This window comes from Flindersiella endophytica, assembly GCF_054779015.1.
The window spans coordinates 558,721-615,250 of record NZ_BAAGYY010000009.1; the positions used below are offsets into that span (position 1 = coordinate 558,721).

The 56,530-nt window shown below is 69.2% G+C and carries 49 protein-coding genes (2 of these 49 running past the window's edge); 27 read left to right on the plus strand and 22 right to left on the minus strand.

The window, feature by feature from the left end:
• On the plus strand, positions 1-583 hold the 3' portion of the coding sequence (locus ACYVF6_RS07955) for an LCP family protein (RefSeq protein ID WP_460517874.1). The gene continues 581 nt to the left of window position 1, outside the view; the window shows 583 of its 1,164 coding nt (coding positions 582-1,164); the start codon falls outside the window, past its left edge; the stop codon is at positions 581-583.
• Positions 584-658: 75 nt separating this feature from the next.
• Here the strand turns inward: ACYVF6_RS07955 and ACYVF6_RS07960 are convergent, their stop codons facing one another.
• Positions 659-1,249 carry a TetR/AcrR family transcriptional regulator gene (locus tag ACYVF6_RS07960; RefSeq protein WP_460517877.1) on the minus strand — a complete coding sequence of 197 codons (591 nt, stop codon included), beginning with the start codon at positions 1,247-1,249 and terminating at the stop codon, positions 659-661.
• A gap of 157 nt (positions 1,250-1,406) precedes the next feature.
• Here ACYVF6_RS07960 and ACYVF6_RS07965 point away from each other — a divergent pair, with 157 nt between their 5' ends.
• Positions 1,407-3,053, plus strand: a complete 1,647-nt coding sequence (locus ACYVF6_RS07965) for an MDR family MFS transporter (RefSeq protein WP_460517881.1) — start codon at positions 1,407-1,409, stop codon at positions 3,051-3,053.
• Positions 3,054-3,270: 217 nt separating this feature from the next.
• Here the strand turns inward: ACYVF6_RS07965 and ACYVF6_RS07970 are convergent, their stop codons facing one another.
• The gene (locus ACYVF6_RS07970) at positions 3,271-4,197 is read right to left on the minus strand and encodes a glycosyltransferase family 2 protein (protein WP_460517884.1); all 927 of its coding nucleotides are present in this window, start codon (positions 4,195-4,197) and stop codon (positions 3,271-3,273) included.
• Between the two features lie 438 nt (positions 4,198-4,635).
• Between ACYVF6_RS07970 and ACYVF6_RS07975 the strand changes: the two genes are divergently transcribed.
• A complete protein-coding gene (locus ACYVF6_RS07975) occupies positions 4,636-5,556 on the plus strand; it encodes a hypothetical protein (RefSeq protein ID WP_460517887.1) in 921 nt (306 codons plus the stop codon).
• A gap of 18 nt (positions 5,557-5,574) precedes the next feature.
• Here the strand turns inward: ACYVF6_RS07975 and ACYVF6_RS07980 are convergent, their stop codons facing one another.
• Positions 5,575-6,024, minus strand: a complete 450-nt coding sequence (locus ACYVF6_RS07980; protein WP_460517889.1) for a DUF1801 domain-containing protein — start codon at positions 6,022-6,024, stop codon at positions 5,575-5,577.
• Between the two features lie 44 nt (positions 6,025-6,068).
• On the opposite strand from ACYVF6_RS07980, the gene ACYVF6_RS07985 reads away from it, so the two are divergent.
• The 3 genes from ACYVF6_RS07985 to ACYVF6_RS07995 all read left to right on the plus strand — a co-directional run bounded on the left by ACYVF6_RS07985 (position 6,069) and on the right by ACYVF6_RS07995 (position 8,214).
• Positions 6,069-6,641, plus strand: coding sequence for a hypothetical protein (locus tag ACYVF6_RS07985; protein WP_460517891.1), 573 nt, complete (start codon positions 6,069-6,071; stop codon positions 6,639-6,641).
• 113 nt (positions 6,642-6,754) lie between these two features.
• Positions 6,755-7,552, plus strand: coding sequence for a protein phosphatase 2C domain-containing protein (locus tag ACYVF6_RS07990; RefSeq protein WP_460517894.1), 798 nt, complete (start codon positions 6,755-6,757; stop codon positions 7,550-7,552).
• Positions 7,549-8,214 (plus strand): RraA family protein, encoded by a 666-nt coding sequence (locus ACYVF6_RS07995; protein WP_460517897.1) that lies wholly within the window; start codon positions 7,549-7,551, stop codon positions 8,212-8,214. Before ACYVF6_RS07990 ends, ACYVF6_RS07995 begins: the two co-directional genes overlap by 4 nt.
• A gap of 189 nt (positions 8,215-8,403) precedes the next feature.
• On the opposite strand, the gene ACYVF6_RS08000 is transcribed toward ACYVF6_RS07995, so the two are convergent.
• On the minus strand, positions 8,404-9,993 hold the full coding sequence (locus ACYVF6_RS08000) for a substrate-binding domain-containing protein (protein ID WP_460517899.1): 1,590 nt from the start codon (positions 9,991-9,993) through the stop codon (positions 8,404-8,406).
• A gap of 303 nt (positions 9,994-10,296) precedes the next feature.
• On the opposite strand from ACYVF6_RS08000, the gene ACYVF6_RS08005 reads away from it, so the two are divergent.
• Together ACYVF6_RS08005 and ACYVF6_RS08010 are read left to right on the plus strand one after the other, a co-directional pair.
• Positions 10,297-13,080: a penicillin acylase family protein gene (locus tag ACYVF6_RS08005; RefSeq protein WP_460517902.1), complete on the plus strand. Its 2,784-nt coding sequence runs from the start codon at positions 10,297-10,299 to the stop codon at positions 13,078-13,080.
• Positions 13,081-13,468: 388 nt separating this feature from the next.
• Positions 13,469-13,975, plus strand: coding sequence for an NUDIX domain-containing protein (locus ACYVF6_RS08010; protein WP_460517905.1), 507 nt, complete (start codon positions 13,469-13,471; stop codon positions 13,973-13,975).
• Between the two features lie 238 nt (positions 13,976-14,213).
• Here the strand turns inward: ACYVF6_RS08010 and ACYVF6_RS08015 are convergent, their stop codons facing one another.
• Positions 14,214-15,866, minus strand: coding sequence for a thiamine pyrophosphate-binding protein (locus ACYVF6_RS08015; RefSeq protein ID WP_460517908.1), 1,653 nt, complete (start codon positions 15,864-15,866; stop codon positions 14,214-14,216).
• A 16-nt stretch (positions 15,867-15,882) separates the two neighbouring features.
• Entirely contained in the window at positions 15,883-16,650 is a 768-nt protein-coding gene (locus ACYVF6_RS08020) for a cyclase family protein (protein ID WP_460517911.1), read from the minus strand.
• A gap of 114 nt (positions 16,651-16,764) precedes the next feature.
• On the opposite strand from ACYVF6_RS08020, the gene ACYVF6_RS08025 reads away from it, so the two are divergent.
• The 4 genes from ACYVF6_RS08025 (at position 16,765) to ACYVF6_RS08040 (ending at position 23,386) form a co-directional block, all read left to right on the plus strand.
• Complete coding sequence (locus ACYVF6_RS08025) at positions 16,765-19,515, plus strand: AfsR/SARP family transcriptional regulator (protein ID WP_460519412.1); 2,751 nt, start codon at positions 16,765-16,767, stop codon at positions 19,513-19,515.
• A gap of 164 nt (positions 19,516-19,679) precedes the next feature.
• Positions 19,680-21,044, plus strand: a complete 1,365-nt coding sequence (locus ACYVF6_RS08030) for an FG-GAP-like repeat-containing protein (RefSeq protein WP_460517913.1) — start codon at positions 19,680-19,682, stop codon at positions 21,042-21,044.
• Positions 21,045-21,253: 209 nt separating this feature from the next.
• Positions 21,254-22,603 (plus strand): MFS transporter, encoded by a 1,350-nt coding sequence (locus ACYVF6_RS08035; protein WP_460517916.1) that lies wholly within the window; start codon positions 21,254-21,256, stop codon positions 22,601-22,603.
• Between the two features lie 18 nt (positions 22,604-22,621).
• On the plus strand, positions 22,622-23,386 hold the full coding sequence (locus tag ACYVF6_RS08040; protein WP_460517919.1) for a 3-hydroxybutyrate dehydrogenase: 765 nt from the start codon (positions 22,622-22,624) through the stop codon (positions 23,384-23,386).
• Here the strand turns inward: ACYVF6_RS08040 and ACYVF6_RS08045 are convergent.
• From ACYVF6_RS08045 to mug, 3 genes are all read right to left on the minus strand, one after another.
• Positions 23,355-24,344, minus strand: a complete 990-nt coding sequence (locus tag ACYVF6_RS08045) for a class I SAM-dependent methyltransferase (protein WP_460517922.1) — start codon at positions 24,342-24,344, stop codon at positions 23,355-23,357. The two genes, ACYVF6_RS08040 and ACYVF6_RS08045, sit on opposite strands and share 32 nt — an antisense overlap.
• Before the next feature lie 76 nt (positions 24,345-24,420).
• Positions 24,421-25,524 (minus strand): glycoside hydrolase family 43 protein, encoded by a 1,104-nt coding sequence (locus tag ACYVF6_RS08050; RefSeq protein WP_460517925.1) that lies wholly within the window; start codon positions 25,522-25,524, stop codon positions 24,421-24,423.
• A gap of 66 nt (positions 25,525-25,590) precedes the next feature.
• Positions 25,591-26,130: a mismatch-specific DNA-glycosylase gene (gene mug / locus ACYVF6_RS08055; protein WP_460517927.1), complete on the minus strand. Its 540-nt coding sequence runs from the start codon at positions 26,128-26,130 to the stop codon at positions 25,591-25,593.
• A 230-nt stretch (positions 26,131-26,360) separates the two neighbouring features.
• On the opposite strand from mug, the gene ACYVF6_RS08060 reads away from it, so the two are divergent.
• Entirely contained in the window at positions 26,361-27,215 is an 855-nt protein-coding gene (locus ACYVF6_RS08060) for a class I SAM-dependent methyltransferase (protein ID WP_460517929.1), read from the plus strand.
• Between the two features lie 6 nt (positions 27,216-27,221).
• Here ACYVF6_RS08060 and ACYVF6_RS08065 read toward each other — a convergent pair whose 3' ends face one another.
• Positions 27,222-28,430 carry a cytochrome P450 gene (locus ACYVF6_RS08065; protein ID WP_460517932.1) on the minus strand — a complete coding sequence of 403 codons (1,209 nt, stop codon included), beginning with the start codon at positions 28,428-28,430 and terminating at the stop codon, positions 27,222-27,224.
• 135 nt (positions 28,431-28,565) lie between these two features.
• On the opposite strand from ACYVF6_RS08065, the gene ACYVF6_RS08070 reads away from it, so the two are divergent.
• On the plus strand, positions 28,566-29,609 hold the full coding sequence (locus ACYVF6_RS08070; protein WP_460517935.1) for an alpha/beta hydrolase: 1,044 nt from the start codon (positions 28,566-28,568) through the stop codon (positions 29,607-29,609).
• Here ACYVF6_RS08070 and solA read toward each other — a convergent pair.
• Positions 29,606-30,766: an N-methyl-L-tryptophan oxidase gene (gene solA, locus ACYVF6_RS08075; RefSeq protein ID WP_460517938.1), complete on the minus strand. Its 1,161-nt coding sequence runs from the start codon at positions 30,764-30,766 to the stop codon at positions 29,606-29,608. The two genes, ACYVF6_RS08070 and solA, sit on opposite strands and share 4 nt — an antisense overlap.
• A gap of 146 nt (positions 30,767-30,912) precedes the next feature.
• Here solA and ACYVF6_RS08080 point away from each other — a divergent pair, with 146 nt between their 5' ends.
• A complete protein-coding gene (locus tag ACYVF6_RS08080) occupies positions 30,913-31,794 on the plus strand; it encodes an AraC family transcriptional regulator (RefSeq protein ID WP_460517941.1) in 882 nt (293 codons plus the stop codon).
• On the opposite strand, the gene ACYVF6_RS08085 is transcribed toward ACYVF6_RS08080, so the two are convergent.
• Positions 31,791-32,582: a PaaX family transcriptional regulator gene (locus ACYVF6_RS08085; protein WP_460517944.1), complete on the minus strand. Its 792-nt coding sequence runs from the start codon at positions 32,580-32,582 to the stop codon at positions 31,791-31,793. The genes ACYVF6_RS08080 and ACYVF6_RS08085 overlap by 4 nt on opposite strands.
• 109 nt (positions 32,583-32,691) lie before the next feature.
• Here ACYVF6_RS08085 and ACYVF6_RS08090 point away from each other — a divergent pair, with 109 nt between their 5' ends.
• The gene (locus ACYVF6_RS08090; RefSeq protein ID WP_460517947.1) at positions 32,692-34,017 is read left to right on the plus strand and encodes an MFS transporter; all 1,326 of its coding nucleotides are present in this window, start codon (positions 32,692-32,694) and stop codon (positions 34,015-34,017) included.
• A gap of 16 nt (positions 34,018-34,033) precedes the next feature.
• Positions 34,034-35,401 carry a hypothetical protein gene (locus tag ACYVF6_RS08095; protein WP_460517950.1) on the plus strand — a complete coding sequence of 456 codons (1,368 nt, stop codon included), beginning with the start codon at positions 34,034-34,036 and terminating at the stop codon, positions 35,399-35,401.
• On the opposite strand, the gene ACYVF6_RS08100 is transcribed toward ACYVF6_RS08095, so the two are convergent.
• Positions 35,373-36,395, minus strand: coding sequence for a DNA glycosylase AlkZ-like family protein (locus ACYVF6_RS08100; RefSeq protein ID WP_460517953.1), 1,023 nt, complete (start codon positions 36,393-36,395; stop codon positions 35,373-35,375). The genes ACYVF6_RS08095 and ACYVF6_RS08100 overlap by 29 nt on opposite strands.
• Positions 36,396-36,480: 85 nt before the next feature.
• Entirely contained in the window at positions 36,481-37,281 is an 801-nt protein-coding gene (locus tag ACYVF6_RS08105) for a helix-turn-helix domain-containing protein (protein WP_460517956.1), read from the minus strand.
• Positions 37,282-37,457: 176 nt separating this feature from the next.
• Here ACYVF6_RS08105 and ACYVF6_RS08110 point away from each other — a divergent pair, with 176 nt between their 5' ends.
• Together ACYVF6_RS08110 and ACYVF6_RS08115 are read left to right on the plus strand one after the other, a co-directional pair.
• Positions 37,458-37,631 (plus strand): hypothetical protein, encoded by a 174-nt coding sequence (locus ACYVF6_RS08110; RefSeq protein WP_460517959.1) that lies wholly within the window; start codon positions 37,458-37,460, stop codon positions 37,629-37,631.
• Positions 37,632-37,668: 37 nt separating this feature from the next.
• On the plus strand, positions 37,669-38,514 hold the full coding sequence (locus tag ACYVF6_RS08115) for a phosphoribosylaminoimidazolesuccinocarboxamide synthase (protein ID WP_460517962.1): 846 nt from the start codon (positions 37,669-37,671) through the stop codon (positions 38,512-38,514).
• A gap of 77 nt (positions 38,515-38,591) precedes the next feature.
• Here ACYVF6_RS08115 and ACYVF6_RS08120 read toward each other — a convergent pair whose 3' ends face one another.
• The 5 genes from ACYVF6_RS08120 to ACYVF6_RS08140 all read right to left on the minus strand — a co-directional run bounded on the left by ACYVF6_RS08120 (position 38,592) and on the right by ACYVF6_RS08140 (position 45,265).
• The gene (locus ACYVF6_RS08120; protein WP_460517965.1) at positions 38,592-38,822 is read right to left on the minus strand and encodes a DUF899 family protein; all 231 of its coding nucleotides are present in this window, start codon (positions 38,820-38,822) and stop codon (positions 38,592-38,594) included.
• 59 nt (positions 38,823-38,881) lie between these two features.
• Positions 38,882-39,757 (minus strand): MerR family transcriptional regulator, encoded by an 876-nt coding sequence (locus ACYVF6_RS08125; protein ID WP_460517968.1) that lies wholly within the window; start codon positions 39,755-39,757, stop codon positions 38,882-38,884.
• A 35-nt stretch (positions 39,758-39,792) separates the two neighbouring features.
• Positions 39,793-41,151, minus strand: coding sequence for an amidase (locus ACYVF6_RS08130; RefSeq protein WP_460517970.1), 1,359 nt, complete (start codon positions 41,149-41,151; stop codon positions 39,793-39,795).
• A gap of 247 nt (positions 41,152-41,398) precedes the next feature.
• Positions 41,399-43,456: a fibronectin type III domain-containing protein gene (locus tag ACYVF6_RS08135; RefSeq protein ID WP_460517973.1), complete on the minus strand. Its 2,058-nt coding sequence runs from the start codon at positions 43,454-43,456 to the stop codon at positions 41,399-41,401.
• Positions 43,457-43,489: 33 nt separating this feature from the next.
• Positions 43,490-45,265, minus strand: a complete 1,776-nt coding sequence (locus tag ACYVF6_RS08140; protein WP_460517976.1) for a type 2 periplasmic-binding domain-containing protein — start codon at positions 45,263-45,265, stop codon at positions 43,490-43,492.
• A 105-nt stretch (positions 45,266-45,370) separates the two neighbouring features.
• Between ACYVF6_RS08140 and ACYVF6_RS08145 the strand changes: the two genes are divergently transcribed.
• Together ACYVF6_RS08145 and ACYVF6_RS08150 are read left to right on the plus strand one after the other, a co-directional pair.
• Positions 45,371-46,066: a GntR family transcriptional regulator gene (locus tag ACYVF6_RS08145; protein ID WP_460517979.1), complete on the plus strand. Its 696-nt coding sequence runs from the start codon at positions 45,371-45,373 to the stop codon at positions 46,064-46,066.
• A complete protein-coding gene (locus ACYVF6_RS08150; RefSeq protein WP_460517982.1) occupies positions 46,063-47,151 on the plus strand; it encodes a mandelate racemase/muconate lactonizing enzyme family protein in 1,089 nt (362 codons plus the stop codon). The genes ACYVF6_RS08145 and ACYVF6_RS08150 overlap by 4 nt, the downstream gene beginning before the upstream one ends.
• 6 nt (positions 47,152-47,157) lie before the next feature.
• Here ACYVF6_RS08150 and ACYVF6_RS08155 read toward each other — a convergent pair whose 3' ends face one another.
• Together ACYVF6_RS08155 and ACYVF6_RS08160 are read right to left on the minus strand one after the other, a co-directional pair.
• On the minus strand, positions 47,158-47,904 hold the full coding sequence (locus ACYVF6_RS08155) for a VOC family protein (RefSeq protein WP_460517985.1): 747 nt from the start codon (positions 47,902-47,904) through the stop codon (positions 47,158-47,160).
• 33 nt (positions 47,905-47,937) lie between these two features.
• Complete coding sequence (locus ACYVF6_RS08160) at positions 47,938-48,945, minus strand: EamA family transporter (protein WP_460517988.1); 1,008 nt, start codon at positions 48,943-48,945, stop codon at positions 47,938-47,940.
• A gap of 85 nt (positions 48,946-49,030) precedes the next feature.
• Between ACYVF6_RS08160 and ACYVF6_RS08165 the strand changes: the two genes are divergently transcribed.
• From ACYVF6_RS08165 to ACYVF6_RS08175, 3 genes are all read left to right on the plus strand, one after another.
• Positions 49,031-49,582, plus strand: coding sequence for a CGNR zinc finger domain-containing protein (locus ACYVF6_RS08165; RefSeq protein ID WP_460517991.1), 552 nt, complete (start codon positions 49,031-49,033; stop codon positions 49,580-49,582).
• A gap of 64 nt (positions 49,583-49,646) precedes the next feature.
• A complete protein-coding gene (locus ACYVF6_RS08170) occupies positions 49,647-50,636 on the plus strand; it encodes a mannonate dehydratase (RefSeq protein ID WP_460517994.1) in 990 nt (329 codons plus the stop codon).
• Positions 50,633-51,403 carry an SDR family NAD(P)-dependent oxidoreductase gene (locus ACYVF6_RS08175; RefSeq protein WP_460517997.1) on the plus strand — a complete coding sequence of 257 codons (771 nt, stop codon included), beginning with the start codon at positions 50,633-50,635 and terminating at the stop codon, positions 51,401-51,403. The genes ACYVF6_RS08170 and ACYVF6_RS08175 overlap by 4 nt, the downstream gene beginning before the upstream one ends.
• Positions 51,404-51,508: 105 nt before the next feature.
• On the opposite strand, the gene ACYVF6_RS08180 is transcribed toward ACYVF6_RS08175, so the two are convergent.
• Positions 51,509-52,255 (minus strand): hypothetical protein, encoded by a 747-nt coding sequence (locus tag ACYVF6_RS08180; RefSeq protein ID WP_460517999.1) that lies wholly within the window; start codon positions 52,253-52,255, stop codon positions 51,509-51,511.
• A gap of 244 nt (positions 52,256-52,499) precedes the next feature.
• Here ACYVF6_RS08180 and ACYVF6_RS08185 point away from each other — a divergent pair, with 244 nt between their 5' ends.
• From ACYVF6_RS08185 to ACYVF6_RS08195, 3 genes are all read left to right on the plus strand, one after another.
• The gene (locus ACYVF6_RS08185) at positions 52,500-52,694 is read left to right on the plus strand and encodes a hypothetical protein (RefSeq protein WP_460518002.1); all 195 of its coding nucleotides are present in this window, start codon (positions 52,500-52,502) and stop codon (positions 52,692-52,694) included.
• Between the two features lie 33 nt (positions 52,695-52,727).
• A complete protein-coding gene (locus tag ACYVF6_RS08190; protein ID WP_460518005.1) occupies positions 52,728-53,540 on the plus strand; it encodes an IclR family transcriptional regulator in 813 nt (270 codons plus the stop codon).
• Between the two features lie 462 nt (positions 53,541-54,002).
• On the plus strand, positions 54,003-56,530 hold the 5' portion of the coding sequence (locus ACYVF6_RS08195) for a heparinase II/III family protein (protein WP_460518008.1). The gene runs 634 nt beyond the window's last position; the window shows 2,528 of its 3,162 coding nt (coding positions 1-2,528); the start codon lies at positions 54,003-54,005; its stop codon lies off the right edge, out of view.

Genomic DNA, 56,530 nt, shown 5'->3' on the forward strand with positions numbered 1-56,530 from the left:
GTTCACCCACATGCGGATGAAGTACCTCGCGGTGATCAACTGGGCCGGCTTCCGCGACCTGACCGACGCGCTCGGCGGCGTCGAGATGGACTTCCCGGAGAAGACCCGCTTCGCCAGCGGCAAGTACTACGGCCCTGGCAAGGTCACGTTGACCGGTGACGAGGCGCTCGACTACGTACGCGAGCGCAAGCACCTCAAGGAGGGCGACTTCGACCGCGCCCGCCGCCAGCAGAACTACCTCCGCGCGCTGATGGTGCAGACGCTCTCGCGGGGCACCAGCCCCAGCAAGATCTTCGGCGTCCTCGACGCGGTCACCAAGAACCTCTACGTCGACGACACGCTCACCAACGGCAAGATGCGCGAGCTGGCGTTGCAGATGCGCAGCATCCGGGGCAGCAACGTGCACTTCATCCTCGTGCCGCGGGCCAACCCGGCGACGGGCATGGAGGGCAGCCAGTCGGTCGTCTACTCCGACCCGGTGAAGACCAAGGAGTTGTTCGACGCGGTCAAGACCGACAAGATCGACGCGTGGCTGGCCAAGCACGGCGGTAACGACAACGTGCTCGGCGAGAAGGTGCGCTAGCTCTCGCTCTTCGGTTGGAGCTCGGTACGAACGGCGGTGTGTCGCGAGGTTCGCGGCGCGCCGCCGTTCTGTGTGTCAGGGCAGCAGCTCCAGGCCGACCTCGAGCGCGGTTTTCGCCCGGGTCGCCTTGTCTGCGTCGCTGTCCTTCAGTACTTCGGACGCGATGTGCTGCGTGATCACCGCGAGGAACGCGTGCAGCCGGTCGCGATCGGACGGGTCCTGCGGCAGCAGGGCCTTGTGGAGCTCACCCATCCGCGTGCGGAACTTCTGCCCGAGCTCGGTGGACTTCAGGCCGCTGGGGTTCTGCTGGAAGAACCGCATCGAGCCGATCTGCTGGCCGACGACCTCGGCGTAGCGCTCCAGGGTCTCCCGCCTGGCCTCCGGGGTCGCAGGCTGCTGGCCGGCCGACGCGATCACGTCGTCGACCTCGGCGAGGTAGTCGTCGACGATCGTCCAGACGATCTCTTCCTTGGACTTGAAGTGGTAATAGAGAGCGGCCTTGGTCACACCGAGCCGGTCGGCGATCTCGCGTAGCGAGGTCTTGTCGTAGCCCTGCTCGTTGAACAGCTCCGTCGCGATCGCGCAGATCTGCTCCCTTGTGTGGCCGCTCGCACCCCGAGCGCGACCACGCGGTCGCCCGCGGGGCTTGCGTTCCGGCTCCGCCATCACCAGCTCCTCAACCTTGACCGCCGTTTGACGGAATTTACTTGACGACAGGTTAGTTTTGTACTTACCGTACGGCAAGTAAGTCTACTAACCTGCCGGCCGGTAAGGAAGCCTTCACCGGCTGCGAACTACAGTGAAAGTTTGGGAGGGAGCACCAATGTCGACCGCAACGCCGGCGACGGCTGCTGACGCCGCCGCGGCCAGTCGCCAGATCAAGATCGTGTTGCCGGGCCTGTTGATCGCGATGCTGCTGGCGATGCTGGACAACCTGATCATCGGGACGGCGATGCCCCGCATCGTCGGTGAGCTCGGCGGTCTCGACCACCTGTCGTGGGTGGTCACCGCGTACATCCTCACGATGACCGTTTCCACGCCGCTGTACGGCAAGCTGGGCGACCTCTTCGGCCGGAAGCGCCTGTTCATGGGTGCGATCGTGCTGTTCCTGCTGGGCTCGGCGCTGTCCGGCGCGTCCCAGACGATGATCCAGCTGATCGGGTTCCGGGCGCTGCAGGGCCTGGGCGCCGGTGGCCTGATCGTCGGCGTGATGGCGATCATCGGTGACCTGGTGCCGCCTCGCGACCGTGGCAAGATCATGGGCTACACCGCCCCTGTCATGGGTGTGGCGACGATCGGCGGCCCGCTGCTCGGCGGCCTGCTGACCGACCACCTGTCGTGGCGCTGGGCGTTCTACATCAACCTGCCGCTCGGCGCGATCGCCCTGACCGTCATCGCGTTGACGCTGCACCTCCCGCGGCACAAGATCGAGCACAAGATCGACTGGCTCGGCGCTGCCGTGCTGACGATCGGAGCGGCCTCGCTCGTCCTGGTGACGAGCTGGGGTGGCAACCAGTACGACTGGGGCTCGTGGCAGATCATCAGCCTCGCGATCATCGGCGTCGTCGCGACCGTGGCGTTCCTGCTGGTCGAACGCAAGGCGCAGGAGCCGATGATCCCGCTGCGGCTGTTCAAGGACCGCAACTTCAGTGTGGCGACGTCGCAGGGCTTCCTGGTCGGCTTCGCGATGTTCGGTGCGATCACGTTCCTGCCGCTGTTCCAGCAGACCGTGCAGGGTGCCTCGGCCACCAACAGCGGTCTCCTGCTGCTGCCGATGATGGTTCCGATGCTGATCCTCGGCCCGATCATCGGTCAGATCATCACCCGCACCGGGCACTACCGGACCTTCCCGATCCTCGGTGGCGGAGTCCTGGCCGCCGGCATCGCGCTGATGGCGACGATCGACGTCAACACCAGCAAGTTCACGCTCGGGCTCTACATGGTGGTGCTCGGCATCGGCATGGCGATGCTGATGCAGCTGACCATGTTGCTGGCCCAGAACGGCGCCGAGCCTCGGGACATGGGTGTCGCGAGCAGCACGTCGACGTTCTTCCGCTCGATCGGTGGATCGTTCGGTGTCTCGCTGTTCGGCGCGCTGTTCGCCAGCCGCCTGAACGACGGCCTGGCCGGGATCCCCGGCATGGACAAGGTCGAGGGAGCCAGCAGCGGCAACCTCGACCCGGCCCAGCTGGCCCAGATCCCGCCGGCGATCAAGGAACCGCTGCTCACCGCCCTGGCCGACGCCACGCACTACGTGTTCGTGTGGGGCCTGCCGTTCGCGGTGGTCGCGTTCCTGATCGGCTTCCTGATCAAGTCGGTGCCGCTCCGTACGGCCGCCGGCGCGGCAGCCGCACCGCCGGCGGCACCGGCGAACGGTGAGCAGCAGCAGACGCCGCTCCCCGAGACCGGGCTGACCCCGCTGCCGGAACCCACCGAGCCCACCCGCATCAACGGCCGCGAACGCGGCTGACAGCCGGCAACAAACAACCGGCAACAAACAATGAGGACGCCGTACGCCAGGCAGGCGTGCGGCGTCCTCTGCTGTCGCGCCACCGCCCGGCCCGGCACCGGTGGCGAGTGCACAGCTGCGCGGACGTGCCGGGCGGATCGTGACCTGTTCCTCCCGGCGGCCTGGCTGTGCGGCGCGGCGGGGCGTCCAGGTGGCGGAGGATCGCCGCCGCTGGTGTTCAGACGATCGGCGGGCGACCGAGCTTGGTCATCCGCCACACCGTGCTCCACCGCATCGGGCGGCGTTCGCCGCAGGCGGTGCGGCAGCCTTCGAGGAAGCCGGCTGCCCACGCGCGCAGGCCGGCCAGCGGCGGGCGGCGCAGCAGCGTGATCAGCGTCCACACGCCGAGGTAGACCGGCACCAGCACGACCGGCAGGTGACGTCGCGCCAGCCAGACCCGGTTGCGGGCGATCCACCGGTAGTAGACCGCGTGCCGGGAGGGTGAGGTCCGCGGGTGGCGCAGCAGCAGGTCCGGCCGGTAGTCGATGCGCCAGCCGGCGTCCAGCGCCCGCCATGCGACGTCGGTTTCCTCGTGGAAGAAGAAGAACTGCTCCGGCCAGTCGCCGGTCTGCTCGACCACGTCCATGCGGATCGCGTTGCCGCCGCCGAGGAACGTGGTGACCTCCGACGGTCGCAACGGGTCGGAGGCCCGCAGCCGCGGGACGTGCCGGCGTTGGGTGGTGCCTGTCTCGTCGGCGATCCGGAACGTCAAGATCCCAAGCGTCGGATCATCAGCGAAGGCCGTGCGCACCTTCTCCACGGTGTCGCGGTCGGGCAGCAGGCCGTCGTCGTCGAGGTAGATGACGACGTCGACGTGTCCACGCAGCGCGGCCAGCCCGGCGTTGCGTCCACCTGGCAGCCCGATGTTCTCGGGCAGCTCGACTCGTTCGGCGGGATCGGGCAGGCCCGCGAGCGACGTGCCCTGGCCGACGACAACCACCCGCGGCGGCGGCCCGGCCTGCGTGAACACCGAGTCCAGCAAGGCGGAAAGCTCAGCCGGCCGGTTTCCCATCGTGACGATGACGACGCCGAGCCGGGGCGTCGCGTGCTCGTGGGGTACGGCTCGCACAGTCGATGGTTTGGTCGCGAGCTGTCCGTGCGGCACGAATTGACCTCCTCAGCACGTTACTCAACGGTCGCCAGTGTGGTGAACGCAATGAGAACGCATGGTAGCCAATCCGGATCAAAGCCCGGTTCGGTACGTCGGCCGGGGGGTGACGGATTACGGTGCGGGCGCGTATGATCACAATGCCGTGCAGGGAGAGGCTGCTCACACGGTTCTACGCACGCCCAAAAAACCGCCGTCGGCGACCCCTGGCCCAGAACCAGAAGGCACCGACGGCGGTTTTTGGCTTGCGAGGTCCTGTCGAGGGTGGAACCTCGCCGATCGCCCCTAACGAGCACCGTTGTGAAGTGGTCGAAAGCAACGCTACTGACTCAATGTCGCATCCCTGTCGCAATCCTTCGTGAATTTCGGCTAGCCTCTGCGTGCTGGGCAACGCCGTCGCGCTTATGGGCATGGGTGCGGTTGGGGGCACCAAGAATGCAACGACAACAACACATCGGGCGTACTGGAGAGTATCTTTCCGTACTGCTCGAACAGCCCGGCCTGTATCGCAGCCGGTGGGAACGCCGCGCGCAGCGGCTGAGTCCGGGCGGGCAGATCAACACCGACGCGGTGGCGCGCGTGCTTGCCGACCACCTCGTCCGGGAAGGCGACACCAGCGGCACCGACTACCGAGGGCTGAACGACACCGTTCGCCGAGCGCTCCGCGGCGATGTCCTGAGCGCCGGAACGCTGAAGCTGTTCGTCGACGCGTTCGCCATGGACGAGCCGGACGCGGCGCGGCTCTACGCCTTGTTCAACGGATACACCAGTTCCAGAGTGGTTTCCGGATCGTGGCAGCTGCCAGAAGGCGTTGCCGGCAAGCTGGATCCCCGTGAACGACGCACCATCCAGCTGATCGAGTCGCATGTCCTCGGTGCCGACGGACGCCCCTCCACCCACGAGACCCGCCACGTCATCGAGGCCGTACGCGACGGCGTGAGCAACCACCCGATCCGGTTCGACACCGAAGATCTCGAGCTCGAGATGATCTGGGGTGGCGTCGCCAGCGAGATGTACCAGTTCCCCGACGGCTATTTCGGCGTCGATGTCACGCTCACCGCACCGCTGGCAAAGGGCGAAACGGCGGACCTGCACTACCGCATGAATTTCTTCTACTCCACACCTCCACCGACCGAGCTGCGCCGGGGTGCGGGCACGCAGCCGATCCGGAATCTCAGCCTGCGCGTGGAGTTCCACCCGCAGCGAGTGCCGAACAACATCTGGTGGGGGGTCTGGAACGACCTCAACTCTCCGCCGTTGCGCAAGGAGTCGGTGCGGCTCGACACGCGGTTCTCTGCTCATCGGATGGTCGAGGAGCTCCGCCACGCGATCGTCGGGTTCGTGTGGGAGTGGTAGGCCGAGCGTTCGGCCAGGTCAGCGGTTTCGGGCTGCTTCGTACATCTCGATGTACTTCTCGACCGGGATTTCGGCGATCACCTCACCGACCAGGTCGAGCGGCAGGTCGTCAGCCCGCTTGAAGCGCACGCAGCTCTTGCCCATGTCGAGCTTCTTGCCGGTCTTCGCCCAGCGATCGCGGAACGCCGCCTCGCCGCCCGGGTTGCCGTAGACGCCCATCAGGTAGAGCGAGAGGTAGTTCTTCTGCGACGCCAACGCAACGTATTCCAGCGGCTTCTTGTTGTAGGTCTTGGGATATCTGCTCAGCGGAATGGAGTACGTCAGCATGCCGTGCTCGATGCGCTCCTGGTAGCCGCCCGGCAGGTTGGCCAGGACGGTTTCCCGGACCGTGTCGATGGTCTCGCGCCGGTCTGCCGGAAGCGCGGAGAGGTAGTCCTGGACGGCCTTGGCATCAACGTTCTCGTCCATGAGCGTGACGATATCGCCGATAGGGTCGGGATATGCCGAGCCGCATGATTTCACCGGACCAGAAACGATACGAAGCCGACCCGGACCGGATCGCGATCCTGCTGCCGGGTGGCGGCTGGTACACCAGCGCCCGGCCGCTGTTGCACTTCGCCCGTGGTGTGCTGCTCCGGCACGGTTGGACCGTGCAGGAGGTCTGGTGGCGGCCGCCGATGGAGAGCTGGAACGGCCTGGACCAAGCCGAGGAATGGGTCGAGGCCGAAGTACGCCAGGTCCTCTCGGCGGAGTCTGCAGGCCGGGTGCTGCTGGTCGGAAAGTCGCTCGGAACGTTCGCGAGCCGGCTGGCGGCCGAACGCGGATTGCCCGCGATCTGGCTGACTCCCGTCCTCAACGACGAGCGAGTCGTCTCGGCGCTGACCGCTGCGACGGCACCGGCCCTGCTGGTGGGCGGAACCGCCGACAGTATGTGGGTTCCGGAGGTGGCGCGCGGCTCCGGTCACACCGTGCTGGAGATCCCGGACGCCCACCACGGCATGGAGATAGACGACGATCCGGTCCGTTCGGCCGGCATCCTGCGGGAGGTCGTCGTCGCGATGGACGAGTTCGTCGCCGCGCTCTAGGCCGGCCCGCCATGGAAGGGGAGTCGAGGCATCTCGCGGGCGCCGGCGGACACCTACTGAGCTGCTCCGGCATCGTCCACGCCCGAGTTGCAGCCGGATGACACGCTGACAGCATGCAGGTGAGCTATGCGACGCTGGCGGGGGATCCAGGCGTCGAGAACGAGGACTTCGTTGCCGCGTCCACGACAGTGGCGGTCGTCCTCGACGGGGTGACGCCGGTCGATCGCGCCGACACCGGATGCCGGCACGGCGTCGCGTGGTACGCCCGTACGGTCGGCGCGCAACTGCTGGCCACGGCCACTGCCACCTCGCTCAGCCTCAGCGAGTGCCTGGCCGGCGCGATCGCCGCGGGCCGGCGGGCGCACCAGGACACCTGCGACCTCGACCACCCCGACAGCCCGGCGGCGACGGTGGCCGCCGTCCGCCTCAACGGTGACGAGTCCGCCGACTATCTCGTGCTCGCCGACTGCACGGTCGTCCTCGACAGTGGTGCCGCCGAGCACCGCGTCGTCACCGACAGCCGGCCGGCCGACGTTCATCGCTCGTTGGTCCGGAGCGGCGGCAAGCGACTGCCGGCCCGGCAGTACCGCGCGACCTACCGCAACCAGCCCGGCGGCTACTGGGTCGCCGCGGGCGATCCGGCCGCGGCCGCCGAGGCGCTCACGGGCACGGTCGCCGGGGTACGCCGGATCGTGGCCACCTCCGATGGTGCGAGCCGCCTGGTCGACCAGTTCGGCCGGCTCGCCTGGCCGGCGGCGCTGGAGGCGATCAGCGAGTCCGGCCCGGGCGAATGGATCGCACGAACCCGTACATACGAGTGCGAGCTGGCCAATACCGGCTCAGCCCCTACCAAGCCGCACGACGATGCCACAGTTGTTCTGCTCACCGAGGTAGGGAGAGGGTCGCGATGAGCTTGCCGAAGACCGACGTCGAACGTTTCGCGTTGATCAGAGAACAGCTTTACACGCCGGTTCTCGGCGACATTCTCGATGAGATCGGCCGCACCCACCAGTTCCTGCCGCAACAGATCCAGCCGATCCGCGACGACATGACGCTGGTCGGGCGCGCGATGCCGGTGTTGTGCGCTGACGTGTTCGGGCCGCAGAAGAACCCTTTCGGCCGGCTGACGGAGGCGCTGGACGCCCTCCGCGAAGCCGACGTCTTCCTGGGCCGGATGGCCAAGGCACAGTGCGCGCTCTGGGGCGAGATCACCACGGCGACCGCGAAGGCGCGCGGAGCGGCAGGGGCCGTGATCGACGGCTTCCACAGGGACACGCCGAAGGTGCTGGAGCAGGACTGGCCGGTGTTCAGCCGCGGCCGGTACGCCCAGGACTCCGGCAACCGCTCGACCGTGCTCGACTTCGGGGTCGCGGTCGAGGTCGACAACGTGCTGGTCCGGCCCGGTGAGCTGGTGATCGCCGACCTCGACGGCGTGCTGGTGGTGCCCGCCGATGTCGAGGACGAGGTGCTGGATCGCGCGCTCACGAAGGCGATGGCGGAGAACACCGTGCGGCAGGCCATCGAAGCCGGGATGTCCAGCACCGAGGCGTACCAGACCTACGGCGTCCTCTAGACGATCTATTCCAGGGGGTCGCCTGACGCGCGACGCCTGGCATCCACGCTGGCTGCGTTGTCGTCGATCGCCGGAGGCCCCTCCTGACTCCTCCTCCGCCTTGCCAGCGCGGCGCCATGCGCCGCGCGCTTGACCGGCGACCCCCTGGAATAGATCGTCTAGTGCGATCCGGCCCGGCGACCCAGCTGCCTAGCGGCAGACCGTTCCGCTGCACTGACGGCGTAGCAGGGCGTCGATGACGATGCGTTCCATGTCCTTCGGCGAGCGGGCCTGGTACGCCACGCCGCCCGCGGCGTTCGCGATCTGGCCGAGCGTACGCACGTCGGCCGTCGGGCCGATGCCGATCAGGATCATCGAGACCGGAGTGGCCGGGTCGGTCGCGCGTTGCAACTCGTTCAGCAGCCGCTGCTTGTCGATGCTGCCCGGGTCGTCCTCGTTCTTGCCGTCGGTGAGGAGCACGATCGAGTTGATCCGGCGATCGTCGTAGTCGTTGATCGCGGTGCGGTACGCCGCGAGGACGGTGTCGTAGAGGCCGGTTCCGCCGTGTGCGTCGCCCACCATGCGATCCAGCCCGGTGACCAGCTTCTTGCGTTGCTTGGGCGTGCTCGTCTCGACGGGCACGTACTCCACGTAGTCCCGGTTGCCCTGCCGCTTCACCGAGAATCCCCACAGGCCGATCTGCGCGGAGTCGGGGAAGTAGCCGAGTGCTGTCTGGGCCGCGTCCCTGGCCAGCTGGATCCGGTTGCGGCCCTCGTCGGCAGGGAACTTCATCGAGCCGGAGAGGTCGATCACAGCCAGCATGCGCGTGCCGATGCTCATCGCGGCCCAGCTGCGCATCACGTCGTCGGCGTCGGTCAGGGAGGAGTACGACAGTTGCTTCAGTGTGCCGGCATCCTGCGTGCCAGGTGGAGCGGCCAGGCCGCGGAAGTCGCGGAAGCCGGCCTTGTGGAGCACCTGCCGGCTGGCCGCGGTGTCGACGTGCCGCATCAGCTCGTTGCCGGCCTGGATCAGCTTGTCCTGGTTGGGTTTCTTGTGCAGGACGCCGATCAGCGGATAGTCGAGCAGTACGGTGCCGGCCTTCGGCATGATCTCGGTGAGATCGACCTGCTTGTGCTGTGCGGTGAAGCTCAGGAACTGCTGCTCGGTCAGGGGAACGGGCCGGCGTAAGCCACCGTCGCGGGTGGCGTACTCCAGCTCGTCGGAAAGGTCGTTGACCTTGTTGCCGAGCAGTCCGTAGACGTTGGCACCCACCCGCCTGCGGGTTTGCTCTTCCTGCTCAGGGCTGAGCGCGGCGCCGCCGGTGATCGTACGTTTGATCGCGATCAGCGTCGCCAGGCCGGCGGCGGAGTCCTCCGGGTCGGCGACCGCGATTCCGCCTGCCTGGGCGAGGGATTCCCAGTTGCCGGCGGCGGGTCCGAGCTTGTCGGCTGTCTCCTGCTTGGCGGCCAGCACCAGCGGGCTCGCGGCGACCGACGGGCTGAGCGCCAGGATCCGGCTCGGCTGGATTCCCGCCCGGCGTACCCACTCGAGGCTGTCCGGCACCCAGAGGTCTGCGTCGGTCTGGCCACTCTCGGCCGAGAGCGTCTTGAACATGTCGACCGGCCGGACGCGCTCGATGTCGAGCGCGAGGCACTTGCCGTCGACGTTGGCGGTTTTGTCCTGGGCCAGCCGCGCCGCGATCGCCTCCAGCGGCTCGGCGATCTCGGGTGCGGCCGCGACCTTGACCGGATAGGAGCCCGTGCATTCGACCGTTGGCTTGTTGTCATTGGCCAGCGTCAACTGGCGTACACCAACAAAAGAGAGAATTGGTACAGAAACGACGAGAAAGATAACCAGCAGCGTGCGCCCTGTGTGCGGGCTTTCTCCGTCGGTGGCGTGCCGCCCAGGCATACCTAGCCCTTCCCTCCCACCCCTCCACTGCTGGATCTTACTCAGGAACCACGACGGATCCAGAGAATGTGGAAAAGGACCTCAGGCAAGCGAAAAACGTAACGCCGGCGTCATGTGCCGGCGCCGGAATGCTGGACGAGGGCGTACAAATCGGCAACCCTGTGGACGGATAGTCGCCGAAGGAGCACGAGGATGAACGCACGTACGCGAGCCGGGTCCGTCGTCGTTGTCGCCATCGCCGCCTTTACGCTGCTGGTTCCGGCCGGTCTGGCCTCCGGCCCGACAGGCCGGACGCTCACGGCCGACGACCTGTGCGGCGCCCAGTGTCACGACATCCTGCCGCCGGGGCAGAACGGCAACATCACGTTCACCGAGCTCCTGCTCTTCCAGCTGCTCGGAGTCCGGCCGGCTCACAGCAGCGACCAAATCGACCGGTACGAGAAGCTGGTGTGGGGTTATACCGGATTGACCGACAGCCAGATCACCTCGTTCTTCAACTCGGCTTCGTTCGGCGTTCCCAGTGACCAGGTCGAAAGCGTGCTGCGGCCGCGTTCCGACGTGACGATCGTGCGCGACAAGGCGACCGGCGTACCCCACATCACGGGAACCACCCGGTCAGGAACGATCTTCGGCGCCGGTTTCGCCGGCGCGCAGGACCGGCTGTTCCTGATGGACGTGATGCGCCACGTCGGCCGGGGTCAGCTCACGCCGTTCGCGGGCGGCGCCGCGGGCAACCAGGAGTTCGAGCAGCAGCAGTGGCGGATCGCGCCGTACACCGAGGCCGACCTGCAGCGGCAGTTCGACCGGCTCGACGACCTGTACGGCACCGAGGGAAGCCGGCTGCAGCAGGACATCCGTGACTACGTCGACGGCGTGAACGCCTACATCGCCCGGGCCCGGCTCACGCTGTCGCTGCCCGGCGAATACACCGCGATCGGCAAGCCCGCGGGCCCGGATCGCTGGCAGCCGACCGATCTGGTCGCCACGGCGTCGCTCGTCGGCGGCATCTTCGGCGGTGGTGGCGGGCGCGAGGTCGTCTCGGCGATCGCGCTGGTCGAAGCGCAGGCGAAGTACGGCGCCGAGCGTGGCACCGAGGTCTGGCGTGCGTTCCGTTCCGCCGACGATCCGGAGGCCGTCACCACCGTGCACGACGGCACGACCTTTCCCAACGGGCGTACGAGTCCGGCTGCCGGCACTGTGCTGCCCGACCGTGGCAGCGTGGCCGCCGAGCCGGTGGTCTATGCCGCGACGGCGTCGGTCACCGCTCGGGAAGGCACGGTGCCGCGAGCCGACACCGGCAAGCGGGCGAAGTCGAAAGCCGAAGTGGGGAAGGGAATGCTGGACGGCGGCATCCTGCCCGAAGGGCTCTACGACTCCGCTGGGCGCGGCATGTCGAACGCCCTGCTCGTGTCCGGTCAGCACACCGCCAGTGGCCATCCGGTCGCCGTGTTCGGCCCGCAGACCGCGTACTTCGCGCCCCAACTGCTGTTGCTGCAGGAGCTCTCCGGGCCGGGCATCCAGGCCCGTGGCGCCGCGTTCGCGGGTGTGAACATGGGCGTGCTGCTCGGCCGTGGCGTCGACTACGCGTGGTCGGCGACGTCCGCCGGGCAGGACATCACCGACACGTACGCCGTCGATCTCTGCACCACCGACGGCTCGGCCCCGACGCTCGGTTCGGACCACTATCGCTTCCGCGGGCAGTGCCTGCCGATGGAGAAGCTCGAACGCCACAACGCGTGGACGCCGAGCCTCGCGGACTCCACGCCCGCGGGCTCGTACACGTTGCGGACGCACCGCACCAAGCTCGGCCTGGTGACCTCGCGTGCGACGGTCGGCGGACGGCCGGTCGCGTTCACGTCGCTGCGCAGCACGTACTTCCACGAGCTGGACTCCGGGATCGGGTTCAGCCGGTTCAACGCGCCTGACCAGATCCACTCGCCGCAGGAGTTCCAGCAGGCGGCGGCGACGATCGGGTACGCGTTCAACTGGTTCTACGCCGACGCCGGCCACATCGCCTACTTCAACTCCGGCAACAACCCCGTCCGGCCGGACGGCGCGGACCCGAACCTGCCTACGCTGGCCGACCAGCGGTACGAGTGGGCCGGCTGGAACCCCGACACCAACGACGCGACCTATCAGCCGTTCGCCGAGCATCCGCAGGTGATCGACCAGGACTTCCTCTCGAGCTGGAACAACAAGCAGGCCCCGGGCTACCAGGCCGCCGACGGCAACTTCTCGTTCGGCGCCGTGCATCGCGGTGACCTGCTGGCCGACCGGATCGACGCGCTGATCGGCGCCGGGCCGGTCACGCGGTCCGGGCTGGTCTCGGCGATGGAGGAGGCCGGGCTCGCGGACCTGCGCGGCGAGGATGTCCTGCCGTTGCTGCTCGACGTGCTCTCGACCGAACCGATCGACGATCCGGAGCTCGCGGCCGCGGTGGCGAAGCTGCGCGCGTGGTCGGCCGCCGGCGCGCTGCGCACCACAGCGGGACCGGGCGCGACCGCGTACGAGCACAGCGAGGCGATCGCCTTGCTGGACGCGTGGTGGCCGTTGCTCGTGCGGGCGGAGTTCGAGCCGGCGCTGGGCGGACCGCTGTACCAGGCACTGACCTCTGTCGAGCCGGTCGACGAACGGCCGAGCCACCAGGGATCGGCGTTCCAGCACGGCTGGGGCGGCTACGTCAGCAAGGACCTGCGGACGCTGCTGGGCCGGCCGGTGGAAGGCGGTCTGGCCCAGCCGTACTGCGGCGGCGGAGACCTGGCGGCCTGCCGGCAAGGACTGCTGGACAGCCTGGCGGCAGCGCTGGACGTGCCGGCGAGCCAGACCTATCCCGCCGACGCTGACTGCGCCGCCGGCGACCAGGTCTGCCACGACCAGGTGATCCACCAGCCCGTGGGTGGTGTGACGCAGCGGCGGATCGCATGGGTCAACCGGCCGACCTACCAGCAGGTGGTGGAGTTCGCGGCACACCGCTGAGCCGCCGTCTGCCACGCACCGTCGCGAGCGTGAACGCCTCGTCAAGCTGGTGCTCAGGCGCCGCCGACCGGGTCCGAAAGCCGGGCTGGCCTGACGACCAGATCGTCTGAGCGGTGCACGGTCACCATGATGTTCCCAAGTTGTCCACACCTGTGCGATTCGGCGTTTCCGCAGGTCATGCCAATCGTCAGGGGATGGCGATGATCATGATCCACAGTCTTGTCCCCAGGGCATGCACAACCACTCCACAACCCTGTCCACCGTTTTCCCCGGAGTTATCCACAACTGTGCACGAAGCTCGGGCTGTGGATGACGGTCGCGCAAGCGGTTACGTTCCGTAGCCTAAGCCGCCAGCAGATGGTCCGATTAGTCCCGATACGGTGTGTACGTGTCTGGTCTCATAGAGCAAGGTGTCTGTTGGCGGGAGGGCACTCCACCGCCGACTCTCGACGTGGTGCAGGTCTACGGCTGGCTGTTCGATGTGCACGGCCGGGTGTTGATCCAGCAGTCGTCGACCGGGTTCCACCTGCCCGGTGGTTGTCCGCGCCCTGACGACCGCGACGCCCATGCGACGCTCGTCCGCCAGGCCGAGGAGGAGTCGCGAGCCGACGTCAAGGCGTCGGCGATCCTCGGCTATGAGGAGACCGAGGGCTCCGGCGGGCGTCCGGTCGCGCTGGTGTGGATGGTCGGCCGCCTCGGCGGCCTGCTGCCGGATCGCTGGGCACCGGGCCGGCCCCGCCCGCAGGCCCGGCGCTTCACCGACCTCCCCACCGCCATGCGCCTGCTCGGCTGGGGCGAGCCGCGCCAGCTCACCGGCCGGTCCGCCGGCCAGGCCGCGATGCGCATCTGGGGCCTGCCGGTCCTCGCGCCCGCCGCACCCGACGCCACAGTCTGAGCGGACGCCGCGACCAGCTCTCCAGCTCTGGCCCAGCGGCGCGGCGGAAACGCAGCCCGGCTCAGGAGGACGGGGCGGCTTGCCTTCGGAAGCCCGGGGAATGGTCCTTCGCCGCCGGTGGGCGAGACGCGGCGGCGAGGGCGCGAGACCAACGTCCGGACTTCCGAAGGTTCTCAGATGGTTCGCGCACCCACGCGGTCCGGATGGGTCGAGCCGCCAACAAAGATCGCGCCGGTGGTCAGTGGCCGCGGAACGCCTCGGCCAGCCACCAGGCGCCACCATCGCTTGCCAGCTTGGCGTCGACGACCAGTGGGCCTTGCGGCGGTCCGGCCAGCCAGTCGCTCACGGCGTCCAGATCGCTTGCCTTTCGTACGGTCAGTCCGGAGCATCCGAATCCACGCCCGATCGCCGCGATGTCGGTGTCGGGGAAGCGCACCGTGGACAGGTCGGCAGCCGGATCACTGGGTCCGAAATGGTGCACCTCGGCGCCGTAGGCCGCGTCGTTGTAGACGACCACGAGCAACGGCAGGCAGAGCCGCGCCGCCGTCTCGAGGTCGGCCACGCTCATGTGGAATCCGCCGTCGCCGAGCGCGGCGACCGGCAGCCGCGACGGCTGCGCCAGCGCTGCCCCGATGGCGGTCGAGAGCCCGAGGCCGATCGACTGGAACGCCTGGGTGAAACAGAATCCGAACTCGTCGGGCACCGAGAGGTACGCACTCGGATAGCCCATGAAGTTGCCGGAGTCGACCGCCACCACGCGTTCGGCCGGCAACAGCGAGTCGAGCCGGACGCTGAGCGTACGGGCGTCGATCCGGCCGTCGGCCGAAGCGTCGTCGAACGGTACGTCGCGCCAGCGTCCTTCCACCGCGAGCCGTTCCCGGACCGGCTCCTCGCGGTAGCCGGCGTCCGGCCGCGGCCCAGCGGACTCCAACGCCGCCAGCACGTCGGACGCCGTCAGTGCCACGTCGCCGACCACGCCGAGGTCGATCGGCCGGTGTGCCCCCAGTGCGGCGCTGTCGACGTCGACCTGCGCGACGCGGGCCGACGGCCCGATCAGCCGGCCGTGCCGCATCGTCCACATGTTCAGCGCACAGCCCCAGCCCACGATCAGGTCGGCGTCCGAGATCAGCGACGCCGCCAGCGGTGTCGCGAACCCACCAGAGATGCCCAGCGACCACGGATCCCCGTGGAACAAGCCGTTCGCCACCGCGGACGTGGCCAGCAACGCTCCGCTCGCCGCCGCGAGCGAACGCAGCTCCGCGCCCGCGTGGCGCGCACCTCGTCCGGCGACGAACACCGGCCGCCTGGCGCCGAGGATCAGCGAGACCAGCGAGTCGACGGACTCCGGGGCCGGCCGGGGCAGCCACACCAACGGCGGCGGCACGGGGTCCCAGCCATCCGGACCGTCCGCCGCCTGTACGTCGAGCGGCACGCTGAGCACCACCGTTCGCCGCTCCTGCACAGCCGTCCGGCAGGCCCGCAACGTGTCAGCCGCCGCCGACGCGGCCGAGTGAACGCGTTCCGGCACCGCGCCCACCGCACGCGCCACCGCGTCCTGGTCGATCGCGAAGTTCGACAGCACCGCCGACCCGGCCGTGTCGGCCGCGAGCACCAGCAGAGGGGTACGGCTCTTGGCCGCCTCGGCGATCCCGGTCAGTGCGTTGGTGAGCCCGCAACCCTGGTGCGTCGACACCACGCCGAGCCGGCCGCTCATCCGGGAGTACGCGTCGGCCATCGTCGCCGCGCCGGCCTCGTGCCGGCTCGCGACGTACGGCACACCGTGTGCGCGCAACGCGTTGGTGAACGCGAAGTTGCCGCTGCCCACCACCCCGAAGGCGTACCCGGCGCCCTGCGCCGCGACGATCCGGCCGACCAGCTCAGCGACGTTCATCCGCGCCCTGCCTTCCTCACCGCTCGACCAGAGCGAGTACCCGCGCCGGGCTGCCGGAACCACCGACGATCGGCAGCGGAGCGACCACCAGCACCGTCCCGGTCGCGGGCAGCGCCGCGACGTTCTGCAGCTGTGTCAAGCCGTACTTGCCGGCGCCCAGCATGTACTCGTGGCAGGGGAACGCCGGCGTGAAGCTGTGCGCCGCACCGGCATCCGTGCCGACCGTCTCGACACCCACACCGACGATCGGAGTCTCCTGGGCCAGCCACTTCGCGCACTCGGCGGAGATGCCGGGCGTGTGCGATCCGGTCTCGTCGGCGTTCAGGAACTGGCCGGAGTCGTCGGACCGCGAGTCCCAGCCCGTGCGGAAGAGCAGCCACCCGCCGTCGGGCAGCGGACCGTGGGAGGCCTCCCAGTCGCGTACGTCGTCGATCGACAGCAGGAAGTCGGAGTTTTCCGCCACCCGATCCGACACGTCCAGCACGACAGCCGGTGCGACCAGAGCCGACAGCGGGATCTGCGACACGTCCAGGCCGGACTGCCCGGAAGCCCAGTGCACGGGAGCGTCGAAGTGGGTTCCGGTGTGCTCACCGGTGTGGATGTTGTTCCAGTACCACCGCGGCCCTCGCTCGTCGTAGCGGCTGATCTCCTCCAGAGTGAACGGAATCGTGTTCGCGAAGGGATCCGGAAGCTGCAGGATCGGCGTCTCTTTGGAGAGCGAAGCGGTGAGATCGACGATCTCGATGTGCTGGGAACGGACAGCGGAAAGTAGTTCGGTCAGCATGCAGCCGACAGTACGCTGCCTCTACGCGCGCAGTTGGGAAAGACAGCGAACGAACGGGGACGAGGGGAAGGGGGCGGGGGCCTGATCTGGTTAGGTCTGCTCGGGCCGTTGCTGGTGAGCTCCGGCGGCCAGAGCGAGCCCACGGTGGAGATCGGCGCTGCCAAGCAGCGCACGGTCCTCGCCATGCTGATCGTGCGCCGGAACACGCCGGTTCCGGTCGACGACCTGATCGACGAGCTGTGGTCACACGACGCGCCGGAGTCCGCGATCGCCAACGTACGCACGTACGTCTCCGCGCTGCGTGGCCACCTTGGCGCGGAACGCGACCGGCTGTCGACGCTCACGGGCGCGTACCTCCTGCGCGTACACGACGACGAGCTCGACGTCGTGGCGTTCGAACGAGCCGTGGCACAGGCGACCGCCGCCGCCAAGGCCGGCGACCCAGCGACGGCCGCTGGCCACTACGCCGCCGCGAACAAGCTGTGGCGCGGCCACGCGCTGCAGGACGTACCGCTCGGTTCCAGCCTGCAGGCCTACGCCGCCGCCCTGACCGAGAGCTCGGTGACCGCTCGCGAGGGTGCCCTCGACGCGCAGGCGGCAGCCGGCGACCCGGCCGGAGCGATCGCCGGCCTGCGTGGCCTGGTCGCCGACCACCCGGGCCGCGAGTCGGCCTGGCACCAGCTGATCCGCCTGCTGGCCGACTCCGGCGACCGCGCCGCAGCACTCGACGCGTTCCAGCGGGCGCGTCGCAGGCTCGCCGACACGCTCGGCCTGGATCCCGGGCCCGAGCTGCGAGCGCTGCACGCGGAGATACTGAACGGTCAGCGCGCCGGCCGGCCGCGGGCCCGTGAGGTTCCCGCTCAACTGCCAAGAGACGTACCCGGATTCACCGGCCGGACCGACGAGCTGGCCCAGCTCGACGCGATCGAGAGCAGCGGCGCCCCGATCACCGTCCTGGTCGGTACCGCGGGCGTAGGCAAGTCCGCATTGGCGGTGCACTGGGCGCATCAGGCCCGTGGCCGTTTTCCCGACGGTCAGCTCTACGTCAACCTGCGTGGCTTCGGTCCCGGCATCTCGGCGATGAGCCCGGCCGACGCCATTCGCGGGTTCCTCGACGCCCTCCTCTACCCCCAACCACCACCCCACTCAGTCGAGCCGGGCCGGATCCCGGTGAGCCTCGACGCGCAGGCGGCGCTCTACCGCAGCTTGCTCGCCGACCGGAAAGTCCTTGTCCTGCTCGACAACGCTCGCGACGCCGAGCAGGTCCGCCCGCTCGTGCCGGGATCGCCGGGCAGCCTCGTCCTCGTGACGAGCCGGCATCAGCTGACCGGCCTGGTCGCGACCGAGGGCGCTCGGCCGATCACGCTCGACCTGCTGCCCGCAGCCGACGCCCGGGAGTTGCTCGCTCGCCGGCTCGGCGCGGAGTTCGATGACCGGCTGGCCGCCGAACCCCGTGCCGTGGAAGAGATCCTGACCCGATGCGCCCGGCTTCCGCTGGCGCTGGCGATCGTCTCCGCCCGTGCCGCCACCGAGCCGGCGCTGCCGCTGGCGAGCATCGCGGAGCAGCTGCGCGACGCCCGCCACGGACTCGATGTTCTGGACAGTGGCGACCTGGCCGCCGACATCCGTGCGGTGTTCTCCTGGTCCTACCAGCAACTCGGCCCGGAGGCCGCCCGGACGTTCCGCCTGCTCGGAACGCATCCCGGTCCGTACGCCACGGTGCCGGCGATCAGCAGCCTGACCGGACTCGAGTCGCCGCCCGTCGCCGAGCTGACCCGGGCGCACCTGCTGACCGAGGTCGCCCCCGGCTGCTACGGCTTCCACGACCTGCTGCGCGCGTATGCCGCCGAGCTCTGCGAGCGGGAGGACAGCGCCGCGGACCGGCAGGCCGTCAAGCAGCGGATGCTCGACCACTACCTCCACAGCGCCTATCGCGCCGACGCCTTGCTGGGATCGACGCGACCACCGATCGAGCTCCCCGCGGCTGGGCCCGGTGTCGTCCGGGAGCCACTGGAGGACCTGGAGTCCGCGCTGGCGTGGTTCACCGAGACGCATCCGACACTGCTCGGACTGGTCGAGCAGGCCGGCTCGGAGGGTTTCGACAACCACGCCTGGCGACTGGGCTGGACGCTCACGACCTATCTCGTACGGCGCGGCCACCGGCACGACCTGGCGGCGAGCCAGCGAGCGGCACTGGCCGCGACGCAACGGCTCGGTGACCGGCACGGCGAGGCACACAGCCATCGTCAGCTGGCGCGCGCGTACACCCGGCTGGGCCGGTACGCCGAAGCGGACGGCCATTACAGAAGGGCCTTCGAACTGTCCGGCGAGCTCGGCGCGCCCGCCGACCAGGCGCAGGCGTGCCTGGGGCTGGCCGGGTTGTTCGAGCGCCAGAACCTCCAGGCGGAGGCGTTACGAGAGTCGGAGCTCGCGTACGAGTTGTTCCGTACGGCCGGTGACCTGACCGGGCGGGCCAACTCACTGAACTCCGCGGGCTGGCACTGCGCGCTGCTGGGCGACTACCACCAGGCGCTGGAGCGGTGTGGGCGAGCGCTCGACCTGCTGCGCGAGGTGGGCGACCGGCACGGGCAGGCGCTGACCTGGGACAGCCTGGGCTACGCCCACCACCATCTCGGCGACCATCAGCAGGCGATCGAGTGCTTCCAGCAGTCGGTCGGCCTGCTGCGCGTGATCGGTGACCGCGACAGCGCGGCGGGCGTGCTCGACCACTTCGGCGACGCCCACGCGGCCGCCGGCGACCCGGCCGCGGCGAACCTCCTCTGGGCGGAGGCGCTCGAACTGCTCGACGAGCTCGAGCGGACGTCGGAGGCCGATGCCGTGCGCGTGAAGCTCGCCGCGAGCTGAGCGCTGAGCCCGATTCTGTGCTCGGTTCCGAGCCTGATCCTGGGCCCTGGCTGGCAGCTAGCTGCCAGCGGCTCGCCTGCCGCATCCCGCTGTATGTCGGCTGTATCCCGTGCTCCCCGGCCACTCCCTAGGTTTCCACTCGAACCAGTACCGAGGGAGGACGGATGGGTTTCAGGAGATGGGCGGGGGCCCTGGTGACGGGGGCGGCAGTCGTCGCGCTGGCCGGCTGCGGCCTCGTCGATCCGCAGCCGGACGCGGGCAACGCGCCGGACAACGCGGCAGAGCAGGGAGCGCCAGGCGCCGGCGCCAACGTCGATGGCGTCTCGGCGGCAGGTAAGGGCGGCAAGATCACCCGCAGCACGGTGATCAAGCGGGCGCAGTCGTGGCCGGCGGCCGAGGTGCCGTACTGCCTGGGCTATCCGCTCTCGCAGTGTGTCGGGAAGAACTACACCAACGCCTACGGCTCGTATCGCGCCGACTGTTCCGGCTTCGTGTCGATGGCGTGGAACCTCAACTCGTCGCTCACGACGTCGTCGCTGCCGAGCGTCGCGACGCGGATCAACAAGAGCCAACTGAAGGCCGGCGACATCCTCAACAAGTCCGGCGTGCACGTCGTGGTCTTCGAGAAGTGGGCGAACTCCGCCAAGACGTCCTACTGGGCGTACGAGCAGACGCCGCCGCACGCGATCCACCACAAGGTCCCGTACCCGTACCACAACGGCGGCGCGGGCTACCTGCCGTACCGCTACAGGAACATCGTCGACGACGGCGCCGCCACCGGTGGTGCGAACGCGAAGAGCGTCAACGCCGATGCCTACGGCGACATCGTGTCCGTCGACTCCGCGCGGGCGATGTGGCTGTACCCCGGCAAGTCGTCCGGCACGTTCGGCAAGCGCGTGCGGATCGGCCAGGGCTGGACCACGGCCTACAACCGGATCGCGGTCGGCGACGCCAACGCCGACGGCCGCGGTGACCTGTTCGCGACCGCGACGGACGGCAAGCTGTACTACTGGCAGCGGACCGCGAAGGGCTTCTCCAACCGGATCAACGTGGGTGCCGGCTGGAAGAACATCCGCTGGTTCGCGGTCGCGGACGTCAACGGAGACAGGCGTTCCGACCTCCTCAGCCTGAACGGCGCGACGCTCTACCTGCAGACCGGCAAGGGCAACGGCCGGTTCAACACCGCCAAGCCGCTGGGCAAGGGCTGGTCGAAGTACAACCGGATCGTCGCAGGCGACGTCAACGGCGACGGCAAGGCCGACCTGTACGCCACGACGTCGGGCGGCGAGCTGCACTACTACCTCGGCAAGGGCACCGGATCCTTTACGTACAAGGGCCGCGTCGGCACCGGCTGGGCGGCGAACAGCCGGATCCTGGCCGTAGACGTGAACGGCGACCAGAAGCTGGACCTGCTGGGTGTCCGTTCGAACGGCGCGATGTACTACTACCGCGGCTCCGGCACGGGCGGCTTCGGCAAGGCCGTCCGTCTCGGCAGCGGCTGGAGCGCCCTGCGAGTCGCCACCTGGTGACCCGCGTGAACTGACTGGACCACACACAACCCCCGGCAAGGATCGCCGCGCGGCCCCTGGCGCGGCGATCCTTGTTGTTCGGGGTTTGTTCGGGGCCGGCGGTTCTGTCCGATTCCGGAAAAGCCCGCTCGCGGGCTTTGGGACCCGACCGCACCGGCCTACCGTCGAGGGTGGGAAGCGTCGCGCGCCCTCAGCGGCAGGAGCCCGGCATGACCCTAGATCCATCCGCTGCACGCGACTCGCAGTCCGTGGTAGGCACGGGCGAGCACAACAAGCAGGTTCGCCGTGCCGCGCTCGCCTCGGCGATCGGCACGTCGATCGAGTGGTACGACTACTTCCTCTACGGGACGGCAGCCGCGCTGGTGTTCCCGCAGGTGTTCTTCCCGAACGCCTCCAACTACGTAGGCCAGCTCTCGTCGTTCGCGACCATCTTCCTCGGCTTCGCCGCCCGTCCCATCGGCGCGGCCATCTTCGGGCACTGGGGTGACCGGCTCGGCCGGAAGGCGATGCTGATCGTCACGCTGCTCCTGATGGGCATCCCGAGCGCGATCATCGGCATCCTGCCCGGCGCGGCGTCGATCGGGAACCTGGCGCCGATCCTGCTCATCCTGATGCGGATCCTGCAGGGCATCGCGATCGGCGGCGAGTGGGGTGGCTCGGTGCTGCTGTCGGTGGAGTGGGGCGACCAGAAACGCCGCGGGCTGATGGGCAGCTGGCCGCAGATCGGCGTCGCCGTCGGCCTGATCCTCGGCAACGGCCTGCTCCTGCTGTTCAGCCAGCTGTCGGACGAGGCGTTCCTGAGCTGGGGCTGGCGGATCCCGTTCCTGCTCAGCCTGGTCCTGGTCGCGACCGGTCTCTACATCCGGATGCGCATCCTCGAGACGCCGATGTTCTCCAAGGTCGTGTCGAGCGAGCGGGTTTCGAAGGCGCCCGTCCTCGAGGTGCTGCGGAAGTACCCGAAGGAGATCGCGCTCTCGGCGCTGGTGCGGATGTCGGAGCAGATGCCGTTCTACATCGTGACTGTGTTCGTGCTCACCTACGTGGCGGACAAGGGCTTCACGCGCAACTTCGCCTTGACGGGCGTGCTGCTCGCGTCCTGCCTGGAGTTCATCCTGCTGCCGTACTTTGGTCACCTGTCGGACAGGGTGGGCCGCAAGCGCGTGTACATCGCGGGTGCCGCGCTGACCGGCGTGTGGGGCTTCCTCTACTTCGCGGCGCTGGACAGCGGCCAGGAGTGGCTGGTGTTCGTCGGCATCGTGCTCGGCCTGCTCCCGCACACGATCCAGTACGGAACGCAGGCGTCGCTGATCGCGGAGAGCTTCCCGACGCATCTGCGTTATGGTGGCGCTGGACTGGGCTATCAGCTGGCCTCGTTGGTCGCAGGCGGTCCGGCAGCGTACGTCGCCGCCCTGCTGGTGCACAACTTCGACACCGGCTACGCGGTCGCGGCCTACATGCTGTTCGGAGCGGTGATCAGCGTGATCGCCTGCTGGCTGCTGCCAGACCGCGCGAAGGCCGACATCGACGACGACCGGACCTACGGCGCGGCACGTACCTGACTGACTGACTGGAGACCGATGTCAGACGAGCAATCCCTGCAGGGCCGGCGTGCGCTGGTCACCGGTGGTGGGTCCGGAATCGGACGGGCGACGGCCCGCCGGCTGGCCAAGGCCGGCGCCGAGGTGGTCGTGCTCGACCGGGCCGATTCCGGACGCGAGGTGGCCGCCGAGGTCGGCGGCACCTTCGTGCAAGCCGACCTTGCCGATCTGGACGCGGTCGACGCGCTGGGGCTGGGCGACGAGCCCGGCATCGACGTGCTGATCAACAACGCCGGCGTTCAGCACATGGCACCGATCCAGGAGTTCCCGCCGGAGAAGTTCTCCTGGATGCTGCGCATCATGGTCGAGGCGCCGTTCCGGATCCTGCGCCAGGTGCTGCCGCACATGTATGCCCAGGGCTGGGGCCGGGTGGTCAACCTCTCCTCGATCCAGGGTCTGGTCGCCTCGCCGTACAAAAGCGCCTACGTCACGGCCAAGCACGCGGTCGAGGGCCTGTCGAAGGTCGTCGCGCTGGAGGGTGCGGAGCACGGCGTCACCAGCAACTGCATAAACCCGTCGTACGCCAGAACGCCTTTGGTGGAAGGCCAGGTTGCCGACCAGGCGGTGCAGCACGGCATCCCCGAGGAGCGTGTGCTCGAGGAGATCATGCTGCGGTCGGCGGCGATCAAGCGGCTGGTGGAGCCGGAGGAGATCGCCGAGATGATCGCCTACCTGTGCGGCCCGCACGCGTCGTTCATCACGGGCTCGCACTTCACGCTCGACTGCGGGTGGACTGCTCAGTAGACGCGGCAACGAGCTCGACGTACCCGGCGCCGGTCTGGTCCGTGACGAGGCCGGCGCCGAGCGCGAGGTCGGCGAGCTCGGCGTAGGTGCGTTCCTTTCCACCGACCAGGACGAGCATCATGAGGTTGGCGCTGCCCGCGACCTTGGCGGAGTGGTCTTCGTAGAGGTGTCCCACGACGACGACGCGTCCGGTCGTGCCCGCCGCCTCGGCACAGCGGCGCAGGATGGCGGTGGCTTCCTGGTCGTTCCAGTCGTTGAGCACGCCTGACAGCAGGTAGACGTCCGCGCCTGCCGGCAACGGGTCGAAGAAGCTTCCCGGCGCCAGCTCGAGCCGGTCGTCGGCCTCGACGGCGGCCAGCCGGCCGGGCAGGTCCACCAACGTGCCGCGCAGGTCCGGCTCGGCGTCGAGCAGCTTGGTCAGCAGCCCGCCGTCACCACCGCCGACGTCGACGACCTGCCTGGCCTGGCTCCAGTCGTATGCCTCGACGAAGCTCGCGTGCCGCTCGGCGTGCCCGCCGGTCATCAGCTCGTGGAACTCGGCGTCCAGCTTCGGGTCGGATGTGATGTCCTCCCACCACGGCCGCCCGTACACCGAGGCGTAGCACGGCCCGCCGGTCCGGATCGACTCGAGCAGGCCGGTGTACGTCAGGTCGATCCGGCTGCCGATGCCCGTCAGGTCGAGCCAGCCGCGCACGCCGTTCGCGTCCAGCAGCCCGCGGCCGAGGTCGTTCAGCGCGAAGACGCCAGGCTCCGGCGCCTCGAACACTCCGACGGACACGAGATGGCCGAGCAGCCCGGCGAGCGCGTCAGGGTCGGTCTCGGTCCGGTCGGCGAGGTCGGCCAGCTGCGTGGTGCCCGCCTCGAGGTGATCGGCCAGCCGGAGCGTCGCGGCCACCCGGATCGCCATCGGCGTGAGCAGCCCTGCCAGGTCCTGAATTCGTGCGGCAGCATCGTCCATGCCGCGAATCTAGCCCTGCCCGACTCCGATGGATTGGAGATTTCGGAAGGCGTCGTCCAGACTCTTCCGCATTGACCTACCCGCCGCCGTCCAGGTCGGTTCGCTGGCGCAGGACGCGCAGGCCGTGTGGCGTGAGGTCGACGTCGTAGAGCTTGCCGCGGGCGTTGTTGAACGGCCGGTGCAGCACCATCATCAGCCGCCCGTCGAACGTACGGAACAGCATGCCGTGCCCGGAGTCGTCGCGGACGACGGGACGGTGCTGCTCCCACGGCCCCCGCAGCCGGCCGGAACGCGAGACCGCGAACGTCTGCACGTAGTCGCCGCCGATGGTTCCGCCGTCGCCCGCGCGGTTCTTCTCATACGTCGACCACAGCATCAGCAGCGCGCCGCCGGGCAGGTGATAGAGCTCGGGGCCGTCGGTGACGTACGGCGTGAGCTGGTGCGGTACGCCGCCGGGGATCTGCTCGGTGAGCCAGAAAGCGTCGGATCCCTTGCAGATGAAGATCGGGTCGCCGACGGTCCCCGACAGGTCGTCGGTGAGCCGGATCGCCTCGATCGTGCCGTCGATGCGCTGCAGCCACTCGTGTGCGTAGATCATCCACGGCTGCCCGTCGCGGTCGACGTACAGCGTGCCGTCGAGTGTCATGAAGTTCTCCGGCGGAGTCGGCCGTGAGGCGTCCAGCGGGACGAACGGGCCCAGCAGCGAGTCGGAGACCGCGACGATCGTTCCGCGCATGTAGTTCGGCAGCTGGAACGGCGTGCCGTACTGGTTCGGCGGCGGGATCGGCAGTGTCTTGCTCTCGTCGTGCAACGTGGTGAACAGGTAGTACTTGCCGCGGTACTCATGCACCTCCGGTGCCCAGCCGCCGCGTTTCGCCCACAGGCCGGGATGGTCTGCTGTCAGGAACACGACCTCGGGCCGCAGCCAGTCCCGGAGGTTCTGGCTGCGGTAGACCATCGTGCCGGTGTCGGACGTGCCGGAAACCGAGCCAACGTTGGAGGTGTAGAGGTGGTACGTGCGGCTGGCCCGGTCCGCGACGATGTACGGGTCGTGCAACGGCATGTCGGGCAGGCGGAGCATGTCAGCGGCCTCGGCTTTCGCGGGAGTGGGTGTGCCAACCGACGTGACCGCAGCAGCCGTACCGGATGCGGCGAGGAACGTACGCCGAGAATGTGTCATGACCATCAACGTCTGCTCGCGTACCGGCTGTCGTCAAGCTGTTGGCGCTGGCCACTTCTGGGCCGGCTACCGACGTGCGACGGCCCGGAGCCTGGCGAACTCCTCGGCCAGCGTTGCCAGTGTGTAGTGGGCGTTCAGCCCGCTGGGGTTGGGCAGCAGCCACACCTTTGCCGGCCGTAGCGGCTCCGGTGTGTCCGGTAGCGGCCCGACCTTGGCGTTCGGCATCTCGAACGCGGTCCGGAACGCCGTCACGCCAACGACCGCGACCCACGCCGGACGGTAACGCCGGACCAGCTTGCCCAGTTGCATCCCGCCGGCCCGCAGCTCGTCCTTGCCGAGCTCGGCGGCCTTCGCCGACGCCCGGGCGACCAGGTTGGTGATCCCGATGCCGTACGCCGGCAACTCGTCCTGCTCATCGGGCCGCAGCAGCCGAGGCGTCAGGCCGGCCTTGTGGAGCGCAGGCCAGAAGCGGTTGCCCGGCCGGGCGAAGTGGTGGCCGGTGGCCGCCGACATCAGTCCGGGGTTGATGCCGCAGAACAGGATGTCGAGTCCGGGCGCGATCACGTCGGGGATCGTCAGCTCGCGCGGGTCCGCCGGTTCGGTCACCGGGCCATGGTGCCAGCAGGCGGGGGGACTTCTGCTTTCCGGCCAACGGGATTTCATCATCTGAACACGTGGTGGGCTGCCGGCGCTGGCGTTTCGTACCAGGCTGTTTGTATGTTCTTCCAGGCCGGTGTTCGACAAGGGCGAGTTTGTACCTCCCTGTCACACTAGGCATCGAGAGACCACGTTGATGTCTGACCACGCACCTGCGTCTGTTTTGCCGGGAGACAGAAATGCCTGAAGCGCAGCAGGGGCACGACGATGCTGAGCCGAACACGATGAGTGTCGCTCGCGTCTACGACTACCTCTTGGGTGGCACCAACAACTACGCGATCGACCGTGCCGGCGCCGAGCACATCAAGGCGGTCTTTCCGGAGCTCGAGGACTGGGCCTGGTGCAACCGTGGATTTCACCAGCGCGCCGCGCGCTGGCTCGCCACCGAGACGGGGATCGACCAGTTCATCGACATCGGGTCCGGGCTCCCGACCCAGAACAACACCCACGAGGTCGTGCAGCTCGTCACTCCCGACTCCGAAGCCGACGGTGTCGACCTCAGGGCTCGCGTCGTCTACGTGGACCATGACCCGGCGGTCGTCACACAGGCGAAACGGTTGCTCGGCCAAGCTGACAAGACCGCCTTCCTGCTCGGAGACTTACGTAAGCCCGACGAGTTGCTGAATCATCCCGAGCTCCGGGAAATGATCGACTTCGACCGGCCTGTCGCATTGCTGTGCACGGCCGTCGTGCATTTCGTCGCCGACGAGCACGATCCGTGGGGACTGATCCGGCGTTACGTCTCGGAGCTCGCCTCCGGCAGCTATCTCGTTCTGTCGCAGGGCACCTACGACAAGCAGGCGCCGGAGACGGTGGAGCGGGCGGTCGGGCTCTACCAGAACGCCAACGAGCAGCTGCACCCGCGCTCGAAGGACGACGTGGAGCGCTTCTTCGAAGGGCTCGAGATGGTTCCGCCGTACCCCGGCGCCAAGCCCGAGGTGTGCTTCGGCGGGCTGTGGGGTGCGGACGACCCCGAGCTCGCCGACGACGAGGCCTCGCGCGCGTTGTACGGCGGTGTCGGCCGCAAGCCCTGAGCGGCGTCACCACTCGACCGGCAGCTCCGGCGTGCCGTAGACGGTGGTCATCGTACGGAACTTCACGTCGTCCAGCGGGATCGCGAGCCGCAACGCCGGGAAGCGCTTCAGCAACGCCGGAAACGCGGTCTGCAGCTCGAGCCTCGCCAGCGGCGCGCCGAGGCAGTGGTGAACGCCGTGCCCGAACGCCACGTGCGACTGCGGCTTGCGCGTGACGTCGAAGCGGCCGGCGTCGTCGTAGAGCTCCTCGTCGCGGTTGGCCGACGGCAGCGAGACCAGGACGTACTCGCCGGCCTTCACCTGCTGGCCGGCGATCGTGAGGTCCTCGGTCGCGGTGCGGACCACGGCGCTCTGCGCGATCGTGAGGTAGCGCAGCAGCTCCTCGATCGCGGGCGGCACCACGCGGGGATCGTCCCGCAGCGCGGCGGCCTGGCCGGGATGCTGCAACAGCAACAGCGTGCCGAGCGCGAGCATGTTGGCCGTGGTCTCGTGCCCGGCGAACAGCAGCAGCCGGCCGATGCCGGCGAGCTCGGCGTCGGAGAACTCCTCGCCGTGCTCGCGGACCAGCATGCCGAGCATCGCGTCGTCGGGTTTCTCGCGCTGCTTGGCTACGAGTTTCGTCATGTAGACATGGAGATCGCGGTATCCCGCAAGTAGCTTCTCACGTGGCTGCGTGAGGTCGGCGATCAGGCTGCTGAGCGCCTTGAACTCCTCGCGGTCGGAGTACGGCACGCCGAGCAGCTCGCAGATCACCAGCGCGGGAATCGGGAACGCGAAGGCCGGCACCAGATCAACGGGCGGACCGGCCTGCTCCATCGCGTCCAGGTGCTGCTCGACGATCTCCTCGATGCGCGGCCGCAGCCGGTTCATCCGTTTGACCGTGAACTCCGCGGTCAGGACGCGCCGGAAACGCGTGTGGTCGGGCGGGTCGAAACCGATGAACGCCCCGGGCTCCTGCGCGGCCGCCTGTCCGCTGCCCTTGACCATCGGCATCCGCAGCAGCCAGGGGGGCGTTTGCGCGTTGCTGAATCGCGTGTCGCCGAGGACCTGGCGCGCGTGGTCGTATCTCGTGACGAACCAGACCGAGACCTCGCTGGGCAGCTCGAGGCGGGTGACCGGCGCTTCCTCACGTAAGCGGCCGATCTCCGGCGCCGGATCGAATGGGCAGGCCGTGTCTCGGCGATACGGCAGCGGAACCTGCGGAGCCTCGGCCATACGTGGATCCCCTCGATACTCACCCTGGCTCGGTCCTGGCCATTCCGCCTCACTGTAGGCCCGATTCGAGCGGGATGTCAGCTAGTTGACGTAGGAGTTGAGACCCACTGCTTCGACTGGCTAGAGTCACCACACATGACATTGGCCGCCGCCGCGTCGCGGGTCGCAGTCGCAGGTCTCCTGGTCGCAGCCATCTCCGCTTCGCTTCCGGCATTCGCCGATGACGCGGGCGAGCCGGTTTGCCGCACAGTGGAACGTCCGGTGTCGGTCACCCCGTCCGGCAGTGTGACGGCGAAGATCTCCGGAACACTGTGCACGCCTGCCTCCTGGTCGGGGGGCGAACGCCAGATCGACGTGCTCGTCCATGGTGGGAGTTACAACCAGACCTACTGGGACTGGCCGCAGCAGCGTTCGACGTACTCCTATGTGCGGCGGGCGCTGGCCGACGGGCGGGCGACGTTCGCCTACGACCGGCTGGGTGTGGGGAAGAGCAGCCGGCCGCTGAGCGCGCTGGTCACGGTGCAGTCGGACGCGTATGTGCTGCACCAGTTGATCGGGTGGCTGCGCAGCAAGGACCACTACTCCGTCAACGTGGTGTCGCACTCGATCGGTGGGATCGTGGCGATCGAGGAGGCCGCGAAGTACAACGACGTGGATCGTCTGGTCGTCACCGGGATGCTGCACGGCGTCGGCATCGGCGTGGCCGGGGTGGGAACGTTCGTGAACTACTACCCCGCGACGCTGGATCCGGCGTTCCTCGGTTCGACGCTGGACGCGAGCTACGTGACGACGCTGCCGGGCGCACGTGGCTGGTCCTACTACAACACCAAGACCGCGGATCCGTCTGTCATCGCGTACGACGAGGCGCACAAGGACGTCACGACGCACGCGACGCTTGTGAGCACCGCGGTGGCCGATCAGTTGCCGGCGCCGCTGAACAGCACGAGCCGCGTGCGCGCGCCGGTGCTCTCGATCGTCGGGCAGCAGGACATCATGTTCTGCGGGGTGTTGCTGAACTGCCGGAGCGACCGGGCGGTGCGGTTGAACGAGGCGCCGTACTTCTCGCGGGCTTCGTCGTTCACCGCCGAGACGGTGCCGGATACCGGCCACAACCTCGCGTTGCATCCGTCGTCGGGCACGTCGTACCGCATGATCTCCGACTGGATCGAGTCGCACTAGCCGCTGGCACGGTCACGGTCCGGGGAGACGAAGGCTGTGTCCACGTAGGGCTGCTCACCTGTGGCGACTTCGGCGAGGAGTTCGCCCAGGCCGGCGGCGTGCTTGAACGCGTGGCCGCTGTCACCGCCGCCGATGATGAGGCGGGCCTCGTTGCCGGGGCGGCCCAGCAGGAACTGGCCGTCCTGGCTGTCGGTGATCATGCAGGTGACGACCTGGGTGGGGATCGGGTTCAGGCCGGGCAACGCCTTGGCCACCAGCCTGGTGACCAGTTCGTGGTCGCGGGGTGAGGTGGTGCGTTCGATGGTGTCCGGGTCGATGGGCGGGAAGGTTTCGTCGCGTTCGGCGCCGACCTTGACTCCGTAGGTCTTGCCGGCGCCGTGGCCCCAGATTCCGTGGCCGTCGGCGAACTGGCGGATGAAGGCGGGGAATCGGCTCAGGGCGAACTGCGGGGCGGCCGATGCGGAGGCTGGGGCGAACCAGGTCATCGGTGTCCGGATCGGGGCCAGGGGCAGGCCCGGGACCAGCTTGCCGAGCCAGGCGCCCGCGGTGACGACGGCCTGCTTGACCGTGAGGTTTCGTCCGGCGGTCCGGATCACCGCGCCGGCGCCGGTCGAGTCGATCGAGGTGACGCGGGTGCCGGTGAGGATGGTTGCTCCGGCGGCCTGGGCGGCCTTCGTCGCCGCGGTGATCGCGGTTTCGGGGTGGACGATGCCGGCCTCCGGGTCCCAGACGCCGATGTCGTCGTCGGCGAGGTCGGCGTGCTGAGGGAAGCGCTCAGTCAGCTGGGCGCGAGTCAGGCGTTCGACCGGCAGGTCGTGAGCCTGCGCGGCCGCGAGCGTGCCGGTGATCACGGCGCTGTCAGGTGCGCCGATCATGATGCCGCCGCAGGTCTCGAGGATCGGCCCGCCGGCGTACGGCTGCAGCTCTTCCCACAGCTCGCGGGATCGGCGGGCGATCGCCGGGAGCGTCGGATGCTCCATGCAGGCGACGCGGAACAGGCGTGTCCGCCCGTGCGACGAGCCCTGGTCGTGTCCCGGCGTGAACTGTTCGATACCGATCGCCCGTACGCCGCGGGCTGTCAGCCGCCACAGGGCGTGCGCGCCCATCGCGCCCAGCCCGACGACCGCTACGTCCGCATCGAATGCTGCCAATGTCATCACTCCTCACCGGCCCTTCTTACGGTCCGGTCTGCAATCTCCTCGACGAGTGCGACCCTATGCCGGAGGGTGTGGGTAGACCGCAACGTAGGACAAGCGCAGGCCCCTCGCCGTCCCGTAACTTGCTGCTCGGAAGGAGGCGGCACATGGGCATCGACTACGAGGCGATGGTGCGGCAGGTCATCCTCGAGCTGCAGCAGCGGCTGGACGACCCGCCGACGTTCCGGGAACTCGCGGCCGCGTGCTACCTGTCGCCGTATCACTTCCACCGGATCTTCCGGGCGATCACCGGCGAGTCGCCGGCTGAGCTGAGCCGTCGGCTGCGGCTGGAGCGTGGCGCCTGGCAGGCGCGCAACACCGCCGACCCGATCACCACGATCGCGTTCGCGTCGGGGTACGCCACGCACGAGGCGTTCACCAAGGCGTTCCAGGCCGGCTTCGGCTTGTCGCCGTCGGCGTTTCGCATCGCCGGCCGCAACTGCCCGGGGATCCGGGCGCCGAACGGCGTTCACTACCACCCGGCCGGCGTGGCCAGGTTTCACCTACCGAAAACCTCAGGAGTACCCATGCAGGTGGAAGTCGTCGAACTGCCCACGACCCGGCTCGCCGCCGTCCGGCATCGCGGGCCCTACTTCCAGATCGGTTCGGCGTTCGGGACGCTCGAACAACACATCGCCAAGCTCGGGCTCCCCAAGGAGCCGGAGACCTTGCTGGTCGCCGTCTACTACGACGACGCCGACTCCAAGCCGGCGGCCGAACTCGAGTCGGTCGCGGCGATCAGCGTCGCGGACGACGCCGACATCGGCGAGCTCGAGGAGACGAGCCTGCCGGCCGGAAAGTACCTGCGTGCGCAGTTCGTCGGCCACTACTCCGGGCTGCCGGCCGCCTGGCAGCGCCTGTACGCCGAAGTCATCCCGACCAGCGGCCACACCCTGCGCGACGGTGTGTGCTTCGAGGCCTACCTCAGCGACCACGCCACCACCGCCCCGGACGACCTGCGCACCGATCTGTACGTACCGATCGCCTAGATCGTCTGGCCGTCACCGAGGAACTCGAGCGTGCGGGCGGCCTGCCGACGGGCCGGATGACGGAGCTTGCGGCGCAGCGACCAGAACAGCTGCTCGGCTTCGACACCCGGCCAGTCGTCCGGCAGCAGGATGAGCGGCAGCCGTGGGTCCTCGCGGATCAGAAGCAGCCACTCGGCTTCGAGCACTACTTGCTGGGCCAGCGCGTCGAGATCGTCCGGGTGCTCCCAGCGTTCGACGAAGCCGCGGTAGGCCTTGCCCAGCTGGTCGAGGTCCCATGCCTGCCGGACGAGCACCCGTGGATCGGATGGTTCCTCCGGCTGCGCGCGGAACAGCCGGACGTAGTCGATCAGCCCGAGCTCGGCCAGCTTCTCGCGGACGTTCCCCGCGGTGGGCGCGATCCAGAGGCCGTTCTGCAGCAGGCCGAACCCCGACCACGCCAGCTGTGACCGCAGCGTGTGCCGGTCCGCGCGACGGCTCTCCGGTACGGAGAACGCGAGCAGCGTCCAGTGCCCGTCCCATGACCGGTTGACCACATCGGCGTCCAGGCGCGCGGCTCCCTCGTGGAGGACGTCCTCCGCGAGGGGTGTCAGCCCGACGTACGCCCGCCGTCCCTGGCGGTTCGTCGTCAGCAGGCCGCGGTCGGCCATCCGCGCCAGCGTGGTCCGGGTCGCGGGCTCGCCGGCGCCGAGGCGGTCGAGCAGCTCGATCACCGAGCCGACCGCCACAGCGTCGCCCGTCCCGCGGACGTGGGCGCCGAAGAATGCCAGCAGCAACGACTCCGGCCGCATCTCGTGACCACCTCCACCAGCAACATTATGCAACTCCTTGACGGCCGTCACCTGTCTGCCTAACCTCAGGGACACACATCCTGCGAACCCTCGGTACGAGGGAGGCAACATGCCGGCAGAGTCACGTACGGCGAGTACCGCTCGCGAGGTGCGTCGGGTGGCGTTCGCCGGCGCGATCGGAACCGCCGTCGAGTGGTACGACTTCTTCATCTACGGCACCGCGGCCACGCTCGTCCTCGGCCGACTGTTCTTCCCGTCCGCCTCGCCACTGGCCGAGACGCTCTCGGCGTTCGCGACGTTCTCCGTCGGTTTCCTCGCACGTCCGCTCGGCGGTGTGGTGATCGGGCACTTCGGCGATCGCCTCGGCCGCAAGACGATGCTGGTGTGGACGCTGCTGCTGATGGGCGTCGCGACCACCGGCATCGGGCTGCTGCCGACGTACGCCCAGGTCGGCGTGCTGGCACCGATCCTGCTCGTGATCCTGCGGTTCGCGCAGGGTTTCGCGCTCGGCGGTGAGTGGAGCGGCGCGGTGCTGCTGTCGGTCGAGCACGCGCCGCCCGGCCGGCGTGGATGGTTCGGCAGCCTCGTCGCGCTCGGCCTTCCGGCCGGGATCATCCTGTCCAACACGGTGTTCCTCGTGGTGTCCGCGACGACGAGCGACGCGGCCTTCGCCAGCTGGGGTTGGCGAGTGCCGTTCCTCGGCAGCGCACTGCTGGTGGCATTCGGCCTGTTCGTCAGGCTGCGCGTGGCCGAAAGCCCGATCTTCGTCGAGGCGCGCCGAACGCAGTCGACCCGGCGGCTGCCGATCGCCGAAGTGCTGCGTCGTGACTCGCGTACCATGCTGCTGGCCGCCGGCAGCTACCTCGGGCTGAGCGGCCTCGGCTACCTCGTCATCGTCTACTTCGTCTCGTACGCGACCGGCGTCCTTCGGTTGCCGCGTACCTCCGTCCTGCTGCTCGTCATCGTCGCGTCCGTAGCGCAGACCGTCTCGATAGTGGTGTTCGCCCGCTGGTCGGACCGCCTGGGCCGGCGCCGGGTGTGGCTGTGGGGCCTGGTCGCGCTCGCCCTGTGGTCGGTGGTGTTCTTCCCGCTGGCCGACACCCGGTCGTGGCCGCTCCTCACGCTCTCGCTGGTCGTGATGATGGCCTTGCACGGCACCTATCTCGGTCCGCAGCCCGCCGTCTTCTCCGAGCTCTTCGACACGACGGTGCGCTACAGCGGCTCGTCGGCGAGCGTCCAGCTCGGCACGATCCTCGGCGGCGGCCTGGTGCCGTTCGTCGCGACCGCGCTGTACGCGGCGGCGGGATCGTCGTGGCCGCTGACGGCTTACACGATTGGGCTTTCCGTCGTCTCGCTGCTGTGCGTACTCGGCCTGCGCGAGACCTACCAGCGTGACCTGACCGGCAGCCTGCCCCGGACACCGGTCAAGCCATGAAGGAGTGGGAGTAACCATGCGCACGCGACGCGCCGTACTCACCGCGACGTTCCTGCTGGCGACGGCGTTCGTCACGCCGCCTGGCCTGGCGGCGGCCGGGCAGGCCGGAGTTGTCCGGCACACCGGCACGTTGCCGAACGGAACAACCTGGATCGCCGACATACCGCCGGCGTGGAACGGCACACTGCTGCTGTACAGCCATGGCTACAACCCACTGCCCGCGAATCCGCCGCAGGACGCACCGAGCCCCGCGGTCGCGGATGCCTTGCTGGACAGGGGATACGCGCTTGCCGGGTCGTCGTACTCGCGGTCGGGCTGGGCGCTCGGCACAGCGGCTTCCGATCAGCTCGGCACGCTGGAGGCGGTCGCGGAGCTGGCCGGCGAACCCCGGCAGGTGATCGCGGTCGGCACGTCGATGGGTGGGCTGGTGACTGGTGTGCTTGCCGAGACCGCCGGACGCCGGGTCGATGGCGCGCTGGCGACCTGCGGCCTGATGGGAGGCGGGATCGACCTGCTCAACTACCAGCTCGATGGCGCGCACGCGGCGGCGCGGCTACTGCTCGCCGGCCAGGACGTGAAGCTGGTTCGGTACGCAAGCGCGGCGGAGGCGGCCGTGTCCGCCCAGCAGTTGGTCACCGCGCTCGACACGGCCCAGGCCACGCCGCTCGGCCGCGCGCGAGCCGGGCTCGTCACGGCGTTCTTCCAGGAGCCGGACTGGGCCGCCGGCTCGCCGGCGCCGGGCGACTCCGATGCCGAGGCACAGCAGCTGGGCAGATATCTCAACCTGCGTGGGATCCTGCCGTTTATCCTGCCGGCGCGGTACGACATCGAGCAGACCGCCGGCGGCAACCCGGCATGGAACGTGAGCGTCGACTACCGCACGCTGCTGGCCCGGTCGGGGAGCCTCCCGCTGGTGTCGGCGTTGTACCGGCGGGCAGGTGCCGGCGCGGACCTACGGGCGGACCTCAACCTGCTCACGCGTACCGCCTCCGTCGCGCCTGACCCCGGCGCGGTCCGGTGGATGTCGGAGACCTCGGTGCTGCGCGGCCGGCTCGCCGTACCGACTCTGACCCTGCACACCACCGACGACAACCTCGTCCCGGTCCAGCACGAGTCGGAATACGCCGACGACGTACGTGCGGCTCGGTCGGCGCCGCTGCTACGGCAGGCCTACACGCGGCACGCCGGCCACTGCGCGTTCACCACCGCCGAACTGGTCACCGCCGTAGACGTCGTACGGCAGCGGGTGAGAACCGGCCGCTGGGCCGGCACGACCGGACCCGAGCATCTGCAGACCCGTGCCGAGTCGTTGGGCCTCGGCCCGGCCGCGTTCGTCCCCTTCCACCCATCCGACTTCACCGGCGACCGGCGGCCGCCTCGATGATCTCGACGGTGGTCTCGGCGTTCGGGATCGGGAACGACAGGGCCTCGGCCTCGATGCTCTCCAGGAGGGCGTCGCCCGCCGTGGCGTAGCGGTCGGGGTTCAGCTTGACCACGGTCCGGCCCGCGCGGCGGCCCCAGCGGCCGGCGACTTCCCCGTCGACCACGAGGGGATGCGGGTGGTGGCTGTCGTAGGTCGACCAGTCGATTCGGCGTTGCGGAGCGACGAACACGCCGGTCTTGTCGACGCCGAACAGCCGGGTCTCCTCGACGGGCAGCAGCCGGACGCCGCGGGGGAGCTCGGCCGTCGCCAGGGCCGGCTCGTCGGACTCGAGGATCCAGGCGCGCTGGCCCTCGACGTCGACCTCGAGTAGTTCGCCGGCCAGCTGTTTCCAGGTCTGCCGTGCGTCCGAGACGCGTTCGATGCCTGCCCACAGAGCGAACACCGCGGGCGTCGTCGGGCCGAAGGCGTTGAGATGGCGGCGGCACAGCTCGGCACGGGCGACGTCGAAGTCGATGCCGGGGCGCGGCACCTCCCAGAACCAGATCATCGTGGTGTCCCAGCGGATCGCGATCCGGCCGCTGGCCGCCGTGCCGCGCAGGATGCCGCCGAGACCTGCCGGGACGTCCGTACGGCAGTGGACGCCTTCGCCGACGACGCCGAGCGCGCGCCTGGCCTCCTGGTCGATCGCCTGCCGCTGCTCCGGATCACCCGGCAGCCGGCCGATCGTGAAGACACCCCAGTCGGCGGCGGGAATGACGTGGACCGCGGCTCGCGGGCTGTAGGTCTGCATCAGCCGCTCGTCCTCCCACGCACCGGGCTCGCAGTCGTGGACCCGGGCGTGCAGCGAGAGCAGCGCCGACCGGGGCGCGGAGTCCTGCAGGGAGAAGCGCGCGGCCTGGTCGTACGCCTTGGCCGGCAGCCGTTCGACGAGGTCGTTGACGCGCAGGCGGTACGCCACCGCCTGCGCGCGGCTCACCGGCATCGCTGTGCTCATGCTCGTACGCTAACCGCCAAAGTGGACACCGGCTGTCATATCTGGTCCGGGTGCTGCGGCGATCTCCAGGCCGGCGAATTCCCCACTACTGCTCGCGATTCTCCGCGCGATCGCGCAGGATGTCGGCGGTCCGGGCGTCGACCGGCAGGAACGCCTCCAGCCGCAGCTCGGACAGTGTGATGTCGGTCGCGGTCGCGAACGAGGTGAGCGTCGTCATCAACTGGAGCTCGCCGTCGTTGGTCGCCAGGCGCAGAGGGACCGCGAAGCCGAGGTAGCCGTTGCCGGGTGGATCGTCCGGCACGTACCCCTGTAGCTCGGCGAGCAGGTCGTCCAGTCGCGGGTCCGGGCGCTGGCGGCCTCGGCTGCGCAGGCTTTCGAGGATGTGCCGGCCCCAGTCGGCCAGGTTGCTTACGCGCGGCGCCATGCCGTCGGGGTGCAGGGCGAGTCGCAGCACGTTGACCGGCGGCTCGAGCAGCCGGCTCGCCGCGCCCTCGGTGAGGACGTCGATGGCGCTGTTGGCGGCCACCAGCTCGCCGTACGGCCGCACGACGAGCGCGGGGTAGGGCAGGTGGCCCTCGAGGATGCGGTCGAGGGCCTCGCGTACGGGTTGGAGCACGGGACCGTCCAGTTCCGCTTCGGTGAACGCCGGTGCGTACCCGGCCGACAGCAGCAGTGAGTTGCGGTCACGAAGCGAGAGCCCGAGCGACTCCGCGAGCCGTACGACGATCGCCCGGCCCGGGCGGGACCGGCCGCGTTCGATGAAGCTGAGGTGCCGCTGGGTGGTGCCGGCTCGCAGGGCGAGCTCGAGCTGGCTCAGCCGGCGGGTGACACGCCAGCGGCGCAGGTCGGCCGCGAAGCCGTTCTCGGTGTGGACGATCGTGCTCACGGATGTCTTTGTACCCGCCGGTGCGCGCGCCGGCCATTCCTCGCGAGGTATCGAACGCCGTCGGAACGGCTTGACGGCGACGGCTCGTTTCAGACCGAAGCCGTGCTGAGCGGCAGCACCTGGACCGCCCGGCGCGGCAGCACGACCCTGTACACCGCAGCAGCATGCTCTCGGCGATGCCGGCAGCCGTGAACGGCCTGACCGCCGGCAGGACGTCGAAGCAGCGTGTGGTTGTCCGCGGCTCCGGCTCCGGTGACCAGGCACCGGTCTACTCCCGCGGCACCCGCGACATCGAGGTGCAGCACCTGACGCTGACCGGCGCGCCGTTGTCGCTGAACGTCTGCCCCTGACCGAGGAGGCCGCGCGCCCGCCAGGGAGAATGTCCGCGTGGAGCTGATGCATTCGGGCAAAGTACGCGACATCTACGCCGACGGCGACGACCTGATCCTGGTCGCCTCCGATCGGGTTTCGGTCTACGACGTCGTGCTGCCGACGCCGATCCCCGACAAGGGGAAGATCCTCACGCAGCTGTCGCTGTGGTGGTTCGACCGGATGGCCGACATCATGCCGAACCACGTACTGTCGGCCACCGACGTTCCGCCGGAGTTCGCCGGCCGCGCGATCCGCTGCCGGCGGCTCGAGATCGTGCCGGTCGAATGCGTGGCGCGCGGCTATCTCGCCGGCTCCGGCCTGGGCTCGTACCGCGCGACCGGCAAGGTCAATGACGTGGAGCTGCCGCCCGGGCTGCTCGAGGGCAGCCGGCTACCGGCACCGATCTTCACACCGACGACGAAGGCGCCGGTCGGCGAGGGTCACGACGAGCCGATGACCTACGACGACGTCGTGTCCGAGATCGGCGCCGACCTCGCCGAGCGGCTTCGCGACAAGACGATGGAGCTGTACGAGCGGGGCGCCGAACTGGCCTTGGAGGCAGGCGTCGTGCTGGCGGACACGAAGTTCGAGTTCGGCCTCACGCCGACGGGCGAACTGCTGCTCGCGGATGAGATCTTCACGCCGGACTCCTCGCGCTTCTGGTCGGTGGACGAGTGGGAGCCGGGCCGGCCACAGCGTTCGCTCGACAAGCAGATCGTCCGCGACTGGGCGACGGGCACGGGCTGGGACAAGAAGGAGCCGGGCCCGGACGTCCCCACGGACGTGGTCGTGGCGACTCAGGCCCGCTACGTCGAGGTCTACGAACGACTCACCGGTGGACTCTGGTTGCCTCCGGTCTAGCCCCAGGGCCGTGTAGTTACGGCCCTGCGGTTGGTTGTCCAGGTGGCTCGCCGGTGAGGATCTGTGCTGGTAGGCGATCAGCTGCCTCCGGCCCTCGAACACCTCGACGAGCGGCACCGCGCCGTTCTCTCCGACCAGCTGGATCCGCGGTCGACTTCGACCATCGGCAGCCTCCGCCGGGCCGCCGCGATCGCGTCGCCTTCGCGGGTGTGCGCCTTCTCGCGTACCAGCAGCTTGTCGAGCTCGGCCTGCCATGCCGTGCGGTCGACGATCTCGGGCAGCGGGTACGAGGCGGTGCTATCGTTCATCGGTTCACCTCTCCTGTCCTGCGGGCGGCTGGCGAACTGCGGTGCCGCCCCTGTGGTGCTCACCGATGAGGCGCTGGTGCCTGACGTGCCGAGTTGGCCGAAATGAGCGGTTCCTGTAGTTCGGTGACCCATTGGGCGGTGTCGTTGGGGCATTCGAGGTACAGCTCGCGCGCCGGTCCGGTGGCGTGGTGACCGTTGGCGTCTATCCAGCGGGCCAGGGCCTGCCATGCGGGCAACACCGCGTCCATGGAACCGCGGTGCACCAGGGTGGCGTGGTCTGCCGCGGGCAGGTCGGCAATCGAAAGGCCGTTGAGGTCGGTGCCGTACTCGGTGGCGACCGGGACGGCGGCGTGCACGACTACCGGTCCGTCCGTGCCCTCCGTACCGGCTGGGTTGGCCGCCTTCTCGTAGTAGCAGGTGAGCCGGCCGACCGGGGTTACCTCGGCAGCGGGCAGGCGGCGGCCGAGTTCGGCGCATAGGGGGTGAACCACTGGGCCGATGTCGTCGGGGTGGAAACTGTCTGCGGTGGTGGACAGTTCCGCCAGCCGGGTGGCCGGCAGATGCCTGATCACCACCTCGTGCGCCGGCAGCCGGCCGTCCAGTTCGATAGCGCGGAGCCTGGCCTCGACCTGGGTCAGCCGTTGCGTCGTTTCGGCGACAGCGGCTTCGAGGTCGGCGCGGCGCAGGGTGAGCATGCCGCGTACCTGTTCGACGCTGACCTGCTCACCCAGCATCGCTCGCACCTGTTCCAGCGTGAAGCCGAGATCCTTGAGCGCGACGATGCGGTTGAGCTCGGACAGCTGCGCCGCTTGGTACCCCCGGTAACCGGTTGACGGGTCGACGTGGGCGGGTCGGAGCAGACCGATGGCGTCGTAATGGCGCAGCGTGCGCACTGATACCCGGCCGTGCCGCGCGAACTCTCCGATCGCGAACATGACTCATCCTGTCACGTCGTCGGCCGGGTCATCGGTCATGCCGCGGCCAGAGGTGGTGGGGCGAACCCCCCGACGACCTCGGCGGCCAGCTCGGCGAAGGTGATCGCGGTGTCGTCCTCGTGCCGGGCGCCGACGATCTGCGCGCCGACCGGCAGCCCGCCGGGCGTACGGCCGACCGGGGCACTGAGCGCCGGCAGGCCGGCCAGCGAGGCGTGCGCGATCCAGAACCCCAGCTCGTGGTGCGCAGGGAGGTCGTCGTGGGGGAAGGCCGCGGAGAACGCGGTGGGGCAGACGAACACGTCGACGTCGGTGAAGTAGCGGTCCCACGCGCCGCGGGCGGCCATCCGCCGATGGTGCTCCCCGACGACCTGTGACAATGTCGCGAAGTCGGTGTCGCCGCCGTAGAAGGCGAAGAACTGGGAGACCTGGAACCCGAACGACTCCCCTTGGCCCACCGCGTCCACGTCCTTCGGCCAGCCCTCTACGATCGTCGCACCCGCCGCACTGATGGCGTCCACCGCGTCCGACAACGCGGCCCCGACCTCTGAGGTGACGGCACCTGCCGGGTGGTCGAGCACCACTCCGACCCGGAAGTCGGCCAGTTTCGCGTGCCGTGCGGGGGCCAGCCGCCAGGTGTAGGCGTTGGATTCTGCACCGTCAGGACCGGCGGTGGCGCGCAACGCGGTACGTAGATCGGCGGCCGACCGGGCGAGCGGACCGACCACCGACAGGTAGGCCAGGTCGCTGGGGTCGGCTGGTTGACCCGGTGGGTGGAACCCCGCCAGGGGAACCGTGCCGGCGGTGGGCTTGAGCCCGTACACGCCGCAGAAACTGGCTGGGATCCGGATCGAGCCCGTGAGGTCGGAGCCGTACTCCAGGAAGCTCAGCCCGGCGGCCACCGCCACCGCGCCACCACCAGTCGAGCCGCCGGGTGTGCGCGTGGTGTCCCAGGGGTTGACGGTCCGGCCGTACAGCGGGTTGTCGCACTGCCTGACGTCTGCGAGCATCGCGGCCACGTTGGTCGTGCCGAACAGGGTCGCCCCAGCTGCACGCAGCCGGGACACCACAACGGCGTCACGGTCGGCGATGAAGTCGGCGTATGCCGGGTTGCCCCAGGTGGAGTGCATCCCGGTCACCTGGAAGCTCTCCTTGACCGTCATCGGTACGCCGTGCAGCGGCCCGGCCTGCCTGCCCGGGCCCACGGCATCCGCAGCCGCAGCGGCGCGAAGCGCGGCCTCGCGGTCGGTCTGCACCACCGCGTTCAGCGTCGGGTTGAGCGCGTCGACGCGCGCGAGCACCAGCTCGGTCAGCTCGTGCGCCGACAGCTGCCGCGAGCTCAGCAAGGCCGCGGCCTCGGAAGCGGGAAGGAACAGTGCATCGGTCGTGTCAGTCATGGCACCGGTCTACGGCCTGACACAGTGTCAGGGTCAACATCCCACCAGGTTCAGACGCCCGAGCCGCAATGCCACAGGTCGCTTTGCCGGAGCAGCCGGTACGCCGCATCCTCGCGGGGCCGCGTTCATGCTTCCGTCGCGGCAACGGCGTGCACGAGTGGTCTGGGACGGCGGTTCAGCTCCCGGACGCACCACCGGTGAGCCACCCGTGCGGCCTTGGGTCTAGCCCGCCGAGGTTGATCATGTGTCACAAAAGGACGCGATCGATGTCGGGCATGTACCCACCCGGATTGGCGAACTCGATCGTGTTGTCGCCTGCCTTCAGCTCCACCGGCACGACGACCTCCTGCACGCTGCTCCAGTCGTTGTCGCCGGTGCCGTGGAAGTTGACCCAGTACGCCGTGCCGCCGTCAGCCGTGCCATTCATGGTGACCGTGCCCTGCCGGCTGGAGTCTCCGTCTGTGTAGGCGATTCGCAACAGGTACGTACCGTCGGCCGGTGCCCGCAGCCCGTTCATCGTGAGCGTTCCGCTGCCGCCGAGATAGCCGACCTTCCGTCCACCCGAGCAGGCCGAGCAGTCGGACAGCGTGGCCTGCCCGCCGAGCACGCCGTTCTCACCCTCGTACGCCGAAGGCCCACCGGCGGCCGGCGTCGTCAGCCGCACGGTCGCGCTCGCCGCTGACTGGTTACCGCCGGAGATCGCTCTTACGGTGAACGAATATCCGGTCGCCGGCCGGAGACCGGAGAGCGTCGCGCGGGTGCCGGACGTACGCGCGACCTGCTTGCCGTTGGCGTACACGGCGTACTCCACGCGCGCGCCGCGAGACGCGTCCCACGCCAGCGAGACGCTCGTGTCGGTCACTCCGGTGGCGTGCACGTGCGCCGGCCGGGACGGCGAGTTGAGCTCGTCGTTCAGCGGCGTGACTCGCAGCAGCCGCGTGCCGTGCACCGGAACCTCGGCGCCGAACTCCTCGCTCGATGTGCCGACCGTACGCCCCTGCCACACATCGCGAATCCGCGCCGGACCTGTGATGCCGAGCTCGTCCCACTTCGCCGTGACGCGCGCCGGCTGGTCGCCGAGGTTGAACAACGCGACGACGTAGCTCCCGTCGGCCTGTCGGCTCGACCACACCTGCCGCAGCGAGGACTGGCTCGACGGGCGGGCGGGCCGCCCGGCCTGGTCGATCGCGATCACCTCGCGGTTGGTCAACAGCGAAAGCCCGAACGGGTCGAGTTTGGTCAGGTCGTCGCCGGCGAACAGCGGAGCCGCCTGGATCGCCCAGAACGTCAGGTAGCTTCGGCGTTCGTCGTCGGTGAGCCCGTCCATCGCACCCACGCCGACGTTGACCGCGTCGAGGTTGTTCCAGTGGCCCGGCCCGGCATCGTCGATCCACTGCACGACGTCCCACCAGCGCTGCTTGACGGACGCGTCCCAGCGCACCAGCGTGTCGCAGTAGCACTCCACGTCGGTGTCGATTCGCCAGCCGTTGGTGTAGCGCTTCCAGTCGCCGGCGTAGCGATGGCTCAGCGCCCACGAGATCGTGTAGAGGATCGGCCGTCCGGTGTCGCGCAGCGCACGCGACCAGGCCGCGACATCCGCACGGTTGTCGTAGGTGTCGCCGCCCTTGAACGAGCCCGGCCCCACGCCGTCCATCTTCACGAAGTCGACGCCCCAGCTCACGAACAGGTCCGCGATCGAGTTGGCGTACTCCTGCGCACACGGGTTGGTGTAGTCGATCTTGTAGGCGCTGTCCCAGCCGTTGGTCGTACGCAGGTCGGGATAGACGATGTCCCTGGTGAAGCAGGCGGTCGTGCCGTAGATCGGTGTGCTGCCTCCGTTGTAGGCGTCCGAGCCGATGCCCACGACGGTGTAGATGCCGAACTTCAGGCCCTTGCTGTGGATGTAGTCGCCGATCGACTTCATGCCGTTCGGGAAGCGTTTGGTGTTGACCTTCGGCCGGCCGTACTCGTCGGCGCCGTCCTGCCAGCCCGCGTCGACGTTGATGTACTCGTAGCCGTACGCCTTGAGCTTCGCGGCCATCGCGTCGGCCTGCCTGCGGACGTTCGCGTCGTTCAGCCAGCTGCCCGGCCCGTCGGGGTTGGTGCCGGGGTAGGTGGTCGCCTGCAGGCTCCAGCTGCTCCAGCCCAGGTAGGGCTTGTCGCCGAGGCGCGCGGATGCCGGAGCCGCCACCGCTGTTGCCTCCTCCCGCTCCCCGGTGGCCTGCCCAGTGGTGTGCACCGTGCCGAGCGGGGCGAGTGCGGCGGCGAGCAACGCCGTGGCCGCGATGCCTGCCGTCAATCCCATGGTGCCCTTTCCCTCCCTGCGAAGGCCGCTGCCCTACTTGTACTTGGCCTCGTATGCTTCCTGGTTAGCTCTGACGTAGTCGGCGAGGCCCATCTGGTCAAGCGTTTCGGTGTACGTCTTCCAGGTCTGGTCGTCGCCGATGTCGAGCTGTCCCGTCGTGAACTTCGCCAGGCTCTGCGTCACGTAGTTGTTGATCGTCGTCGACAGCTCGCCGGAGCGCGCGGCCTGGTCCTCGTTCATGTAGAGCGGCGGCAGTTGGAGCTTCTTGTCCTGCCGGTACGGGTGGTACGCGCGCTTCGTGTTGTCGTACAGGAGTTTCTCGAACGTCGGCAGCTTGGGATCGACGGCCTCACCGAGCCGGAAGTCGTTGGACGCGTACGCCATGCTGTGCTGTCCCCACCATTTGCCGTTCGGCGGCGGCCAGGTGCCGACGGTCGACCAGACGGCCGGCTTGCCGTTGATGCCGGTCTCGCCGGGCTTGGCCCAGCGCCAGTTCTTCCCCGGCTCGCCGTAGACGTCGCGCATGTGGGCCTGCAGTTCGTACTGCCCGTCGCCCCAGAGCAGTGCGACAGCGGGGTTCTCGCACGCCCGCGTGACGACGAACTGGCCGGTGGTGACCGAGCCGTAGTAGTTCCAGGGCGCCGTGCGCGTGCCGTCCGGGCCCTTCAGCGTCGGCACGGCGACGTAGTCGTGGAACCGATCGCCCGGGTCGTCGTCGTTGATCGTGAGGAACGCGCCCCAGTAGAACGCGCGGACCGCGCCGAGCACGACGTCGCCCTTCTTGTTGCCCTGCCGCTGCAGCTGCTCGGCCGACTGGGTGAAGCTCTCCTTCGCGATCAGGCCCTGTGAGTACAGCCGGCTGAGATAGCGCAGGCCCTCCCGCCACTCCGGCTGGTTGAACGTCACGTCGACGTCGCCACCGTCGCCCAGCACCAGCCAGGGCGTGCCGGGGTTGTACATGAACGAGCCCATGAAGTACGAGTCGTACGACGTGTCCTTGTCGGTGGTGAGCGGCACCTCGTCGGCCTTGCCGTTGCCGTTGGGATCGCCGGTCCTGAACGCCTTCAGTACCTCTTCGAACTCCTCCAGGCTCTGCGGCACGTCCAGGCCGAGCTTGTCCAGCCAGGGTTGGTAGATCCACATCCGGTTGCCGGCGTTGCAGTGATAGCAGTCGTTGACGTACGGCAGCGTGTAGATGTTGCCGTCGGTGGCACTGATCAGGTGCTTGGTCTCGGGATAGGCGTGGAAGATCCGCTTGATCTCGACACCGTAGTCGTCGATCAGCTGGTTCAGCGGGAGGAACAGCCCTTGCGAGCCGTACAGCTGCAGTTGGGCGTTGGAGAAGCCGACGCTCATGAACACGTCGGGCAGGTCGCCGGACGCGATCATCGCGTTCACCTTGGTCATGGTGTCATCGCCGCCGGCGACGACCTGGTAGCGCACCTTGACGCCGGTTCGTTTCTCGTACCACGAGGAGAACGCGTTGCGGTTCCAGTCGCCGACGGCCGGGTCCTGCGGCACGACGACCCGCAGCGTCACGTTTCTGTCCTTGACCACGATCGGCCCTTTGTCGGCTGCGACCGGGCCGACATAACCCTGGGGATAGGCGACGGACTTGTCGGGCGTGGTCTTCGGCCCGCCCTTGACGGCCGCGTCGTCCCCGGCTGCTTTCGCGCCCGCGTCGGAACCCGAGTCGCTGCAGGCGGCCAGGACCGGCCCGATCGTCGCGGCCGACAGCCCGGCGCCGACGGCCCTGGTCACGAAGTCGCGCCGGGTCAGGCCACGCCGGGGCGGTTGGGTGTGAGTCATCGCTGACCTCCTTCGTCCCCGTGCGTCGTGCCCAAAGCTTCATGCATCAGACTTAATGCGTCAAGTATCGTGCACGATCTATCGAGTCAGGTACGCTCAGGGGCCATGGCCAACACCGCCGATCCCGCCGAACGGCTCGTCGACCACCTGCCGTACGCCCCGCGCCGGCAGATGCTCGGCAACGAGGTCTACGAGAGCCTCAAGGCGCTGATCATGAACCACGTGCTCAAGCCCGGCGCGCGGCTCAACATCGACGCGTTGACCAAGGAGCTCGGTACGTCGTCGACGCCCGTACGCGAGGCGCTGGCGCGGCTGGAGTCCGACGGTCTGGCCACCAAGCTGGCGTTGCGGGGCTACTCCGTCGCACCGGTGCTGACCGGTGACGAGATCGCCGAGCTCTACCAGCTGCGGCTGCTGATCGAGCCGTGGGCGGCCGGCGAGGCGGCGACACGGGCGACCGAGGCCGACGTCGAGCGGCTCACCGAAGAGCTCGCGACCTGCCCGGACGCGCCCGAGGGCGAGGCTTACGAGGCCTACCGCGACTTCAGCGCCCACGACGCCCGGCTGCACGACCTGCTGCTCGAGATCGCCGGCAACGAAACCGTGCGGAGGGCGTTCGCGCGCACGCACGCGCACCTGCACCTGTTCCGGGTCTCGTACGGCAAGGACCTCGGCCTGCATGCCGCGGCCGAACACGAGGCGATCGTCGAAGCCGTCGGCAGGCACGACCGCAGGGGCGCGACCGCCGCCATGCGCCGGCACCTCGAGGCCGCCCGCGACCGGCTGGTGGGTGAGGCATGAGCAAGGTGATCCGGGCCGAGGCATTCCTCGTCGACCTCGAGGTTCCGACACCGCGCTTCGACGCGGTGCAGTCGTTCGAGAAGCAGGAGACGCCGTTCGTCGAGATCGAGACCGACGACGGCTTCCGCGGCCTGGGCTACAGCTACACGATCGGCAAGGGCGGCCGGGCCGTCCTGTCGATGCTGCGCGACCATCTGCTGCCGCGGCTGGTGGGCAGGGACAGCCGGACGATCGAGGCGATCTGGGCCGACCTCCACGGCTCGACGCGGGCGACCAGCATCGGTGTGCTCACGGCGCTGGCACTGGCCGCGGTCGACACCGCGCTGTGGGACGTGCGTTGCAAGCGAGCGGGAGAGCCGCTCTGGCGGCTGGCGGGTGGCTACCGGCACGAGGTCCCGCTGTACGACACCGAGGGCGGCTGGCTGCAGCTTCCGGTGGACGACCTCGTGTCGTCCGCGGTCGTTGCGAAGGAGGCCGGCTGGGCGGGCGTGAAGCTCAAGGTCGGCAAGCCGCGGGTGGCCGAGGACGTCGCGCGAGTCGCCGCCGTACGCGAGGCCGTCGGCTCGGACCTGGAGATCATGGTCGACGCCAACCAGTCGATGTCCTGGACGGATGCCGCTCGGCGGGCGGCGGCGTTCGAGGCCTTGGACGTGGCGTGGTTCGAGGAGCCGCTGCCGGCCGACGACGTGTCGGGGCACGCGCTGCTCGTCCGTTCGACGTCGGTGCCGGTGGCGGTGGGCGAGTCGCTCTACTCCCTCGGCCAGTTCCGCTCCTACCTGGAGGCGGGCGCGGCCGGCATCGTCCAGGTCGACGCGGCCCGGATCGGCGGGATCACGCCGTGGCTGAAGGTCGCCCACCTGGCCGAGGCGTTCAACGTCCCGGTGGCACCGCATTTCCTGATGGAGCTGCACGTCAGCCTCGCGGCCGCGGTGCCGAACGGCACGTACGTCGAGCACATCCCCCAGCTCGGTGCGATCACGACCAGCCCGATGCGCGTCGTCGACGGCCATGCGGTGGCACCGGAAGCGCCCGGCCTCGGCATTCCGTGGGATCTCGACGCGATCCACGACCGCCGGGTGGCCTGAGGGCGACTACAGGCAGAACGGATGGGCCGCCGGGTCGGCGTAGGTGTTGCCGTGGCCGGTGTAGATCCCGCCGAGCTGCAGAACGCGGGGGATCACCTCTGGGGCACCTTCGGGGAACCGGTAGTCGACGTGCAGCTGCGCCGGGTACGCCGGATCGGGCCAGCGGGCGGCCGGGAACCGCGCGTGCTGGAACGCGAGGTTCGGCAGCTCGTCGTCGGCCAGGTCGATCTCGACCCACTCCGGTTCGTCGGTCCGCCGTTCCTTTACGCCGAGGAAGCCCTGGTAGAAGTCCGCCAGCGCCCGCGGGCTGAAGCAGTCGAAGACCAGCCGTCCCAGCTTCGGCGCGTCGACGGACGCCGACGGATGGAGGCAGAACGGATGGCCGGCCGGGTCGGCGTAGGTGCGGAACTCGCCCTGGTCCCGCAGCGGCGTCGCGCCGGTCGCGAGCACGTGCTCGCCCGCGGCCTCGACATCGGGGACGAAGACGTCGAGATGCATCTGCTGTGGGTACTCGGGATCCGGCCAGCGTGGCGGTCGCTCGTCGGACCAGCCGTCGCCATCGAGCGCGAACTGCAGCTTGCTGTCCGGCGGCCGTTTCGCGAGCTTCAGCCAGCCCCACGGCTCGAACTCCTCGAACCCGAGCAGCTCGCCGTAGAACGTCGCGAGCACGCGGCGCCCCTCCTTGCCGTCGATCTCGGCAGGAGCGCCGATCGTGATCGTCATCGCGTCGCTGTCTCGCAGCCGGTGCGCCATGGCCGCCATCGTTCACTCGCGTCGCGCACCGCGTCAAGCAACGCGGTCGGGCTCCCGGCCGTCCTCGAGCGGCAGCTGGGCCAGGTCCGCGGTCGCGGGTACGAGCTCGGCGTCCGGCGTCTCATCCGGGTGGCGCAGCTCGTCGATGCGTACGAGCGCGACGCCCGCCACGATCAGCGCACCGCCCGCCAGCTGGATCGGCAACGGCAGCTCGCCCAGCAGGACCCACGCCACCAGCACCGCGAACAGCACCTCGGTGAGCCCGACGAACGAGGCCACCTTGGCGCCGAGCAGCCGGGCGGCGCCGATGCCGGTGACGTACGCGACCGCCGCCGCCACCAGAGACAGCCCGACGACGGGTACCAGCCACGACGTACGCTGCCCGGCGATCTCGACCGCTCCGAACGTCGCGTGCATGGGCATCACGCCGAACGCGCCCAGCATCAGCAACGCGACCGCGCCGATCGCCATCCCGCCGCTCGCGACCACCACAGGCGGCAGCGTGTCGTCGCTCCTGGACGAGAGCACGAAGTAGGTCGCCAGTCCGACCGCTGCGCCGAGGCCCCACAGCACGCCGACCGGGTCGACCCGAGCGCCGCCGAGCAGGTCGAGCACGAGGACGAGGCCGAGGATCGCGAGCACCGAGCCCACGATCGTCAGCCGGCGCGGCCGGTGTCCGTGCCGCAGCCAGAGCCAGCCGACGACGAGGATGATGCCGAGGTACTCCAGCAGCAGCGCGACGCCGACCGACACGTGCTGGACCGCGTTGAAGAAGAACAGCTGGCAGCCGGCCACGGCGACCAGGCCGTAGACCGCGACCATGCCGAGGTTGCGCCGCAGCACACCCCATCGTCCGCGCAGCGAAACGGCCGCCGGCACCGCCAGCACGAGGGCGGCGATGCCGATCCGGATGGCGACGGCCGCCCCAGGTGTCCAGCCGGCGGCGGTGAGCGAGCGCGCGAACGAGCCGGACGTGCTGAACGTGAACGCCGACAGGACTGCCAGGCCGAGCCCGGCCCTGGCAGCATGCTTCTGACGCATCGCGATGCCCCTCGGACGATGGCGTGTAATAAGTCAAACGGTGCTACGCTCATGACAGTACAAGTCGAGGATGACACCAGTCAAGATGCTTTTTGCCCATGACACCGAAGTCGCGCTGGCGGCTGCCGCGGCGCTGGTCAACACCGCCGACGGCGACGAGGAACACCTGCCCGACGTCGAGGCGCTCGACGAGTTCGTCCGTACATGGGGCTGGACCGGCAGCCGTGAGCGCACGGATGCCGAGCTGCGCGCCGTTCACGAGCTGCGCCCGCGGCTGCGCGAGCTGTGGCACGTCAACAGCGAGCAGGTCGTCCGGATCGTCAACGAGCTGCTCCGCGAGGCGAACGCGCTGCCGCAGCTGGTGAAGCACGACGAGTGGGACTACCACCTGCACGCCACGCCGCCGGACGCGCCGCTGGCCACCCGGATGGCGGTCGAGGCGGCGATGGCGTTCGTCGACCTCGTACGCGGCCAGGAGCTCAGCCGGCTGCGCACCTGCGAGTATCCCGGCTGCGAGAACGTCCTGGTCGACCTGTCGAAGAACCGCTCGAAGCGGTTCTGCGAAGCGGGCTGCGGCAACAAGGCGGCCGTGGCGGCCTATCGCGCGCGGAAGGCGGCCGCGAGCGGCAAGCAGTAGGGCTGGCCAGCCGAAACCGGCCAGGGCGCTTGGTTTGGTTGACACCCTCTTCGATGCTGAAGGCGTGTCGATTCAGATCAAGCTGGCCGACGTGCTGCCGGCGAAACCCAACCGGATGTGGGATCTCTGCCGTCAACTCGGCGTGAAGTACGCCGTCTCGGGCGTCCCCGAAGGGCCGGGACTTCCGCCGGCCTGGGACTTCGACCACCTCTTCCGGCTGAAGCAGAGCTTCGCCGACGGTGGCTTCGAGCTGTCGGTGATCGAGTCGGCGCCGGCGTCGATCCAGGAGCCGATCAAGCTCGGTGCGCCCGACCGTGACGTCCACATCAACCACTTCTGCCGGCTGATCGAGAACATGGGCCGGCTCGGCATCTCGGTCATGTGCCACAACTGGATGGCGGGCCTCAGCTGGCAGCGTACGTCGATGGCGCTGCCGTGGCGTGGCGGTGCGAGCGTCACCGGCTACGACCACGCGGCGCTCGCGACGGCGCCGATGACGCAGTGGGGCGAGATCACCGAGGAACAGCTGTGGGACAACATGCGGTACTTCCTCGAGCGCGTCGTGCCCGTGGCCGAGCGGGCCGGCGTACGGCTCGCCGTCCATCCCGATGACCCGCCGATCTCGCCGATCCGCGGCATCGCGCGCATCCTCACCAGCCCGGAGGCGATGAAGCGCGTCATCGACATGGTGCCGAGCCCGAACAACGGTGTGACGTTGTGTCAAGGCACCGTTTCGTCGATGGGCGTCGACATCCCGTCGGCGATCCGGCTGCTCGTGGGCACCGGCCGGGTGTTCTTCGTCCACTTCCGCGACGTGCAGGGCGGGCCGGAACGCTTCGTCGAGACGTTCCAGGACGACGGGCAGACCGACATGGCGGCGGCGATGCGCACGTACGCGGAGCTCGGCTACGACGGCTACATGCGCGTCGACCACGTACCGACGATGGCCGGCGAGGAGAACGGCCGGCCTGGCTACGAGACGCTCGGCCGCCTGTTCGCGATCGGCTACATCCGCGGCCTGATCGACGCGATCGACCAGGAGAGCGCGGCGTGAGCTTCGCCGGCCAGGTCGCCGTCGTGACCGGGGGATCGACGGGCATCGGACGGGCCGTCGTCCGCCGGCTGGCGGAGGGCGGAGCCTCGGTCGTCTACTGCACGCACGACGAACGTACGCTCCCGCCCGGCTCCGAACGGGACGACCGCGTGACCGGCATGGTGGCCGACGTCCGTTCCGAGGCAGCGATGCGCAAGGTGGTCGAGACGGCCGTCGAGCGCTATGGCGGACTGGACGTGCTCGTGTGCTCCGCGGGCATCCAGACCTACGGCACGGTCGAGGACACCTCGCTCGAGGACTGGCAGGCAGTGCTCGACGTCAACCTCACCGGCATGTTCCTCGCGGCGAAGTACGCCGTACCGCATCTCCGCGCCCGCGGCGGCGGCGCGATCGTCAACATCTCCTCCGTACAAGGCCACACGCCCGCGACCCGAGTCGTCGGCTACTCCGTGAGCAAGGCCGCGGTCGACGCGCTGACCAGATCACTGGCCGTCGACCACGCGGCCGACGGCATCCGGGCCAACAGCGTCGCGCCGGGCCCGGTCGACACGCCGCTACTTCGCAACGCCCACGACCCCGGCCGGTCACCCGCGCCATCTCGGGAACCCTCGCCAGGCCCGCGGCCAAGGATCGCCGCACCGGACGAAGTGGCAGCGGTGGTCGCCTTTCTGGCAAGCAAGTCCGCGTCCTACGTCACCGGCGCCTGCTACCCGGTCGACGGCGGCATGCTGACCGCCCAGACCAACCCTCTCCTCCGCGACGGCTGACCTGCCGGCTCGCCACCAATCCACCGGCCACGCCCGACAAAAGGCAACCGTGCCACTGGGACGGGCCCAGACAAACAACGACACCAGCCCCTGGGACAGGCCCCATCATCCCCGCCCGCGCGAACGCCCCTGTGGCTTCGCCTGCCGCCGCGTCTGCTTGCGCGACTTCTTCTGCTTGCCCTTGCGCCCGTCCTCGGCAACCCGCTCAGCCCGCCGCGCCTCCACCTCATCGAGCCGGGAAAGCAGCTCCGCCGGCACCTCCCGAATCCTGCCGAGCAGCCGCCGCGCCTCCGGCACGTCGATCCGCCCGAAGTAGTCGTACGCCGCGTCCTCGATCGCCGACAGCACGACCGGCTGCCAGACCGCCTGACCGACCAACCGCCCGAGCAGCGCCGCCTTCGCCTCCCAAGTCACCGGTCCGGACGCGCGCAGCAGCCGGCGCAGCCGCCCGTCGTCCGCGCCAGCAGTCACCTCGCGCCAGGCCTCGGCAGACTCCTCTTCCCCGCCCTCGAACGGTCCGCACCACAGCCAATAGAGCACCGGATCGTGCAGCCGCTCGTCCGCCTCGTCCAACAGCGCCCGCAGCTCACCCCAGAACGCCGGGCCCACACCCCAGTAGCCGACGTACGTCAGGTTCGCGTAACAGGGCATCGCCCGGTACAGCTCGAACGCCAGTGCCAGGTCACCTTCAACCACATCGGCCAGCTCGTGCGGCAGATCCTGGAGCCCGTCCGGCCAGGGCGGATCCCGGTCGAGCCGGGTGCCAGTGCCGGCCGCCGTCGCCCAGGCGTTCTCGCACGCCGCCTGGAACCGCTCGACCCCGACGGCCTCGGCCAGCTCACCCAACCGCATGTCCAGACGGTATGCCACCGCGTCACGTTCCAGGAAGCCACCTTGGACACCGGCCAACAGCACCGCTTCGACGGGCAGTGGGTCGTGTTCACCGGCGAGTTCCCCGGCGGCCCGTTCTACCACCCAACCGTCGTTCTCGGGTTGGTGGAGCCGTTTTTACGGCGACCTCACGCAGTACCGCGTCGGCAAGGTCCCCGGCGACGAGCGGTTCCTGGCCGGCGCGCACAAGGAAGCAAGGCGATTCGTGGCGGCGGCCGTGAACGTTCCGGCGTTCGAGTTCAGTCCCGCCACTGTCGCGGTCGCGAACTCTTTGCTGGCCGAACCGATCGTCGCGGGCATCGACGGGTATCAGCTCCCGGACGGTCCCGGGTTCGGTGTCGTGGTCGACGAGGGGAAGGTACGGGCGCTTGCGACCGGCAGGCCTGGCCAGGACGCATAAGGTAGCGCTGCGAAGACACGCAAGGAGGACGCGATGGCTCGACCCGCGGGCAAGGACCGCGAACCCGGCGGCACGCAGAGCGTCGAACGCGCGCTGTCGTTGCTCGACGCGTTCACAGCCGAGCATCCGGAGCGTAGGGTTTCCGAGCTGGTCGAGGAGACTGGCCTCGGGCAGTCGACTGTGTCCCGCTTGGTCGGCGCCCTGGAGTCGTTCGGGTTCCTCGCGCACGATCCGCGGTCCGGGCTCTACCGCATCGGCCCGCGCGTGGTCGGTCTGTCCTCGCTCGCGTTGAACCAGTCGCCGGCGTTCCGGCAGGCGCGGCAGGTCGCGCAGAACCTCGCCGCCGACCTCGGGCTCGGCGCCAACGTCGCCGAGCGCGACGGTGCGCGGCTGTTCTACCTCTGCCACTTCGAGGGCCGGCTCGCTCCGCGTTCGTTCACGATGGTCGGCCAGGGCGGCCCGCTGCACGCCACCGGGCTCGGCAAGGCGCTGCTCAGCGACCTGCCGGTCGACGAGGTGGAGGCGCTGGTCGGCAAGACCTATCCCACCTACACGCCGAAGACGCTGTCGAGGCTGTCCGAGCTGCTCGACGGGCTGGCAGAGGTACGCAGCCGGGGCTACGCCACCGAGGTCGAGGAGTTGGCGTTCGGCCGAGCATGTGTCGCCGCGCCCGTACGCGACCGGTCCGGGCGGATCGTGGCCGCGCTGTCGGTGTCCGGGCCGCTGTCCGCACTCGACCTGCCCAACCGGCAAGGCGAGCTTGCGATCCGCGTGATCGAGGAAGCCGACCAGGTTTCGACCGCGCTCGGCTACAACGGCGTCAGCCAGGTGCCTTCTCAGGTGTGAGGCGCGAGGCGATCGCCAACGGCACAACGGGGAACGCGAACGGCACGACCGCCGGAGCCCGGAGCACGCACGCGAGCAGGCAGGCCAGGCCGAAGCCGGCCGTGCCAGCAACGTGACGACGTAGCCCGCGCCGACCAGCGCGAGTGCGCGCCCGATCGGAGAGTGCCACGTCCGCCATCGCCGCCAGAACTCCTTCCACAGCTGGGGTGAACGCCCAGCGAGGTAGTCTCGCAGCAGTCCGCTCGCGGCGAGCGTGGCCGGTGCGAGCCCGCCCGCCACGAGCCCGCCAGGACGCCGGCCCAGCCAGAAAGGTGCTCACCTCGACGACGCACCGGCACTCCTCCAACGTGAGACACGCATGCAATATGTGAATAGCGTATCCGGTCCCGATGGCGGATTTCGGTCGACTTTATTTCCCGATACGTGTTGACAGGATTGTGGTCCGGTCCGAATATGACCTGCATGATCGAAGGCCCAGGACCGTACGGCGGTGGCCTGTCCCGCCGTGATCTCCTCCGTGGTGGCGTGCTGCTCGGCGCCGGCGCGGCGTTCGTCCCACTGATCGGTTCGACATCCGCGCAGGCCGCCCTGCTCGCACAGCCCGCTGTGGAGCCGGCTGCTGCCGCGCCGGTCAAGACCCGCACGACGTACTACACAGCAGAAAAGGTCGCCGCGGCCCGGCGCAACATCGACGCCTACAGCTGGGCCGGGCAGATCCGCGACACCGCGGTCACGAGCGCGCAGCCGCTGATCGACGCCGGTGACGAGTGGGCCTGGTCGGCGGTCACCACCCAGGGCCTGCCACGCAGCTACGCCGTCAACCAGACGCTCGGCTCGCCGATCACCGGCACCGAGATCTACAAGTACGGCAACTATCCGTGGCTCACCAAGCCGTACGAGCAGCCGTGGAAGCTCACCGATCCGTCCAGCGACTACGTCTTCCCGACCAACGACTTCGCGTCCTACTACGCGAGCGGGCTGGACGCGAACGGCCAGTTCAGCCGGGCGAACGCCGACCCGCGGTTCCTGGTCAACGAGCTGTATCCCGAGCGTGGCGAGAAATGGGGCGTCGACGACGGCTACGGCTGGATCGACGAGGCCGGGCACAAGTGGACGTTCGCCGCGTACTACAACCACTGGTGGGTCTGGTACGGAACCGGCGCCGTCCTCTACACCGGGCTGCAGGCGCTGCGTGACGCGTACGTCTACACCGGCGACGTGAAGTACGCCCACCTCGGGCTGATCGTGCTGGACCGGATCGCCGACCTCTATCCGTCGATGGACACCGCGCCGTACAAGCGCGAGGACGGCTACCTGCACTCCGACGGCCTTACGGGCAAGGGAAAAGTCATCGGCTCGATCTGGGAGACCGGGCTCGCCCGCGGCATCGTCTCGTGCTACGACGCGTTCTATCCCGCGATCGCCTCCGGCGACGACGCCGGTGTGGTGGAGTTCCTCAACGCCAAGGCGACCGCGCTCGGGCTGCCGGCGAAGGACAGCCCGGAAGCGATCCGGGCCAACATCGAGACCGGCATCCTGCGCCAGGTCTATCCGGCCGTGCAGGGCGCGAAGATCCGCGGCAACTTCGGCATGCACCAGAGCACGCTGGCGCTGGCGGCTGTCGTACTCGACGAACAGGCGTCGGCCAAGGAGTGGCTGGACTTCGTCTTCGCCCCAGGTGGCCTGGTGCAGACGCCCGACTGGCACGTCACCGGCGGCGACATCGGCCCGACGCTGATCAGCGACGTCGACCGGGACGGTTGGGGTAACGAGGGCGCGCCCGGTTACAACGTCCTGTGGATCGGACACATGCAGTCGGTCGCCGACATCCTGGACGGCTACGACACCTATCCGAGCGCGGATCTGTACGACAATCCGAAGTACCAGGCGATGTTCGCCGCTCGGCCGTCGCTGACGATGCTCGGCAGGTACACGCCGTCGATCGGTGACACCGGGCAGACCGGCAAGCCGGGCCTGCTCGGCTCGGCCGTCGACTACGTGACGTCGTTCGAGCGTTATCGCGATCCGGTGTTCGCACAGATGGCGTACTTGCTGAACGGCAACTCGACCGCCAACCTCTACGGCGGGATCTTCTCCACCGACGTCGACGGAGTGCGGCAGGCGATCGAGGAAGTCATCGCCGAGCAGGGACCGCTGGCGTTGCCGAGCCGGAACGACACGGGCTTCGGTTTCGCCGCCCTGCGTGCAGGCTCGGGCACAGCGCAGCGTGGGCTGACGACCTACTACGGACGCAGCGGCGGGCACGGGCACCGCGACACCCTGGTTCTGGGCCTGTACGGCTTCGGCGTCGACCTGGCACCGGCGCTCGGCTACCCGGAGTTCGCCGACAACAACGCACGCCGGCACGAGTGGGAGAGCAACACCGTCGCGTCGAACACCGTCGTGGTCGACGCGAAACCACAGGCGACACAGTGGGTCGGGTGGCCGCGTGGCTTCGCGGCGAGCGACCACGTGCAGCTCGTCGACACCGAGGCGCCGGCGGTGTACTCGCAGACGTCGCTGTACCGCCGTTCCAGCGTCCTGGTGAACGTCGACGCCGAGAACTCCTACGTGGTCGACGTTTTCCGGATCCGCGGCGGGAGCTCGCACCACTTCTCGTTCCACGGCGCGGAAGGTCCGGTGACGACCGAAGGGCTGACGCTGGTGGCCCAGCCGACCGGCACGTATGCGGGTCCGGACATCGAGCAGCCCGACCCCGCCGGCAAGCCGCGGCCGAACGCCTCCGGTTTCGACTGGCTGGGCAAGGTCGAGCGGGCGGCGAAGCCGGCCGCGGGATTCGCCGTCGACTGGGCGATCCGCGACACCTACGGCGTACACGACCCGGACCCGGATCTCCATCTCCGGTTGACGATGCTGACCTCCGTCGAGGAGGCGGCGCTGGCCGATGGCGTGCCGCCGCGGAACAAGCCGGGCAACCCCGCCTCGCTGCGCTACCTGCTGGCGAAACGGGCCGGAACCAACCTGCGCAG

Excerpts from the sequence above, each read along its gene's own strand:
- ACYVF6_RS07960 (WP_460517877.1), bottom strand. The coding sequence starts at position 1,249 with ATGGCGGAGCCGGAACGCAAGCCCCGCGGGCGACCGCGTGGTCGCGCT.
- ACYVF6_RS07965 (WP_460517881.1), top strand. The coding sequence starts at position 1,407 with ATGTCGACCGCAACGCCGGCGACGGCTGCTGACGCCGCCGCGGCCAGT.
- ACYVF6_RS07975 (WP_460517887.1), top strand. The coding sequence starts at position 4,636 with ATGCAACGACAACAACACATCGGGCGTACTGGAGAGTATCTTTCCGTA.
- ACYVF6_RS07980 (WP_460517889.1), bottom strand. The coding sequence starts at position 6,024 with ATGGACGAGAACGTTGATGCCAAGGCCGTCCAGGACTACCTCTCCGCG.
- ACYVF6_RS07985 (WP_460517891.1), top strand. The coding sequence starts at position 6,069 with ATGATTTCACCGGACCAGAAACGATACGAAGCCGACCCGGACCGGATC.
- ACYVF6_RS07990 (WP_460517894.1), top strand. The coding sequence starts at position 6,755 with ATGCAGGTGAGCTATGCGACGCTGGCGGGGGATCCAGGCGTCGAGAAC.
- ACYVF6_RS07995 (WP_460517897.1), top strand. The coding sequence starts at position 7,549 with ATGAGCTTGCCGAAGACCGACGTCGAACGTTTCGCGTTGATCAGAGAA.
- ACYVF6_RS08005 (WP_460517902.1), top strand. The coding sequence starts at position 10,297 with ATGAACGCACGTACGCGAGCCGGGTCCGTCGTCGTTGTCGCCATCGCC.
- ACYVF6_RS08015 (WP_460517908.1), bottom strand. The coding sequence starts at position 15,866 with ATGAACGTCGCTGAGCTGGTCGGCCGGATCGTCGCGGCGCAGGGCGCC.
- ACYVF6_RS08020 (WP_460517911.1), bottom strand. The coding sequence starts at position 16,650 with ATGCTGACCGAACTACTTTCCGCTGTCCGTTCCCAGCACATCGAGATC.
- ACYVF6_RS08030 (WP_460517913.1), top strand. The coding sequence starts at position 19,680 with ATGGGTTTCAGGAGATGGGCGGGGGCCCTGGTGACGGGGGCGGCAGTC.
- ACYVF6_RS08035 (WP_460517916.1), top strand. The coding sequence starts at position 21,254 with ATGACCCTAGATCCATCCGCTGCACGCGACTCGCAGTCCGTGGTAGGC.
- ACYVF6_RS08040 (WP_460517919.1), top strand. The coding sequence starts at position 22,622 with ATGTCAGACGAGCAATCCCTGCAGGGCCGGCGTGCGCTGGTCACCGGT.
- ACYVF6_RS08045 (WP_460517922.1), bottom strand. The coding sequence starts at position 24,344 with ATGGACGATGCTGCCGCACGAATTCAGGACCTGGCAGGGCTGCTCACG.
- ACYVF6_RS08050 (WP_460517925.1), bottom strand. The coding sequence starts at position 25,524 with ATGACACATTCTCGGCGTACGTTCCTCGCCGCATCCGGTACGGCTGCT.
- ACYVF6_RS08060 (WP_460517929.1), top strand. The coding sequence starts at position 26,361 with ATGCCTGAAGCGCAGCAGGGGCACGACGATGCTGAGCCGAACACGATG.
- ACYVF6_RS08065 (WP_460517932.1), bottom strand. The coding sequence starts at position 28,430 with ATGGCCGAGGCTCCGCAGGTTCCGCTGCCGTATCGCCGAGACACGGCC.
- ACYVF6_RS08070 (WP_460517935.1), top strand. The coding sequence starts at position 28,566 with ATGACATTGGCCGCCGCCGCGTCGCGGGTCGCAGTCGCAGGTCTCCTG.
- solA (WP_460517938.1), bottom strand. The coding sequence starts at position 30,766 with ATGACATTGGCAGCATTCGATGCGGACGTAGCGGTCGTCGGGCTGGGC.
- ACYVF6_RS08080 (WP_460517941.1), top strand. The coding sequence starts at position 30,913 with ATGGGCATCGACTACGAGGCGATGGTGCGGCAGGTCATCCTCGAGCTG.
- ACYVF6_RS08085 (WP_460517944.1), bottom strand. The coding sequence starts at position 32,582 with ATGCGGCCGGAGTCGTTGCTGCTGGCATTCTTCGGCGCCCACGTCCGC.
- ACYVF6_RS08090 (WP_460517947.1), top strand. The coding sequence starts at position 32,692 with ATGCCGGCAGAGTCACGTACGGCGAGTACCGCTCGCGAGGTGCGTCGG.
- ACYVF6_RS08095 (WP_460517950.1), top strand. The coding sequence starts at position 34,034 with ATGCGCACGCGACGCGCCGTACTCACCGCGACGTTCCTGCTGGCGACG.
- ACYVF6_RS08100 (WP_460517953.1), bottom strand. The coding sequence starts at position 36,395 with ATGAGCACAGCGATGCCGGTGAGCCGCGCGCAGGCGGTGGCGTACCGC.
- ACYVF6_RS08110 (WP_460517959.1), top strand. The coding sequence starts at position 37,458 with ATGCCGGCAGCCGTGAACGGCCTGACCGCCGGCAGGACGTCGAAGCAG.
- ACYVF6_RS08120 (WP_460517965.1), bottom strand. The coding sequence starts at position 38,822 with ATGAACGATAGCACCGCCTCGTACCCGCTGCCCGAGATCGTCGACCGC.
- ACYVF6_RS08125 (WP_460517968.1), bottom strand. The coding sequence starts at position 39,757 with ATGTTCGCGATCGGAGAGTTCGCGCGGCACGGCCGGGTATCAGTGCGC.
- ACYVF6_RS08130 (WP_460517970.1), bottom strand. The coding sequence starts at position 41,151 with ATGACTGACACGACCGATGCACTGTTCCTTCCCGCTTCCGAGGCCGCG.
- ACYVF6_RS08135 (WP_460517973.1), bottom strand. The coding sequence starts at position 43,456 with ATGGGATTGACGGCAGGCATCGCGGCCACGGCGTTGCTCGCCGCCGCA.
- ACYVF6_RS08140 (WP_460517976.1), bottom strand. The coding sequence starts at position 45,265 with ATGACTCACACCCAACCGCCCCGGCGTGGCCTGACCCGGCGCGACTTC.
- ACYVF6_RS08145 (WP_460517979.1), top strand. The coding sequence starts at position 45,371 with ATGGCCAACACCGCCGATCCCGCCGAACGGCTCGTCGACCACCTGCCG.
- ACYVF6_RS08150 (WP_460517982.1), top strand. The coding sequence starts at position 46,063 with ATGAGCAAGGTGATCCGGGCCGAGGCATTCCTCGTCGACCTCGAGGTT.
- ACYVF6_RS08155 (WP_460517985.1), bottom strand. The coding sequence starts at position 47,904 with ATGGCGCACCGGCTGCGAGACAGCGACGCGATGACGATCACGATCGGC.
- ACYVF6_RS08160 (WP_460517988.1), bottom strand. The coding sequence starts at position 48,945 with ATGCGTCAGAAGCATGCTGCCAGGGCCGGGCTCGGCCTGGCAGTCCTG.
- ACYVF6_RS08165 (WP_460517991.1), top strand. The coding sequence starts at position 49,031 with ATGCTTTTTGCCCATGACACCGAAGTCGCGCTGGCGGCTGCCGCGGCG.
- ACYVF6_RS08180 (WP_460517999.1), bottom strand. The coding sequence starts at position 52,255 with ATGCGGTTGGGTGAGCTGGCCGAGGCCGTCGGGGTCGAGCGGTTCCAG.
- ACYVF6_RS08190 (WP_460518005.1), top strand. The coding sequence starts at position 52,728 with ATGGCTCGACCCGCGGGCAAGGACCGCGAACCCGGCGGCACGCAGAGC.